The organism is Adhaeribacter soli, assembly GCF_008727925.1.
Classification (GTDB): domain Bacteria; phylum Bacteroidota; class Bacteroidia; order Cytophagales; family Hymenobacteraceae; genus Adhaeribacter_A; species Adhaeribacter_A soli.
Map to the genome: position 1 here is coordinate 461,371 of NZ_VTWT01000003.1, position 56,176 is coordinate 517,546.

Here is a 56,176-nt window from a genome sequence, read left to right on the forward strand (position 1 = left end):
GTAGTAGTGCCGGTAACCAATTTTGAAACCGAAGAGCTGGATCATTACCTGCTTACGCCGCAAACCGAAGTACAGGAAAGCAGCTGGGGAATACCTGAGCCGGTAAATGCCACCCCGGTTGCAGAAACGGAAATGGATATGGTGCTGCTGCCTTTAATTGCTTTCGATCTGCAGGGACACCGGGTCGGCTACGGAAAAGGCTATTACGACCGCTTTCTGAACAGGTGCCGTCCTGATGTTGTAAAGATCGGCTTATCGCTTTTCCCGCCGGTAGATTTGATCTCTGATGTGCACGAGGCCGACATTCCGTTAAATTATTGCATCACCCCGGAAGAACAGTACCGGTTTTAAGCTGAAAAGTATAGAATAAGGATTTGTGTTGTTTAACCAGATGGCAATAAAAAAGCCCCCCGAAGATCTTCGGGGGGCTTTTTGTTAAAAGTTATTGCTTAAAGCTTACTGCTTTACAATACGGTTGGTTACAGTAAAGTTGTCGGAAGATACAGTGTATAAATAAACGCCGTTCGCGAATTTAGACATATCTACAGAAACTTCGTTTTTACCGGCAGCCATCTGAGAAGCAGAGATGTTAGCCACTTCCTGACCCATGATGTTCATAACGCGTACAGAAACGTTTGCGTTTTTCTTCAGGTCGATGTTGAAGGTAACTTTAGCATTGGTTGGGTTCGGATAAGCAGAGATGCTGTTTACGTTAGCAGCTACTTCTTTCTTCGTACCAGATACAATGCCAACTACATCAAGTGCGTAGTACATGATCGCATTCTCATCTTCCTGGTCAGCATCAGCACCTAAGGTCATGCCCGGCTCATCATCGGACATAAAAGTAAAGTGCAGTTTGCCGTCGGCAGCAACTTCGTGATGTGCAGAAGGGAATACGCTTTCATAGAAGTTTTCTGCGGCACTGGTGCCATTTCCTTCCAGATCAAGTTTGCGGGTGATGTTTACCGGGCCAACCCAGGTTCCGTTGTTTTCACGTACCATGAAGTATAAGTCGCGGAAGCCCTGGCCGGTAGGAGTAAGGTTGTTAGAAGTACCTTCTACCATAGCGGTATAAACCAGGTATAATTTATTGGCAAATGGAGTGCCCGGGGCGCCAACAGCTGCGTTCGGCATTGAAACAAGGCCAAGTGCACCATAAGGTCTGTTTGTGCCGGCAGCAGAGCTACCAGTACCAAAGAAATCGCCGGCAGAGTTATCTGGGTGAACATCTTCCAGGTCAGCGATCAGCAGGTCTTCAAATTTAGGGATGTTAGAGCCCATGCCTTCGTTCCAGTATAATAAACCGGAAGTTGCATTGGCAAACCAAGAGCTCTTGCTACGGAAATAAGTACCGCCGCCAGCAGAAAGTGGTTTTGGTTTTACCTGAATAGCAGACAGAATTAAGCCAGCCCAAACGTGAACCTGACCATTGTTGTCGATTACGACTGCATGACCGCCATCGTTAGTAAGTGCAGCTGTATCTAAGTCAGCGTTGTTCACGTGCATGGTGTCCAGCGGAGTAATAGCGTGGATCAGGGTGCGCGTAAAGGTTGTACCGTTGTCAGTAGACTTCCACAGGGTCCAAGGATCACCCATAGAGCCAGTTACGATAGCTACAGTTTTGCCTTTAACGGCAATAGCATAGTCATCGCCGCCAATTCCGAAAAAGCTTTCAGAAGAGTAAGAAGATGGGTCGTTGGCCTGTACGCCTTTTAAACCTGGCAGGTAAACGTTCTGCTTATCCCAGGTAGTACCGCCATTGGTAGAACGGGCATAAGCCATAGGAACCTGAATGCCGTTAATAGTGGCGTTTGCAGGAGTTGTAGTGTTGTTTACCGCATAAATAACGTGAAGCGTATCGCGGTTGCTTGCTGCCCGTGGCCAGGTGCCTGCATTGCCGGTTACGCCGCCAATGTTTTTAGAAAAAGCAAGGTCCGTAGTGGCGCCCCAGGCAGCTAAACCGCCGGTGCCTTTGGTTGTACGGCTGGTAATGTTCAGGCCATCGTTAGAGTGGGTAATGATGGCTTCTTTGTTGTTGTTTAACAAAACAATTTCCGGCCAGCCGGTGCGCTTGGAAGCCACGCCGTACAGGTCGTTACAAGTGCCGTTAAACACATTTGGCGTGCTTGTAGGGCCTTCTACCCAGGTAGTGCCGTTGTAATAGTTGTAGCCGGCGCCGCGTGAATTGAAGCTAGGGTTCTGGCCGCCGGTACAGGTTTCGGTCCAAACGGCAGAGATCGTACCGTCTGCATGACGGAGAGTACGGTTGCCAACCGAAGAGTTAGACATCAGATCGTAATAGGTCTTTCCGATCTGCGTTCCAAGGCTACCTGGAGCCTGGGCCTTTTTAGAATTTGAAGCATTCGCTTTAGTAGGCTTTGAGGTGCTGGTTTCACCCGGGATGTGTTTGGTTGCCGCTGCTGCTTTTAAAGCATTGCGGTCTACACGTGCTTTGAGAGCATCCTGAGCGTTTACCCCTAAGCTGGCAGAAAATGCTAAGCCTAGAAAAAGTAATTTTTTCATCATGTATTAGTTTGGTTTTGAAGAATGTTTTGTCAATTTCAAATGTAGATATTATTTTCAAAAAAAACAATCAGCTAAAAAAAGTCGGTTAGCCGAATAGTTGAGCAAATAAAAAACACGGAATAGCGTGAAAATCATTTTCTTGCCCGGGTCATTTCCCGCTTTCCCGGTGGCCCCGGCAGGGCTTCCACTGTTAAGCCGGCGGCTTTCAAACTCCGCTTAAAACTCCCTTTGGCGCAATAGCTTACCAGTACGCCTCCGGGTTTTAAGGCTTGGCCGATCTTTGCAAATATTTCATCGGTCCAGAGTTCGGGTTGCTTTTCCGGGGCAAAAGCATCGAAATAAACCAGGTCGTACGTATTCGCAGGCAAAGCAAAGTTTTCCAGATCGGCATGCAGCTTTTGCAGCGTAAAGTTCGGCCGTATGGCAGCTTCCGTATTCCAGGGTGCAGCGTGCAGCTTTCTAAAATAAGCAAGCAGTTCCGGATTCAGAATAAAGTTCTCGAACTGCAGCTGCGCAATTACTTCTTCCGGGAGCGGGTATTTTTCCAGCGTATCGTATAAAACACTATGCTTTTGGGTTAAAAAAGCCTGCAGCGTTAGTATCGCGTTTAAGCCGGTGCCAAAACCAATTTCCAGCAGGTTTATCGGGGTGGTAGCGTTTGCCAAAACCGGTTCCAGGCCATGTTTTATAAATACATGCAGGGCTTCCTGCAAGGCGCCATGCACCGAATGATAATGCTCATTCAGGGCCGGCACGTATAAAGTATGGGAACCGTCGTTGGTTTGTTTTACTTCTACTTTCATTTCCCGAAATTACCGATATTTTTATTGACTACCCAAGTTGCGGGAATGTTGCAGGGAAATGTTCGTAATTCTTATAAAAAAATAAAACCGGATCAGAAGCATGAAATAAATGCAGCTTAAGTTTTAGCTAAAAGCGCTTAAAGGAATGTTTCCGGGGCTAAAAACGGTAATAGTGCCTGCCTGAAAACCGTATCAATTATTTTTGTTAATTCACCGTTTTATTTTCCTTGTACTTTATTTTATGCAATTATTTATTTCAAATGGCCCGTATTCAGCTTCAGCTACCTGCTAAATTTTCTTTCCAGACCGAAATTCCGGTGCGTATTACCGACCTGAACTACGGCGCGCACCTGGGCAACGACGCCCTCTTAAGCATGGTGCACGAAGCGCGGGTGCAGTACCTTAAAAGTCTGGGCTATTCCGAACTGAACCTGGAAGGCGCAGGACTGATCATGGCCGATTCGGCCATTATATATAAAGGTGAAGGTTTTTATGGCGATGTGCTTACGGTTAAAGTGGCCGCCGCCGATCTGAACAAGTATGGCTTCGACCTGTACTACCATTTTTCGAACCAGCACGGAAAGGAAATTGCGCACGCCAAAACCGGCCTGTTGTGCTTTGATTATACCACCCGCAAACTGATGGCTTTGCCGGAAGCAGCGGCTGAAAAGCTATCTGTCAGCTAAAGCAAATTTGTCTGAACACAATTTTCAGGATTTTTGGGATGGGCAGGAATTTTTGACTCTTCCTGCGCTGTAATCTCCTTTCTAAAGAGAGCGTTTCTGCATCGAAGGCAACCACCCCCAACCCCTCCTTGAAAAAAGGAGGGAGCTTTTCGGTTCCTGTTTCAAATTGCCTTTTGAAGCTTAAAAGTATACCATTTGCTATTGGCGCTTCATTATAAAGTAGCAATGCCCAGCTCCCCTCCTTTTTCAAGGAGGGGTTGGGGTGGTTATTTCAACTTCTGCAGAGATCCTGTAAATCAATCTAATCCTGAAAATCGTGTTCAGACAATTATCCATTGCCGTTGACTTTAGTCAACGGCAATGGATGGAAACTAAAGCGCGGCAAATTTTGTATCTTTGCGGTATGGAACTGATTGCTGACATTGAGATTTTAAATAAAAAGGACATCCGCAAGCTGAAGTTGGACGAGCTGAAGGCTTGGATGCAGGAAAACGGCGAAAAGCCTTTCCGCGCCAAACAGGTGTACGAATGGATCTGGAAAAATTCGGCCCAGACGTTTGCGGAAATGAATAATATTGCCCTGCCCCTGCGGGAAAAGCTGGATGCGCATTTTTCCATAAATGCCGTGCAGGTGGCTACCAAACAGCTCAGCAACGACGGTACCATAAAATCGGCTTTCAAACTCTACGATAATAATATTGTGGAAGGCGTGCTCATTCCGCATGAGCAGCGCATGACGGCCTGCGTTTCGAGCCAGGTGGGTTGTTCGCTAACCTGTAAGTTCTGCGCTACCGGCACCATGGACCGCATCCGGAACCTGGAAGCCGCCGAAATTTACGATCAGGTGGTTCGCATAAACGAGCAATGCCAACAGCAGTACGGCACGCCGCTTACCAATATCGTGTACATGGGTATGGGTGAACCGATGCTGAATTATGCCAACGTGATGAAGTCCATCGAGATGATAACCTCTACCGATGGCCTGAATATGGCGGCCAGAAGAATTACAGTAAGCACCGCCGGCATTGCCAAAATGATCAAAAAGATGGCTGACGATGGCATTAAAGCAAACCTGGCTTTGAGTCTGCACGCGGCTAACGATACCAAGCGCAACGAGATTATGCCGATAAACGAAACCAATTCGCTTTCGGCCATAAAAGAAGCGCTGCTTTATTACCACGAACTAACCGGCCGCAAAGTAACCTACGAATACATTTTACTTAACGGCTTTAACGATACCCTGGAAGATGCCAAAGAATTGCTGGCCTTTTCTAAACTTATACCTTGTAAGATCAACATTCTGGAATATAACCCGATCGAAAGCGCCAGCTTTACCAAAGCCCAGGATGAAACGCTGGAGCCATTCCTTCGCTACTTAGCCGACCGGGGTGTGCAGGTAAACGTGCGCCGGAGCCGCGGCAAAGACATCGATGCGGCTTGCGGTCAGCTGGCGATTAAGGAGAAATAAGAAACAGGGTTTTTAAGCCCTAAACCCTACCATTTTAAAGCACAGTTTGCAACAGCAGGCTGTGCTTTTTCTTTTCAGTTGAAGATAAATAGCGATTAATGTGGGGGCATTTAAGCGTTTATGTTTTATTTTTATAACAGCGCAAATTTCATTTATTTGTATTTAGAACTCTTACTACTCTAAACTTAATGTTTATTCTCTGTGGGGTTAAACTTTGAAGGAACAAAATATGAGCAGATTTCTTTCGCTTTTCCTTATTGCATTCATGCTTTTTGCCCCTTCAGACGCCTTTTCCCAGAATAAGGAAGGGGCAAACTGGCTTTTCGGCGGTAACATTCATTTAGATTTTAACAGGGCTAAACCCCGCATCGATGCATTTTCATTTATGGCAGTAGATTCCATGCTGAAAGGGGTTGCTGCAATCAGCGATAAAAATGGGGAGTTGCTTTTTTTTACGTCTAAAGGCCATGCTGTTAGTCGGCAAAAAGTAAATGGTATTTACCAGGCCATGCCTAATGGTGCGTTTCATACCGGACCTTTTCCAAAATCTACTTTGGCTGAAATGATCATGCAAAGCCCCGCAGATTCCAATTTATACTACCTGTTTTTTGTAGGATATCAGTTCGTAAATAATATTTCTCACCAGAACCTCTATTATTTGCAGATAGATATGCGGTTAAATAATGGGAATGGCGATGTGGTACCTAACTCTCTGCAATTACTGAAAAAGGAAGTTGCCCATTTTAAGCTTACGGCACTTTTACATTCCAATAACCGCGATACCTGGGTTGGGTGCACGAATTATGCTGGCGATAGTATCTTGGCTTATTTGGTAACTCCCGGTGGTATTATGCCGCCAGTTGTTTCAAAACCATCAAATCGCTTTTCACCTTTCAGCCGCATGAAGGCTTCTCCCAATAGCGAAATGTTTGCAGTAGGTAATATACTTGGTTCGGGAATAGAGGGCATGGATATTTATGACTTTAACCGGGCCACAGGGACTGCAAGCCTCAAATATTCACTCACACCTCCTGTTGTTGGTTATCCTTTGTTTTCATTTGCTTTTTCCCCAGATAATTCCAGGCTTTATGCAGGTACTATCGGCTATGCCGGTTTTCCTAACGACGCCACTGTTTTCCAATTCGATTTAGCAGCCGGAAATAATGCACAGGTGCAGCAATCCAGGAATGTGATCTATAATACAACCAGATCGGATGGGGTTTTTGACATGCAATTAGCGATAGACGGCAAAATATACTTAGTAATAGACAGCACCTATTTAAGCCAGATTAATTGCCCTGATTTCTATGGTGCGGCATGCCGGTTCCAGACACAAGGAATAAAATTGCCAGGTCGGGTAAATGGCGGATCGTTGCCCACCTTAAACCAAACCATCTTCCGGAATGCCGGTAAACTGCAGGCACAAGCATACCGGAATTTGATCTGTGAAGGCGATTCGGTACCGTTATCCGCTTATGGAGCAGGTGCGGAGCAGTTCCGGTGGAAGCCGGCAAACGGGTTAACCTCTCCTGCCGATACATCAGCCAATCCGGTAGTAAATCCAACGGAAACTACTACTTACATGGTAATTGGTAGCAGCGTCTGCCGCACCGATACGGCTTACGTAAAAGTAACTGTGCTGCCCAAACCCAAGCCTCTATCAATATCAGGTCCGCTTCATGTTTATACGTATGCGGAAAAGCAGGTTTATTCAGTAAAAGACCCAGTGCCGGGAAACAAGTTCGACTGGCAGGTAAGCGGTGGGAGTATCGGAAAAGGACAGGGAAGCAGCCGCATAGAAGTGAACTGGGGCGCAAACGGTACCGGAACCATTACCGTAACTGAAAGTAATGCTGCTGGCTGTAAATGGGGAAGTGCAAGCCTGGAAGTGGAAATCTCCGGCGAACCTGACCTGATCATCTACAACATCATCACCCCGAACGACGATGGCAAGAATGATGCTTTTGTAATAGAAAACCTGAAGTGGTACCCGCAAAACGAGCTCCGCCTCTTTAACCGCTGGGGCATGCAAGTTTACCAGAGCAAAAATTACCTCAACAACTGGAAGGCTGGAAATGTAAGCGCCGGAATTTACTACTACCTCTTTACTGCCAACGGGAAAGCCTGGAAAGGTTGGGTGGAAGTGGTAAAGTAAAGCTTTCTTCCTGAGAACGTATTCTTATTTTTAGCTGGAAAAAGTAGCAATTTAAAGCGCAATTTGCTCAAAAGCAGATTGCGCTTTTTTTGTTTTACAAGCATCTGATTTCATTTTCTGCAGGATAGCATTTGGTCAGCTCTGCTTAACAAGGAAAATCTTTTACTTCTATTCAAAATTTGTTAATATTACGAAGGTAGTTTCAGCCTCAGAAAATCTTATCCTGGAAATATGGGTGTGCGTAAATTATTCCCGGTATTTTGTATTGTTTTTTTTGGCTATTTATCGATGCCAGGCGTTTTTGCGCAAGAAAAGCAAGGTGCTAATTGGTTTTTTGCGGGCAGGGTTCATCTGGATTTTAATGTGCCGAAACCGGTAGTAACTAATTTTTCATTTATTAAGGTAGACAGCCTGGCCACGGGCATTGCCGGGGCAGCAGCCATTAGCGATAAGAACGGGGATCCGCTTTTTTTTACCTCCGGAGGAAAAATTGCTACCCGGGAAAAGATAAACGGAGTCTATCAACCGATGGCTAACGGTAAATTTTTTTCGGGGAAAGTTCCTGACCTTCTTTATTCCGAAATGATCGTGCAAAGCCCGGGCGATTCAAACCTGTATTATTTGTTTTTTACCAAGTTTGAAAGGGCGATCAGTACAAGCGTAGATCTCTACCAATTGCAGGTAGATATGCGGTTGAATAATGGTTACGGCGATGTAGTGCCTAATTCTCTGCAACTCGTAAGGAAAAAAGTAAGTCCGTATAACCTTACTGCTTTCCTGCACCACAATAACCGCGATACCTGGGTTAGCGCTGCTAATTCGGTTCCGGGTGCCGGGGTAAGCGATACTATTTTCAATTATTTGGTTACTCCAACGGGTATTTTGCCACCGGTTAAAACGAAAGTAACCACGCCCTTTAGTAGCTCGCGGATGAAAGCATCGCCAAATAGTGAAATGTTTGTAGTGGTCGCTTACAAATTAATTGCAGGCCAGCGAGTTCAGCACCTGGAGCTTTATGATTTTAACCGAACCACAGGCGTACCCACCCTTCGGTTTTCATTTCCAACCCCCAGCCTCGATTACCAATTATTTTCTTTCGCGTTTTCACCAGATAATTCCAAGCTTTACGCGGGAAGCTCCGGGCATACAGGCCTGCCTAAAATTGCAACCGTTTACCAATATGACCTGGCGGCCGGAAATACTGCCCAGGTGCAACAATCGCAGAACATAGTTTATAATAGTACTAATTTTTCGGGTGTTTACGATATGCAATTAGCTATTAACGGGAAGCTTTACCTGTATACCGAACCTGCATTTTTAGCGCAGATAAACTGTCCTGATTTTTATGGCCCGGCCTGTAACATTCAGGTAAACACGGTAGATCTTAACGGAAAAACCGAAGGGTATAGTTTACCAACCTTGAACCAGACCATTTTCCGGAACGCCGGTAAGTTGCAAGCGCAGGCCACCCGGCAAACGATCTGCGAAGGCGATACGGTGCAACTATCCGCTTATGGCGCAGGCGCAGACCACTTCAAATGGAAACTGGCCAATGGCTTAATTCCCTCATCCGATACTTTAGTTAACCCGATCGTAAATCCAACTGAAACTACTACTTACATGGTAATTGGCAGCAGCACCTGCCGCACCGATACGGCTTACGTAAAAGTAACGGTATTGCCTAAGCCCAAGCCTCTGTCAATATCAGGTCCGCTTCAGGTTCATACGTATGCCGAAAAGCAGGTTTATTCAGTAAAAGACCCAGTGCCGGGAAACAAGTTCGACTGGCAAATAAGCGGCGGCACAATAGAAAAGGGGCAGGGAAGCAGCAGCATTGAAGTGAATTGGGGAGCAGCCGGCGCCGGAAGCATTACCGTAACGGAAAGTAATGCCGCTGGCTGTAAATGGGGAAGTACAAGCCTGGAAGTGGAAATCTCCGGCGAACCTGATCTGATTATTTACAACATTATCACGCCAAACAACGACGGAAAGAACGATGCCTTTGTAATAGAGAACCTGAAGTGGTACCCGCAAAACGAGCTCCGCATTTTTAACCGCTGGGGCATGGAGGTTTACCAGAGCAAAAATTATCGCAACAACTGGAAGGCTGAAAAGGTAAGCTCCGGAATTTATTACTACCTCTTTATTACCCAAGGAAAAACCTGGAAAGGCTGGGTGGAAGTGGTAAAATAATGCCTGCCGAGAAGCTGCATTTATGCATCTTTTAAGCCCAAAATCCTACCATTTTTAAAGCACAGTTTGCAACAGCAGGCTGTGCTTTTTCTTTTTGTCAGGAGATAAACGCTTTAAAGCTGCTGTCGCCAGCACAAACATTTTCTGGTTTAAACAGAACGAGTTTGCAACTTTTATCTGGTTTTTGTTATCATTACAGTTGAATAGCCTTTCTGAAATTTAATTCTGAAGAAATTGATTACGCTCAACCTGCTCCGCTTACTACTTGTTTTTAGTTGCTTTATTTTTATTGTCCAGAATTCCTATGGCCAGTTTAAAGAAGGCGCTAACTGGCTATTTGGCACTAAAATTCATCTGGATTTTAATAGCCCGAAGACAAAGGTAGATTCCTTTTTCTTTAACAGTACAGTAGCCGTAGGTGTTGCTACTATAAGCGATAAAAATGGCAACCTCCTCTTTTTTAGTTCCAATGGCCGGGTCGCTACGCGGCAAAAAGTAAATGGCGCCTATAAAGAAATGCCGAACGGAGATTTAGTTTCCGCAACACCAAACCAAGGCACTTGGGCAGAGATGATCGTACAAAGTCCGGCAGATTCCAATATTTACTACCTGTTTTATACTACCGGAGATTTACAGTTGCCTATTCCTTACCCGGCATTGTTTTGCGTACAGATCGATATGCGGTTGAATAATGGATACGGCGATGTGGTGCCTGGGTCAAAGCATTTATTAAGAAGAAACGCAGGAAATTTTAAGCTTACCGCTTTATTGCATAGTAACAATCGCGATACCTGGATTCTGGCCCCCAATTACACGAACGATAGTATTTCCGCTTTTTTATTAACTTCAGGTGGCATAATGGCAGGGGTAACCACCAAATCTGCCAAACCCCTAAGTTATATTAGCCGGATGAAAGCATCGCCCAACAGCGAAATGCTGGTAATAGGAGGCTATAACCCCCATGGGGCAGTAGAAAGCCTAGAGGTGTTTGATTTTAACCGTACCACCGGAGTGCCAACCCATAAATATTCACTCCCTTCTCCAGATTCCAGATACCCTTTCTTTTCGTATGCTTTTTCACCCGATAATTCCAAGCTCTATACCGGTACCATCGGAGATGCCACTAATCCCCTGAATGCGACTTTATTTCAGTACGACCTGGCAGCCGGGAGTGCTTTACAGATAGAGCAATCCAGAAACGTTATTTTTAACAGAGCCAATTATTCAGGAATATTTGATATCCAACTGGCTATAGACGGTAAGCTGTATCTTTTAATAGATAGTGCCTACTTAAGCCAGATTAGCTGCCCAAACTTTTATGGCGCCGCTAGCCGGTTCAAACTTAAAGGTGTAAAGCTAACTGCAGTTTCTGGAGGCGGAACCCTGCCAGCCCTAAACCAGACTATTTTCCGGAATGCCGATAAATTACAGGCCCAGGCGTACCGGAATACGATCTGCGAAGGTGATACAGTGCAGCTATCCGCTTATGGCGCAGGCGCAGAGCAGTTCCGGTGGAAACCGGCCAATGGCTTAATTTCTCCTGCCGATACATCAGCCAACCCAGTAGTAAATCCAACCTCCACCACTACTTACAAGGTAATTGGCAGCAGCACTTGCCGCACCGATACGGCTTACGTGAAAGTAACCGTACTGCCCAAACCCAAGCCATTGGTAATGTCGGGATCGCAGCAGGTTCATACGTTTGCAGAAAAACAGCAGTACCTGGTGCACAATCAAACTGCCGGGAATAGTTACTATTGGGAAGTTACTGGCGGAACGATAGCATCCGGGCAAGGACAAGCCAGCATTTTAGTTAATTGGGGAGATGAAGGTGCCGGAGTTGTCAGCGTAACGGAGAGCAATGCTGCCGGCTGCAAGCGAGTGACAAAGTTGCCCGTCCAGATCTCCGGCGAACCCGACCTGATCATTTACAATATCCTCACGCCCAACAACGATGGAAAGAACGATGCCTTTGTAATAGAGAACCTGAAGTGGTACCCGCAAAATGAGCTTCGCATTTTTAACCGCTGGGGCAAGGAAGTTTACCAGAGCAAGAACTACCTCAACAACTGGAAGGCGGAAAAGGTAAGCGCCGGAATCTATTACTACCTCTTTACTGTCAACGGGAAAGCCTGGAAAGGTTGGGTAGAAGTAGTGAAGTAATACCGACCAGAGAGCAGCGTTAATGCATCTTTTAAGCCCCAAACCCTACCACTATAAAGCACAATTTGCAACAACAGGTTGTGCTTTTTTTTGCCAGGATTAATGCTTTGTAGCAGCTATCGGAAGAGCAAACATTCTTTCTTTTTTTTAACAGAATCCGTTTGACACTTTTATCTGATTTTTGTTATCATTACAGTTGAATACCTTTTCTGGAATTTAAACCTGAAGAAAATTGATTTCACCCCGACTGCTCCGGATTCTGCTTGGTTGCACCTGCTTTATTTTAATTGCTCAAAACTCTTTTGCTCAGTTTAAAGAAGGCTCAAATTGGATGTTCGGCACTAAATTTCACCTGGATTTTAATTACCCGAAGCCTACCGTAAATACCTTTTCTTATCTCGATACAAATGCAATTGGTGTGGCTTCGATCAGCGATAAAACCGGGAACCTGCTTTTCTTTAGCTCGGGCGGGCATGTGGCTACCCGGCAAAAAGTAAACGGAACCTACCAGGAAATGCCCAATGGTGATCTAACTGCCAGTTTTTTTTACCAATCAGGTACAACGGCTGAAATGATCGTGCAAAGCCCGGCTGATTCCAATGTTTACTATCTTTTCTATACTGTGCTTGTAACTGATTCAACGAATTATGCCTTAGATGGATGCAACCTTTATAGTGTTCAGATTAATATGCGGCTGAATAACGGCTACGGCGATGTAGTGCCTAATTCGCGGCAGTTAGTAAGAAAGAACGTAAATGGCGGGAGACTTACAGCCTTATTGCACAGCAATAACCGCGATACCTGGGTACTGTGCCAGGGTGGTTCTTTTCCCAAAAATGATAGCCTTTCAGCTCATTTAGTAACTCCTAACGGTATTATGCCGGCTGTAAAAAGCAAACCGGCAAAGCCCTTAGGGATATTTAGCCGGATGAAAGCATCTCCAAACAGCGAAATGTTTGTGGTACTTGGTGAAGAAACTCAGCAAGGTACCCTCATTGATCCAGCCTTAGAAGTGTTTGATTTCAATCGTAGTACCGGGGTGCCTAGCCACAAGTATTCCCTGCCACCAACTGATTTCTGGTACCCGATGGCCAGTTTTGCTTTTTCGCCCGATAATTCAAAGCTTTATGTTGGTACAAGCTCATTTGTACAAATATCCCCTAATACCACTTTATACCAGTTCGACCTAGCTGCCGGCAATGCCGCCCAGGTGCAGCAGTCCAGGAATGTTATTTACCATACTACCGATTATACCGGAGTACTGGATATGCAACTGGCAATTGATGGTAAGGTGTATTTATTAATCGATGGGTATAATAAAAGCAATATTGCCGGGTATAAGAATCAGTATTTAAGTAAGATCAACTGCCTCAATTCTTATGGCCCTGCCTGCCGGTTTCAATTTCAGGGCATTAACCTGAAAGCAGTGAATGGCGGCCCGGCTTTGCCTGCCCTAAACCAAACCATTTTCCGGAATGCCGGTAAATTACAGGCACAAGCTTACCGCAACGTGATCTGCGAAGGCGATTCGGTACAGCTGTCTGCCTACGGCGCAGGTGCCGAGCAGTTCAAATGGAAACCGGCTAACGGTCTAACTTCACCTGCCGATACGCTGGCCAGCCCGGTAGTAAATCCAACTGCCACCACTACTTACATGGTAATCGGCAGCAGCGTTTGCCGCTCCGATACAGCTTACGTGAAAGTAACGGTGCTGCCGAAGCTCCCGGGCGTTTCTATTTCCGGTCCGGTTCAGGTTCACTCGCTTTCCGAAAGGCAGGAATATTATGTGTTGAACCCGGCAGCGGGCAGTGCATTTAACTGGCAGGTAAACGGCGGCGAAATAGCAGAAGGCCAGGGAACAAACCGTATTCGGGTAAACTGGGGCGTTGCGGGCGTTGGTAGCGTGAGCGTGGCAGAGATCCCGGCAACAGGCTGCAGCGGCCAAAGAACCCGTTTAACTGTAGCGCTTTTGGATGGACCGGCCCCTGTAATCTACAACATCATCACGCCAAACAACGACGGTAAGAACGATGCCTTTGTGATCGTGAACCTGGAGTGGTACCCGCAAAACGAGCTCCGCATCTATAACCGCTGGGGCATGGAAGTTTACCATAGCAAGAATTACTTCAACAACTGGAGAGGGGAGAAGGTAAGTTCAGGAATTTACTACTACCTCTTTACGGCCAACGGAAAAACCTGGAAAGGTTGGGTGGAAGTAGTGAAGTAATACCTGCCAGGAAGCGGCATTTCTGCACCTTTTAAGCCCAAAATCCTACCAATATAAAACACAATTTGCAACAGCAGGCTGTGCCTTTTTTTTGCCAGGATTAATGCTTTGTAGCAGCTAGCGGCAGAACGAACATTCTTTCGGTTTAACAGAGTCAGTTTGCAACTTTTATCTGATTTTTGTTATCATTACAGTTAAATAGCCTTTCTGAAATTAAATCCTGAAGAGAATTGATTACGCTCAACCTGCCCCGGATCCTGCTCGGTTTTATCTGCTTTATTTTTGCTGGTTATATTTCCTTTGCGCAGCAGAAAGAAGGAGCCAATTGGATAATGGGGAATTCACCCTACCAGTTGAGGCTTGATTTTAACGGAAAGAATCCGGCCCTTTCTTCTGTTACATTTCTGAATAACCAGTTCCATGGTTTTGGGGTTTCAACCATAAGCGACAGGAACGGCCAATTGCTTTTTTTTAGTTACCAGGGTAACGTTGGCAGCCGGCAAATAGTAAATGGCGCTTACCTGCAGATGCCGCACGGCGATCTTTTAGCAGATTTGCCTACCAGAGCTTCTTTTGCTGATATGATTGTAAAAAGCCCTGCTGACTCGAACATTTATTACCTTTTTTTTATAGATGGAATAAAGAATAGCTGGCCATCTGTCAGTCCCAATCTGTATCAGGTGCAGATAGATATGCGCCTGAATAATGGTTTTGGCGATGTAGTGCCAAATTCCAGGCAATTACTAAAACGGAACGTAAGCGCAATGAAGCTAACCGCTTTAATGCATAGCAATAACCGCGATACCTGGGTACTAGCTTTAACCAATAAATGTGATACTGCCATTGCTTATCAGGTAAATTCTGCAGGCATTCAGGCACCGGTGTTAACCAGAATTACAACGCCGCTCGACACTCAGAGTAAGCTGAAGGCATCTTTAAACAGCGAAATGGTTGCCGTAAATGGACTGCAGGGAGTAAATCCAACCGTAGTGCTTTTCGATTTTAATCGAACCACCGGTGTGCCTACGTATCGATATTCCCTGGCTTCGGCAAGTGGCTTGTATCCGTTATTTTCCTTTGCCTTTTCGCCCGATAATTCAAAATTATATGCCGGTACCGTAGGTCATAACGGCTATCCCTACAATGGAACCATATTTCAGTTCGATCTCGCATTAGGTAATGCTGCGCAGGTGCAGCAATCCCGCAATATTGTTTTTCAAAATGATTCGGCAGCAATTGGAGATATCCAAATAGGAATAGATGGAAAGCTTTATTTTACGGGAATTGGAAAGTATTTAAGCGAGATCAGCTGTCCGAATTTTTATGGTACTGCCTCTAAGGTTAAGTATAAGGCAATACCTATAAATAGCTATGCAGGTGTTGTCTCGCTACCTACTCTAAACCAAACCATTTTCCGGAATGCCGATAAATTGCAGGCACAGGCTTACCGCAACGTAATCTGCGAGGGTGATTCGGTGCAGCTGTCCGCCTATGGAGCGGGAGCGGAACAGTTCAAATGGAAACCAGCCAATGGCTTAATTCCTTTATCCGATACTTTAGTTAACCCGATCGTAAATCCAACTGAAACTACTACTTACATGGTAATTGGCAGCAGCACCTGCCGCACCGATACGGCTTACGTAAAAGTAACGGTATTGCCTAAGCCCAAGCCTCTGTCAATATCAGGTCCGCTTCAGGTTCATACGTATGCCGAAAAGCAGGTTTATTCAGTAAAAGACCCAGTGCCGGGAAACAAGTTCGACTGGCAAATAAGCGGCGGCACAATAGAAAAGGGGCAGGGAAGCAGCCGCATTGAAGTGAATTGGGGAGCAGCCGGCACCGGAAGCATTACCGTAACGGAAAGTAATGCCGCTGGCTGTAAATGGGGAAGTGCAAGCCTGGAAGTGGAAATCTCCGGCGAGCCTGATCTAATTATCTACAACATTATCACGCCAAACAACGACGGAAAGAACGATGCTTTTGTAATTGAGAACCTGAAGTGGTACCCGCAGCATGAGCTCCGCATTTTTAACCGCTGGGGCGTGGAAGTTTACCAAACTAAGAATTATCTCAACAACTGGAAGGCGGAAAATATAAGCTCCGGAATTTATTACTACTTCTTTACTGCTCAAGGAAAAGCCTGGAAAGGTTGGGTGGAAGTAGTGAAGTAAATATTTCTTCCTGAAAACATACTCTTACTTTTTAGCTGAAAAGAGTAGCATTTTCAGGCTAAAAACCAAAGCCGGAAACTACGCTTGTAGTTTCCGGCTTTTTGTTTATTCCAGTTTGCCAATACCCTTACGGTTGCCAAGTTTAAACGTGAAGCTGTAATAAATGGGAATGAAATACGACGAAACGATCTGGCCGCTGTCGTGGCGGTTGCCGGAGTAAGCGGCGTAGAAGCCGCCCAGATCCAGGTTGGTGCGGGGCCAGATAAAGCGCAAACCGTATAAGCCAAAGCCATAGGTTCGGTCGCCGGGAACGGAAAGGATATAATTTTCGCTCATAAATGCCAGCCGGTTCGACATGCGTTTTACCCCGCCCAGCATTACCAGCGGGGTGCTGGAAACATTGCCGTTAAAAAAGGCGAAACCGATACCGGCCGTAATATGGTCGCTTTTATTGCCGTAGGTTCCGGCGCTATAGAGCAAACCGAATTGCTCTTCCAGGAAATTGACAAAAAGCACGCCGCCGGCCACGTTGGTATTTTCAGTGGTCGGAAAACTGATCTTAGGCGTTAGGGCAAAAATATTATTTTCCAGCGGCAGGAAAGGCATCAGCAAAAAAGTGCTGCCTATAGAGATGTTGTCCGTTATGCCGTAGTTAATGGAATTTAAATAACCGTAAATGGTTTGAACGTAGCCTTCGCCGCGTGGAATGCCCCGGCCGGTCGGGCCGAAGTACAGGCGGCTGTCGTGCGGGTTCGGTACCCAGTAGTAACCGCTTTTAAGCCGGTTTTCCACTTCTTTCATGTAGCGGATATTCCCGAAAGTAGCCGTAATCGTTCCAAAATATTCCGTATTGAAAACGTATTCCGAAGCCCGTTTTTCGGCAACGGTGCCGAAGAACTTCATGCCGTTGCTCAGAATTACGTAATACACCTTTCCCGAAAGCGCAGTTGCGGCAGGTCTGGTGTCGGATTGGGCGGGAACGGGAACTGCCGGAGCAGGAGCAGGCGTTTTTTGCGGCGGCACAGTACTGTTTTTAGCACGCGCTTCTATCAGCTGGCCGGTAAGTTCAAATTCGCTTTGGGTATAAGGCCGGTAATCTATTTTGCCGTTCCGTTTTACTATTTCCAAGATAATGCCGTCCGGCGTTTGCAGAAACCTTCCGATCTGGAACGTAGCCGAATCGGCGAAAGGGAAAAGATTATACCTGATCTTTTCTTCCAGGTCTATTACTTCGCCTACGACCGGGCTTACGGGCAAAACTTTCTGATCCTGCAGGGTTTGCCCCAGTACCGGCCAGGCCGCCAACAGCAAGGTGAAAAACAGTAGCTTTTTAAGCAGAAAAACCGGGAAACGCATGGGAGTCTGAGGTCAGAATTTTTCCGAATTTAAGCAAATTAATTGCAATGCGTACTCCGGTTGTTCCGGTTTTTACTCCCGGAACCGTCCTTCTGCTTCCGGCCGGCCCGCTTTAGCCACATCCGGATCTACGTAAGGCTCTTCCTTAATTACGTAGTGTACCGCATAACTTTTGGGCCGGACTTTCGCGCCGAAGCGGTTCACGTATTGCTGGGTAAATTCGGCGCCGAAGAAAACGATAAGCGAGGAGTAATAGATCCAGACCAGAATGATGATAACCGAACCGGCCGCGCCATAAGCCGACCCCACATCCGAGAAACTCAGGTACCAGCCGATCAGGAATTTGCCGATCACAAAAAGCAAAGCCGTAAGCAGGGCGCCCGGCCACACATCCTTCCAGCGGATAATGGCATCGGGCAGGTATTTAAAGATCAGGGCAAACAAGGCGGTAATTATGCCAACCGAAATAATAAAGTCCAGTATTTTGAATAAAACGACGGTCACATCCGGAAGCAATTCCCGCAGGTAGTCGGAAAAAAGGGTCAGGGCCGCGCTTACTACAAACGACACCAAAAGCAGCAAAGCCACGCTTAAAATAAGGCCGAAAGACAAAAAGCGGGCCTTTACCATCTGCATGATCCCGCTTTTGGGCTTGGGTTTTATGTTCCAGATGGTATTGAGCGAGTCTTGCAGGGTTATAAAGAAGGTGGTAGCCGCAAAGATCAGCATCACGATGCCGATCACGGCAGCCAGGCCGCTTTTTTTCAGCTGGCTGGCGCTGGCAATCATGGACTGAATTTCCTTGGCCGCCTCCGCGCCCAGGGCAGCCTGGGCCTGCGAATGAAGCTCGCCGCTCATGGCTTCCTCGCCAAAAATAGAACCGGCGGCAATGAGAATAATAACCAGCAGGGGTGGTAGGGAGAAGATGGTATTGTACGACAATGCGGCAGCCAGCCGGAAAGAGTTATTGTTCATGAACTCGTCGAACGCATTTTTGCTCAGCGAGAGGGCGGCTTTAGCGGTAATCTTGGGCATATACAGGTCGGGTAAAGTGCATGGTATTATCAGTGTCCTAGATACGACTGCAATAATTAATTAGTTGACGCAGTTTTACAGTTACCCGACAAAGCAAGGAGAAAGAAAGGATTTCGGTAAGTGAAAAAAAAGTTATTTATTTATCTTTGGAAGCATACTTTTGGTCCTTTTTTCCGACCTCTATCTGAACCCCTTTACAAAACACTATTATTACGCATAACCAATCATGAATAAATTCCAGGTAACGGCCCGGTTGGCAAAACCGGTGCAGCTTATTTTGCTTTTCGCGCTCTTTACTTTTTCAGGCTGCAACTCCCACGAAATTTACCCCGCGGCCGAAGGCTTCGATGAAAAAGGATCGGATAAGAAAGCAATTAAAATTGCGGATGAAATGATGGAAAAGCTGGGCGGTTACCAGGCTTGGGAAGATGCCCGGTTTATTGCCTGGACCTTTTTCGGCCAGTACCAGATCTGGGATAAAAAAGAAAACCTGGTGCGCCATGAGAAAGATAATACGGTTTCCATTTTTCACCTGAGCCAGCCGATAGGGCAGGTTTTTGTAAACGGCCGTCGCATTCAGGATCAGAACAAGACCCTCAGCAAGCTTAACCAAGCGCATATTCAGTTTTTGAGCAGCGCTTATTTTCTGGCCATGCCTTATAAACTGAAGGATGCCGGCGTTACCCTGAAATACAAAGGCGAAGGCACTACCATGAGCGGCCGGAAGGCAGATATTCTGAACCTTACCTTTAAAGATGCCGGCGCCACCCCGGATAATATGCACGATCTATACATCGATAAGGAAACCAAATTGCCGGCGCAATGGGCCTTTTACGGCAGTAAAGAAGATAAAGAGCCGTCCTTCGTGCGCCTTTGGGCCGACTATAAAGATTATAAAGGCATAAAGCTGGCAAGCAACCGCAATTCCAAAGACGATACCTTGTCGGTTTCCCATATTGTAGTTACCAACATGGTGCCGAAAGAACTATTCTTAAGCGCGGTTCCGATCGATAAAAGCAAGATCAAATAAGTAAGGGGACAGATTTAGTATTGATAATATATCATTCCCTCTGTCATTCTGGAAGCAACTTGTGAGTTCTGTGCTCCGGACTCACAGGTTTCTTCCAGAATGACAATTGTAGTAGTTTAAAGTAAATTTGTTCACATCCTTAACGGAGTTTATATTCCCGGAAACGGTACACTGAAACAAAAAAAAGTAAAGCCCGGCAAGAAGTTGCCGGGCTTTACTTTTTTTAAAAGAATTATAGCGTTTTACAGCTTGTCGATACTTATTGTAAGGTTGCCTTTGGCGTTTACAATGGCTTTAATGGCCGTTGGTGTCAGGTAAATATTATCCGGCACAATGTCGGTTACTTTGCCTCGCAGCATTACGCTTTCGTGCACGCGGCCTTGTTCGTTCAGCGCTTTCTGGATCTGCTTTTTAGTGTCTTCTAACTGGCTTTTCAGCGGGAAATTGATCTGGTCCTGGATCATGGTGCGGAATTTATTTTTGGCCAGCCAGCTTGCCGAAGAAAGCAGCTTGTCGCGGGTTTCGAGGTTATAATCTACGTCGCGCACTTTTATAGAACCGGTTTCGGCATCGTAATACGGAACGGCCTGCAGGAATACTTTCCCTTTTATTTTTTTAGTAATAAATCCGGCTTTGGTTTTTCCGTCCACGTCCAGCATTACTATCAGCTTGTCGCCGCTGGGCGTAATGGCGGCGTCTTTAATGGTTACTTCGTCGGAGCCTTCAAACTTAAAGGTTTTGCCGGCAAACTGGTCTTTCAGCAATTTGGTGGCGTAATCGTAGGAAATTTCGCCGCTCAGGCCGATCTGTACATCGTCGGGAATGCGGCTGTCGGTTACCAGTTTCGGTAGGGTTGGGTTGGCTTTAAAAACAGGTTTGCCGTTGGTAAAGGTTTCGATGAAAGAATTCATGCCGATGCGCATGCTGATCTCGCCGTTGCGGGCTACCAGCGGCGATACGCGGATGGCCGTTGGCGTGATCTTCAGCCAGGCATCGTAGGTATCGTCGATCTTGATTGGCTGCTGTACCTGCACCCAGGCCTGCTGAATGTACTGTTTTATGTTTACCCGCGCCTGAATTTCCTGGTCGAGCATTTTGGTAATTTCGCCCAGCTGGCTGCGCAAAGCCGGTTCTACAAAGCGCGCTAAACCGATCTTCATCGGACCGAGTTCAATAACGGGTTTGGTGTCGCCCCAAGCAAAATCGCCCACGGTGGTTGTTTTAATTTTATAATCTTCGGTAAAAGCCAGCGCGGTTTCGCTTTTGGCGGTAAAGTCGAATTCGGTGCTTTCCGATTTTTCGAGGGTAGGGCAAATATCACAGGCTTTCCATTTGTACTGGCCTTTTACCCAGATGTGCAGCGGAATGGTGAAGTAGATCTTGTTGTTTTCGGCCCGGATACCCACGTCGCCTTTCTTCCAGACTTTCACGGCTACGTTGTCGTCGTTCAGGTTTTCGTCGTTGTAAAGCAAGCCTTTAAATTCCTGGTTCAGTTTGCTTTGGAGCGTGGCTACTTTAAAGGAAACCGGTACGTTAATGGTAGAGAGTTTCCGCTCAAATGCAGGCGCCGGCGCGGCCTGGGAAACCGGGGCGGCCGTATTAAGCGAAGTGGTACTCTTGCAGGCAGGTAAGCTGAAAGCTGCGCCTATAAGCAACGAAAAGCAGGCAGAATGAATAAATCGTTTCACGAAGTTTTAGGTTTTTTGAAAAACGGCGCAAGTTACGATTTTTTTCAGCCTTATTTTTCAGAACCCTAACTTAATAACGGAACCTGTAACTTAGTAACGGAACTTAAACTTTATGCAGCTCGGCGAGCAGTTCTTCCAGTTCATTTTCTTCGGCCACCAGCTTGCATTGAATTAAAATGCCGCCCAGATACACGGCAAAGAACGGCGTGCCGGAAAGGTGTACTTCCTTGCTCGATACCGGGTTTTCGGCGGCATCCATGAGCAGGAATTTTACATCCTGGTAACGGGCGTCTTCCGAGAGTTTCCGGAAAGTTTGCCCCATGCGTTCGCAAACGGGGCAATCGGTTTTGGTAAATTTTACAACGACCCGCGCATTTTCGAAAATCAGGCTGCGAAGTTCAGTATCAGTGGCTTTTTGAATGGGCATGGGCAATAGTTTGCTAAATTCAGGGTATTGGAATTGTGAAGTAAACAAACGGAACCCGCATAAGTTTGTTGGCCGCTTTCAGGGAATGCCGGAGGGTTAAAAACAGCATCGCCGGAAAGTGCTATTTCCGGCGATGCTGAGAGGTGATGTATAAAAACGGTACGATTTAGAACACAAAACCTACCCGGATGCCGTTACGCACGCGCGGACCAAAGTTGAAATTGCTTTCATCGGGCGTTTTTATCGTAATGGAGCTGCCGTTATTGTAAGTGGTAGTGGTTTCTACTTCCGATAATTTGGTGCTGCTTAATTCCAGACCTAACTCATAACCAAAGTAAAGATGACGGGCAACGTAAAAATCGCAACCAGCCACGCCGGCCAGGCCGATCAGGAAAAAGCCCCGGTTATTGCCGTTGTCGATGCTGCCATCAATTTCAATGCGGTCAATGCCGCCGCCGCGGTCGTTTTCATCTTCAAAATGCACATTCTTAATACCGAAAAGCAGGTCGGCGCCTACGTACGGCGATAAGCGGTTGGTGCCGGCAAAGTGCTTCTCAATACCCGGAGCCAGGCTGAACTCAATGGTCCGGGATTCTACGTCAGGGCGTGGCGCATCGCTGTTGTAGCTGATATTCACGCCTAGGCGCACAGCCATGTTGTCGCTCAGGAAATAGCGGCCACGGAGCTGGTTCAGGGAGTTGCTCAGGCTTACGCCGCCGTTCAGCAGGCTTACGTTGGCTTCCATGGTTACTTCCCCGGCTACCGGCTTAATGCCACCTTCATCGGAAGTGGTAGTAGTCTGAGCTTTCGCGCCGAAAGCCAGGCCGGCCAGTAAAGCAGCGGATAAAATAAGTTTTTTCATAGTATTTATAATGAAATTAAGGGTGAATTGTTTAGCGTATTTCTAAACTGATGCAAACTTATGCCTAAAAATCCTTCCGAAGCAAGCGGTAAATTGCTGATGATCGTAACCAACTGAGGGCCAGTGGAGAAAAGTGCCAGATTGTTTAATGGGCGGAAGAAAACAAAAAGCCTTTCTGTTTTGGCAGGAAGGCTTTTGAAAACGGTATAAAAATCAGCGGAAAATCTAAGCCGGAATTTCCTGCATCTTTTTCAGGTTCACCAGCATGTCTTCGGTCATTTCGTCTAAACCAAATTGCGGTTTCCAGTTCCAGTCCTGGCGGGCGGCGCTGTCGTCGATGCTCTTTGGCCACGAATCGGCGATCTGCTGGCGCGAATCCGGTTTGTAGCTAATGGTAAAGTCCGGAATGTGTTTCTGAATGGCTTCGGTAATTTCTTTCGGAGAGAAGCTCATGGCGCTCAGGTTATAAGAAGAACGCACCTTTACCTGTTCAGCCGGCGCATGCATTAAATCTAATGTAGCTTTCAGGGCATCCGGCATGTACATCATCGGCAGATACGTGTTTTCCGACAGGAAGCACTCATACGTTTTCTGAGCCAGCGCCTGGTGGTAAATATCGACGGCGTAATCGGTGGTGCCGCCGCCCGGTAAAGCTTTGTAACCGATCAGACCCGGATACCGGAGGCTTCTTACGTCCAGGCCGTATTTCTCGAAGTAATATTCGCACCAGCGTTCTCCCGCCTGCTTGCTGATGCCGTAAACCGTGTTCGGGTCCATTACGGTGTGCTGAGGCGTATTCTCGCGGGGCGTATTCGGGCCGAAAACGGCAATGGAGCTTGGCCAGTAAACCTTTTCAACCTTATGCTCAAGTGCGGCATCCAGCACGTGGAACAATCCGTCCATGTTCAGTTTCCAGGCGAATTTCGGGTTTTTCTCGCCGGTGGCGGAAAGCACGGCTGCCAGATGGTAAACCTGCTTGAATTTATATTTGCTGTAGAGTTCGCCCAACCGGTTTTTATCGAGCACATCCAGCGTTTCGAAGGGGCCGGATTCGCGCAATTCCTCGCTTTTCGGGGTTTGAATATCGGAAGCTACCACGTTGGCATCGCCGTAAAGTTTGCGGAGCTCCATGGTGAGTTCAGAACCCAATTGCCCGCCGGCGCCAACCACTAAAATCGTATCTTTTGTATTGCTCATTGCTGGAGTGAAATATTTATGCAAAGTAACCAATTATGCCCGAAAGCTAAAAATTATGAACGAAAGATGCGCCCCTTTTAATATCTTTGCCTTATTTAGTGAATAATGATTAGTGATTAGTGATTAGTGATTAGTGATTAGTATTTTAATGATTAATACCATCTCATTAATACACCTGTCATCCTGAGCGCCAGCGAAGGACCTCGTCGGCTTTCAGTAGAAAAGCACGCTGCAACATGGCAACCATTTAAGGGATGACTTCTACTACAAGCAACGCTTACCGAACAACGAATAACGAACAACGAAAATATGTACGATACCTTAAAACCCGCCTTAGAAAAAGAACTGGCCGAAATTCAGGAAGCCGGTTTATTTAAAAGAGAACGCATTATTACCACGCCGCAGGGTGCCGATATCCGCACCGACGAAGCCGGCGACGTGATCAACTTTTGCGCCAACAACTACCTGGGCCTTTCTTCCGATCCGCGTGTAACGGAGGCTGCCAAACGCACGATAGATTCCCACGGTTACGGCATGAGCTCGGTGCGTTTTATTTGCGGCACCCAGGATATTCACAAAGAACTGGAACGTAAAATTGCGGACTTTTTAGGAACCGAAGATACCATTTTATATGCCGCCGCTTTCGATGCAAACGGGGGCGTTTTCGAACCGCTTTTAGGTGAAGATTCTGCCATTATCTCCGATGCCCTGAACCACGCTTCTATTATAGACGGCGTGCGTCTTTGCAAAGCCCAGCGCTACCGCTACGAGCACAACAACATGGCCGATCTGGAAGCCAAACTGCAGGAAAGCCAGCACCTGAAGCACCGCATTATCGTTACCGACGGTTCTTTTTCGATGGACGGAACCATTGCGCAATTAGACGTGATCTGTGACCTGGCCGATAAATACAAAGCCTTGGTAATGGTAGACGAATCGCACTCTTCGGGCTTTATCGGCAAAACTGGCCGCGGTACGCACGAATACTGCAATGTAATGGGCCGCGTAGATATTATTACCGGTACCTTGGGTAAAGCCTTAGGCGGCGCCATGGGTGGTTTTACTTCCGGCCGCAAAGAAATTATTGAAATGCTGCGCCAGCGTTCGCGTCCGTATTTGTTTTCAAACTCCCTGATGCCGGCTATTGTAGGCGCTTCCATTGCGGTTTTAGATTTCCTTTCCGATACCACCGAACTCCGCGACCGCCTGGAAAAAAACACCATGTACTTCCGCGAGAAAATGACCGCTGCCGGTTTCGACATTAAGCCGGGCGTGCACCCGATCGTGCCGATCATGCTCTACGATGCCAAACTGGCCCAGGATTTCGCTTCCAAACTGCTCGATAAAGGTATTTACGTAATTGGTTTCTACTACCCGGTAGTTGCCAAAGGACAGGCCCGTATCCGCGTGCAGCTTTCCGCCGCCCACACCCAGGCACACCTGGACAAAGCCATTGCCGCCTTCACCGAAGTAGGCCGGGAACTGGGAGTTTTAAAGTAATCAGACGATTTGAAGATTTGGAAATTTGAAGATTTGAAAATGTAACTGAATGTGAATTGCCGGTAAAAACACCAGCAATGGTGTGAGATTATTGGGTCATCCCGAACGAAGTTGGGGGAACTTATGGGGGCCGCATATTTTAAAATGGATAGTCAGACAAATCTTGCTACGCTCGCTTAGTGCTTGTAATCTCCATACGTTTCTTCGACAAGCTCAGAATGACCTGCTTTCTTTCTTAGTTATGGCTACGGTGAAAACACAAATAATGGCGTGAATGAAGGCAATAACCTATGAAGTTTTAGGTTAGGAGTAAGATTGCTTTTTTGCCGCTGTTGTTTTCACTAAAAGCCTTCCTGTTGTTTAATCCTCAAATTTCCAACTCTTCAAATTTCCAAATCATTACATTCCCCTTTTAAGAAAAATGAAACGCATACTTTTTTACCTTTTACCGCTACTGTTTTTGATTGCCTGCAACAAGGGTAAAGAAAAAGAGAGAGCGAACCTAAGCCCGCGCGATGCAGCTGTTAGTAAGATCGACAGCCTGGAAACCCAGATCCGGGCTTCGGTGGATAAGCAGGAAAACCCCGATGTAACGCTGGCGCTGAATGCTATTAAACATTACCGCTATTTTGCCGCCGATTTCCCGCAGGACAGCCTGAGCCCGGATTATTTGTTTCGGGCAGCCCAGATCTACGAAGGCGTGTTGCAGGATCATGCGGAAGCCGCTGAAATTTACGGCAGCGTTTATGAGAAATATCCCAAATATAAGAACCGCCCCATGATGCTTTTCCACCAGGGCAACGCTTACATCGAAGCGCAGGATACCGCTTATGCTTCTTTGTATCTGGGAAGATTTATCCGGGAATACGGCAACCACCCCTTTGCCGACGATGCCCAAGGTTTGCTGAATATCATGCGGATGAACGATGCCCAGTTGCAGGATTTCCTGACCAAAGCCCGGAAACAACCGGAAGGCTCCGCGCAGCATCAGTAATCTGTTTCAGCCAGTATTTCAACCTCCTGAACAGTGCAGCCGCTTGGGTTGCACTGTTTTTTTATGCCTAGACCTTAAACCTTTCGGCTGGCTGCCGGTTTCCTAAAGAAAATAGCAAGCGACAGCAGTTGCTAAACGTAGGAAATATGGTGTTACAGTTAGGAGACATGGCCCCGGATTTTACCGTGGGCTCTACCGAAGGGGTGATCGAGTTTCATAAGTGGCTGGGCGATAGCTGGGGCATGTTGTTTTCGCATCCCTCGGCGTTCCATTCGGTTTGTACCACCGAGCTGGCCGTGCTGGCCCGGCTCAAACCCGAGTTCGATAAACGCAACACCAAGCTGCTGGGCCTGAGCGTGGATACGCTGGAGTCTTATTTCGAATGGTTTAAAGATATTAAAGAACTGGAGAATGTAACCATCAATTACCCGATGATTGCGGATTCGGACCGGAAAGTAGCCAGTATTTACGGCATGATCCACCCAAATGAATCGCAGACGTTTACCATTCGCAGCCTTTTCCTGATCAATCCCCAGAAAAAGATCAGGCTGATGCAGATATACCCCGGCTCGTTGGGGCGCAGTTTTCAGGAAATTTTGCGGGCGCTGGACTCTTTGCAACTCACCGACAAATACGAAGTGGCTACCGGAGCAGAATGGAAAAACGGCCAGGATTGCATTATCATGCCTTCGGTGCCCGACAGCGAGCTGCATGCCCGGTTCCCGAAAGGCTTTCGGGAGCTGAAACCCTACTATAAGGTTACACCCCAGCCTAATTTGTAAAAAGGTTGAAAAATATATTTTTGTTAATCCGGTTAGCAGAAAATGCCAGCCGAAACAGGTTTTTCAGGTCCGGCAGACAACCGGTTTTTTAGTAGTTTTACCCGGCGGAGAAACGGATCTCCGTGCATTAATCAGTATAAAATGGCTTTACAACTAGGAGACATTGCCCCGGATTTTACGGCCGAAACCACCGAAGGCACTATCGAATTTCATAACTGGCTCGGCAACAGCTGGGGCGTTTTATTTTCGCACCCCGCCGATTTTACGCCGGTTTGTACTACCGAACTAGGGGCCGTGGCACGGCTGAAGGGCGAGTTCGATAAACGGAATACCAAAGTTATTGCCGTAAGCGTAGACGACGTAGAATCGCATAAAAGCTGGATAAACGATATTAACGAAACCCAGCACACCACTATGAATTTCCCGATCATTGCCGATCCGGAACGCAAAGTGGCCGACCTCTACGGCATGATCCACCCGAATGCAAGTAATACGCTTACCGTGCGTTCGGTTTTCATTATTGGTCCGGACAAGAAAATAAAACTTACCTTAACGTACCCGGCTTCTACCGGCCGTAATTTCCAGGAGATCCTCCGCGTACTTGATTCCCTGCAATTATCGGCACAATACAGCGTAGCTACCCCCGCCGACTGGAAAGACGGCGAAGATGTGGTAATCTCCAACGCTATTAAAAACGAAGACATCCCCGCCAAATTCCCGAAAGGTCACCGCGAGATTAAACCTTACCTCCGCATGACGCCGCAGCCGAATAAGTAGGATCTGGCGGTTTGGAAATTTGAAGATTTGGAAATGAGGGTATGGATTTCTGAGCTTTCTCAAGTCTTCTAAAGTGTTTCTAAGTACAGTAGCGTTTAGAATAATCGCTCATTAAAAATCCCGGTAGCTCAGGGTTTAAACCATGCGCTACCGGGATTTTTAATTTTGAGCCATCTTCCTAAAAAATGCTATGCTTTTTGTAGAAAAAGGCGTAGCGTTTTCAATTTAGTTGGTAGCCATCAAATTATCGGTATTCACATACAGGAGCTGTACGTGTTGGTCTTTGGCTTTGCCGGCATTTTCCTGAACAAGTTGTATTAGGTGTTTCGTCTGCCGGTTCATCATCCGGTTCCAGAAAACCACAATGGTATAATCTGCTGAAATTTTATTTTGCGGTTTTGTGGTTGGCAGGGGTATTAAATAGCGGCTAAGCGTTTGGAGGTCTAGCAGCGAATCTAGCGGAGCTTGTGGCTTGGGCGGAAAAGAATTGAACTGTCCTTCTTTGTTCCAGGCTAAGTTTGGGAAACCACCGGCGTAGCAGTTAATGTAGAATACCTGAAGCCGGCCGTCTTTATCGAAAAATAGAGATTGTAAGGCTTGGCTGTGATTATTGATTTGTTGGAAGTAACGTTTTTGATCAAATGATTTCAGGTGTTCAAAAAAATAGGCTGTGTCCAGTTCAAAAGAGTTCTCCAGTGGGATGTTATACTTCTTGGCTTGCGAAGCAATCTCGGTTTGGTTTAATTTTTTCGGACTTTTGATACCATATATGCTGCCAGCTAAAAAAGAGCAACTGCTGCAAAACAAAATGATAAGGACGGGAACAAGGCGGAACATAGAAATAAGTTTTTAACAAATTAAAACTTATTTCCTGGGACTACAAAGGTGTTTAGCAGCGGATGTTACACAAGGTCGTTTGTCTGAACTAGGATTTATAGGATTAAATGATAAAAATTATTCCCGACCAAAATAATTACTACGGGCTTGGAGGGGAAGAGAAAAAAGAGCAGGTACAAGGTATTTGAAACTGCTTAAGTATTCACAATATTGGTTTTAAAGCTTTCACAGGGAGCTTATCGAAATTCCTCTTTCCTTGAGCATATCTCGCTCCTGAATTCGAATTATTCCTATTTCGGAATAAAATCCTGTCTATCTTATCAATCCTTAAAATCGTGTTCAGACAATCCTGCTTGCCTAAAAGCAGTAAATAGTTTCCGGGCCGGAGTACAGTAGGTTTTTACACCGGAAAAGTAAAAGTAGTTAATGTTAATTCATCTGATCGCACAGCCTACCGCCTCATGCAAATGGGGAAAAACAATCAACAATTAACAATCAGCAATCAACAATTTAACCATTAAACAATTAAACCGCAGGTTGGCCTAGCTTTTCGAAAGCAGGTTTGTTCTGGCGCGAATCGAAGAGGAACTGGTTTAGTTTGGAGCGGAGGTCGGACGAGGAAAGATTGCGGTAAACGGCGCCTTCGTTCACAATACTGATCTGGCCGGTTTCTTCCGATACTACCAGAATTACGCTATCGGTTACTTCGCTTAAGCCAATGGCGGCGCGGTGGCGCAAACCCAATGAGGCCGGCACATCTTCGCTTTCGGTAACCGGCAGAATGCAGCGGGCAGCTTTAATGCGGTTGCTCGCTACTATTACAGCACCATCGTGCAGCGGACTGGTTTTGTTGAAAATAGAAAGTAGTAAACGCTTGGAAATGGCTGCATCCAGGAAATCGCCGGAATCGGCGTAAAACTGTAATTCGGAACTTTTGGCAAAAACGATCAGGGCGCCTGTGTTTTTGCCGGCTAAGCTTTTGGCCGCTTCAATGAACGGCGTCAGGTTCATGCGGTCGGTGGTTTCTTCTTTGCGCCACGGGAAGCCCCGGAACAGCTTGTCGTTATTGAAAGCCGTGGTTTTCCCGATTAAAAGCAGGAATTTCCGGATCTCCTGCTGAAAAAGGATGATACCCGCAATAACACCTACGCCCATAAATTGCCCCAGAATGGCGGTAAGCAATTCCATGCCGGCCGCTTTCACAATTAAATAGGTAAGGTAAATACTCAGGAAACCGACAAAGATCTTAAGCGCGACGCTGCCGGTAAGCAGTTTGTAAAGCTGGTACAGCAAAATGGTAACCAGCAGGACGTCGAGCACGTCGATCCAGCCAATTTCCATAAAACCGATAGCAAACAGCTTAATCACGTTGTGTTGTCTTTAAAAATAATTTAATGGTCTGAACAGCTTCCTTTACGTCGTGCACCCGCAGAATTTTGGCGCCTTTTGTTAAAGCCAGCATGTTTAGGGCCGTTGTTCCGTTCAGGGCTTCTTCCGGAGCAATTCCCAAAGCCTTATAGGTCATCGATTTCCGCGACATACCGGCCAGTACCGGTAAACCCAGTATTCTGAGGCTTTCCAGCTGATTCAGCACTTCGTAGTTCTGTTCCACCGTTTTGGCAAATCCGAACCCCGGATCGATGATGATGTCTTTCACTCCCAACTGTTTCAGCGCATGAACTTTTTCGGCAAAATACGCCAGCAGTTCCGGCATCAGATTTTCGTAATGCGTCAGCTTGTTCATGGTTTGCGGCGTACCGCGCATGTGCATCAGGATGTACGGCACCTGCAGCTTTGCCGCAGTAGCAAACATCGCGCCATCCAGACTTCCCCCCGAAATATCGTTTATAATCGCAGCTCCTTCCCCGATTGCAGCCTCTGCTACGGAGGCCCTAAATGTATCTACGGAAATTATGGCATCCGGGAACGCTTTCAGGATACTTTTTATGGCCGGAACGATACGATTTTTCTCTTCTTCAGTCGGAATATCGGTAGCGCCGGGCCGGCTGGAGTAACCGCCGATGTCAAGCATGGCAGCGCCTTCCTGCAACAGTTTTTCGGTTCGTTCCAGTATCGTTTTTTCGGAAAAAGTACGGCTGCCGGCAAAAAAAGAATCGGGCGTGAAATTCAGGATCCCCATGGCTATGGGATCGGCAAGTGAGAGGAGATTTCCGCCCACGTTAAGCGTACTTTTGGTTGAAAAAAATGTATCTTTCGGGTTCAAATCCGGTTTCGGGTTCAATAGTTTTAAAAGTAAGATTAAAAAGTTGATTAATCAAACGCTGCAGGAATATAATAAGGTTATTGCGGTTTGCCGCGATACGTTCGTGAAGAAAACCAAGGATTACGGCACCGCCTGGCGCGTGCTCCGGCTGCCTTCCATCACCGATCAGATCTTCATCAAAGCCCAGCGCATCCGCTCTATTCAGGAGAAAGGCGTGCAGCGGGTAGAAGAAGACATTACCTCCGAATTTGTGGGCATTATTAATTACTGCGTGATCGCGCTCATGCAGATGCACCTGCTCAACAACCCGGAAATGAACCTTTCGGCCGAAGAAGTGGAGCAGATGTACAACCGCGAAATAGAGCAGAATATCGAACTGCTGGAAAACAAAAACCACGACTACGGCGAGGCCTGGCGCGACATGCGGATCACCTCCATTACCGACATTATTCTGATGAAGCTGCACCGCACCAAGCAAATTGAAGACAACCAGGGCCAGACCCTTATTTCGGAAGGCGTGGAAGCCAATTACCGGGATATGATAAACTACGCCGTCTTCGTTCTGATAAAGCTGGGGTTTTGACCCCACCCCAACCCTCCCCTAAAAACAGGGGAGGGAGTTTTTTTGTAGGGACAGGTCGCGACCTGTCCGCACGCATATTGAATAACCGTCAGCTAAAGCAGACGGCAATGAAAATGAGGCCTGAGCGTTGATAAAATGATTTTTGACTGGAAGCCTAACGTTTTCAGGCTACTATAAAAAAACGGAAGCTAAAACCAAACTACTGCCCCAAAAGCTCCCCTCCTAACAAAGAAGGGGCCGGGGGTGGTTGAAGACTACAACGAAAGAAAACAAACTAAAATCATCTGCCGAAAAGTCCTCCCCTGTTTTTAGGGGAGGATTTAGGTGGGGTAAAACAAACATTATGAAGTGGATTACGCGCTTTTGCTGGATCTTTGTCGGAGTGCTTTTCATCTTTTCCGGCTTAATTAAGATCAACGACCCGGCTGGTACTGCCATTAAGCTGGAAGAGTATTTCGAAGTTTTCGGCCACGATTTCGGTTCGTTCTTTCTGAGTTTCCGGCCGCTGAGTCTGTACCTGGCTATTTTTCTGAACGTACTGGAAATTGCCCTGGGTGTAGCCCTGCTCATGCGCTGGCATTTAAAAACGGTGCTGAATGCCCTGCTCGCGCTCATTGTTTTCTTCACCTTCCTGACTTTTTATTCGGCCTACTTCAACAAAGTAACGGATTGCGGCTGCTTCGGCGACGCCATTAAACTTACCCCGTGGGAATCGTTTACAAAGGACATTGTGCTGCTGGTTATGATTGTGATTCTGATCGCGACCAAACGCTATATTCCGGCTCAGAGAAACTACCGGATGGCCGGCATTGTAACCGGGATAGCCACCGCGTTTTCCTTCCTGGTGGGTATGTACGCCATTCTGCACGAACCAATCCTCGATTTCCGGGCATATAAAGTAGGCAACAACATTCCGGCTTTAATGAAGCCATCCGAACCGCTTCGCTACAAATACATTATGGAGAAGAACGGCCAAGAAAAGGAATTTGAAGTTTACCCGACCGATACCACTTGGGTTTACAAAGAAATGGTACCCCTGAACCCGGAAGCCGGCCCGAAGATCACCGATTTCAGCGTTTGGAACGATGAAGGCACGTTTACCGACGAAGTATTTACCGGAAACAAGCTCCTGATCCTGGTGCATACCGTAGAGAAAACCGATAAAAGTGCTTTTGCCGAAATAAATAAACTGGTTGAAGAGCTGCAAGGTGCTCCGCTCCAGATCTGGGCCTTAACTTCCAGCGGTGGTCAGCAATTCGACGTTTTCCGCCACGAACAAAACTTAGCCGTTCCTTTCTACTTCACCGATGCTACCGTGCTCAAAACTATGATGCGCTCCAATCCGGGTATTATGCTCCTGAAAAACGGTACCGTAGTTGGCAAATGGAGCCGTAACGATGTACCGACAGCGGAAGAGGTGAAATCGAAGTTGTAAGGTCGTTGCTCGTTGTTCGTTATTCATTGTTCGGGATGCCGGATAGAGAGCAACGAGCTTGAAATTTAGGTCATCCTGAGCGCCAGCGAAGGACCTCGTCGGCGAACAGTATGAAAATTAGCTACAACGAGAAAATGAAAGGCCTGTTTTTTTGTGTACATCATTACAAACCCTAAGAAATCCGTGCTTTACACTGGTGTAATTAACAAAAAGTTGGACGAGAGCTAAGAAGGAAGCTTTGATTGCAATTGCAAACCCGAACTGGGATTTTCTGGAAGTATAAGTGCTTTTCGTTAATTTCTCTGCAGTTCTCCAACGAGGTCCTTCGCTGGCGCTCAGGATGACAGAACCTTTAAAGCTTCGAATCAACAACGAACAACGAATAACGAAATTTGAAAACAGTATCCTTTTTACTTAAAAGACTCGCGCACGGCCTGCTGATCCTGCTGGGCGTGGTGGTTACGGTTTTCTTTTTGTTCAACGTGCTGCCCGGCGATCCGGTAGCTTTGCTGGCCGGTCAGCGTTCCGACCTTTCCACGCGCGAAGCCATTACGAAAGAACTGGGTTTGGATAAACCGTTGCCGGTACAGTTGCTCTACTACGTAAACGATATTTCCCCGCTGGGTATTCACGCTGCCGATTCTGCTACGCAAGCCAAATACGATTACAAGAAAATAGTGCCGGTTTCCGGCGAAAAAGTGCTGGCCTGGAAAACGCCTTACTTGCGGCGTTCCTTTCAGAGCAATAAAAATGTAACCGATATCCTGCTCGATCATTTTACCGGAACGCTTTGGCTGGCCGCCGCCGCTATGCTTATTGCATCTGTAATAGGAATTACATTTGGCATATTAGCAGCGCTTAAACCGCACAGCTGGCTCGATCACACGCTCATTTCCACGTCCATTCTGGGAATTTCGGTGCCATCTTTTGTAGCCGCCATTCTCATTGCCATGACTTTCGGTTTTTACTGGAGCCACCTTACCGGCTTAAACCTGACCGGGCAGTTATTCGAAATCGATCCGTTTGAAGGCCGGAAGCTGGAATTGCGTAATTTAATTCTGCCGGCAGTTGCCCTGGGAATCCGTCCGCTGGCCATTATTACGCAATTAACCCGAAGCTCTATGGTAGATGTTTTGAGTCAGGATTACATCCGGACGGCACGCGCTAAAGGATTGTCAAAAAGCAACATTATCCGGAAACATGCCCTGAAAAATGCCCTGAATCCGGTAATTACGGCCGTTTCCGGCTGGCTGGCTTCGCTTATGGCGGGTGCGTTCTTCATCGAATACATTTTCAACTGGAAAGGCCTGGGTTCGGTAACCTTACGGGCGGTAGAAAACCTCGATTTTCCGGTGGTAATGGGCGCAACCCTGTTCATCGCTTTCCTGTTCATTCTCATCAACATCCTCGTCGATCTGATGTACACCGTGCTCGATCCGCGGGTGAAACTCGACTAGCCATGCACATCTATTTAATCGGTATGCCCGGCGCCGGAAAAACTACCCTCGGCCGGCAGCTTGCCGCTACTCTGAACCTTCCTTTTATTGATCTGGATGAAGCTATCGAAAAGCAGGCCGGTTTAACCATTCCACAACTATTTGAGCAAAAAGGAGAAGCTTATTTCCGGCAACTGGAATCCGAAGTTCTGAAAACCGTTTCTGATTCTGCCGAAAGACTGGTAATTGCCACCGGCGGCGGCACGCCCTGCTTTTCCGACAATATGGCTTTTATGAACAAAAATGGCACTACAGTTTATTTAAGAACCGAACCGGATGTTCTGGTGCAAAGGCTTTTAAATCAGGAGTTAAGCCAAAGACCTTTACTTAAGGGAAAATCGGAAACAGAACTGCTGGCCTATTTAACGCAAACAATAACGGCCCGGCAACCGTTTTACTTACAGGCTGGTATTATTTTTGAAGCGCGGGATAATATGCAGGCTGTGGCACAACTGTCAGCTTTTATTAGTCGTTTCGAAAGCAGTTGCTAAGCGATGGCAGGCTTATATAACAAAATTAGCTACTTTTACCCTGAAGAAAACACGTACAAATTCCCATACCTATGAAACCGAATCATAAAGGCAGTGCCCAATTGTTCGAGAACCCTTTTCTGGAGCGGCTCACCAAAACCCATATTGCGCTCCCGATTTCTATTTTCATTGCCATTTCTATCGGGCTTATCTATTATGGATTCATGCATGGCTTCCTCGATGTGCTTTCGGCCATTGGCTTGTTCTTTGCCGGCTGGCTGATCTTTTCTTTGATCGAGTACATGGCGCACCGGCACGTATTCCACATGGAGCCTACCAATAATTTTAAAAAGAACATTCAGTATAAATTCCACGGCAACCACCACGACTACCCGAAAGATAAAGACCGGCTGGCCATGCCGCCCATTGTGAGTTTGTTTATTTCCTCTTTCCTGTTCTTTACCTTCAGACTGGTTTTCGGACAGTTTGTATTCGGTATTGTAGCCGGTTTACTGTTTGGCTACGCGCTTTACCTGTTCGTGCACTATGCCGTACATGCCTACGCCCCGCCTAAGAACTTTCTGAAAACGCTCTGGATCCACCACAGCATTCACCATTATAAAGATCCGAACCGTGCTTACGGCGTATCTTCTCCGCTTTGGGACTGGGTATTCGGTACCATGCCGGAACGGAAGAAATAGATAGTTATCTTTATCTATTGAATTAAAAAGGGACTTCGGCCCCTTTTTTTTATGCCCGGATTTTACCTAAAGCTGGTGCTCAATAGCCTATAAACTGAAGAGTAATTCCGTTCGCCGTTGTTGCATATTTTCATTATAGCTATCAGACTAAGTTGATATATTGTGTTATCGCGGCCTTGTGAAGGCAGGGCAGTTTTATCCTAAAAAAACAGCTTTTTCAGATACTTTTATCCGAAAACTTCCTGTTAGGGGTCTATTGATCCCCGGATTGTAGCCTGAAAATGGACCACGCGGGCTAATAAGCCCGCAACAGGATGCTTCCGGATCAATAGATCCGAAAGATCAAACGGAGAGGATCCGCTAGAATGAAACAGCCCTGCTTGTGAAGTGAACTATCGCATGCCGAACCCTGACGAAAAGCATTTTTTACAGCTACGCTGGATCCTTTCGACTCCCGTCTCAGGAATGCTCAAATGGCGCAGTAGTATGTAATAGTTTCTTCGGAGCTTCCCTCGCAAGTTTCGTGGTCCCGCCCTTGCTTATGCTCTGTATGGCATCATGCATTGGCTTCGTCTGATGATTATTCTGTTTTTGCCGGCCATTATCTTGCAGCCTGCTTTTACCCGATAAATAAAACTTTTTGAAGCGCCAGAGTCTTCTTTGTGCAGCACTGGGGCTTTTATGTTTCAACTGTAAGCCGGTTCCTGTCTAATACACAAGGGTATTTTTGAGACTTTTAGCAAGTGCCGTAATTACGTATCGGTATAGCGAGCCAACATATTGCCGGCCGAATTGCCGGTTCTTTTAGCGGTTTGAGCTGCATGCTTGCAATCTTCATGTTCTATCAGGCTCTTTAGTTGTAATTGGGTAAAGTACATCAATCTGTACGGCGATTTATGCACAATTTTGTCCACAGGCTTATATGTGCTTTTTCTTCCGGAATTAAGTCTAGATTTTATGAATTAAGTTTTAAAAAGCCCGCCCCGGTAGTAGTTATCCTCATTTTAGTGAAAATTATAATGCTTTATTCATGCACGCTGTTAGACGGGAAATTGCTAAAATATAATTTAAAAGAGGATTAGTGCCGCAATGTGGATAAGTAAGGTTGTTTTTCGTTTTCCACAGGCAGAATTCCAAAAAGTATAAACCGGTCAATTATAAATTTACACATTGTCTTTGAAAAAGCAATTTTTTTAAATATTGTACAATGGTATTTAACCAATAATAAATATCAAATATAGTTATATTAGGCTATATAAATATGATTTAATACAGAAGTAACATTTTATTAAATATTTAAATTTTCATATGTTTAAAAATAATGTATAAATATATCCATAGTGTTTGCGCTGTTACCTTGTTGTGTGAATAACTTTGGAAAGGTGAAAAACCCTTTCTAAACCCTCTAAACCACACAACACCTATGAAAAGGAGATTTGTACTTTCCCGATCCGCAATTGCCGCCTGTATAGCTGCCTTATGTCAGCTCGGAACCAGCGGAAAAGCCCAGGCCCAGGTAAGCATTAACCAGCTTGGCAGTTACACCCAAAACTTCAATAGCCTGCAAAACACAGGCACTGGTACCTGGACAGATAACGTTACCCTGCCGGGTTGGTATGCTGCCAACGGTACCACGGCGGCAACGGCCTATGTAGCAAGTAATGGTTCATCCACAACCACCGGGCTTAAAAGTTATGGTTCTGCCGGTAGTACCGACCGTGCCCTGGGATGTGTGAACGCTGCCAGCGGCACGCATTACTATGGTGTTCGCCTGAAAAATAATACCGGCAGCACGATAAGCCGGTTTATTATTTCCTACACCGCCGAATTATGGGCCAAACCCAGCGGTAATAAAAATGCTACGGTAAAATTCCATTACCAGGTTGGCGGAACCAGCCTGAATGCCGGAAACTGGACCGAGCAAACCGTAGACCAGCTTACCTTTAAAACCGGCGGGGGAGGTGCATCAACGCTTAATGGCAACCTGGCAAACTACCGCTCTACCATAACGTTCTCTACGCCTGCACTTAACCTGGCACCAGGCGCCGAAATTATGTTCCGCTGGGCTGATGCTACCTCCAATGGTATCTATGTTGGGCTCGATGATATTACCATTACGCCAACCAATTCCAATTTGTATTACAGCAAAAGTTCCGGCGCACTTACTACGCTTTCCAGCTGGGGACCCAATACCGACGGGTCAGGAACGAGCCCGTCTGCTTTCAGCAATGGTACCTTTATCATAGCCAACCGCACAACTTCCACCCTGACCGCCGACTGGACCGTAGCCAGTACTGCCAAAGTGCTGTTAGGAGAAGGCACCTTTACTGTGCCGTCAGCCTATAAGTTGGTTGGAACCATAGATGTGGCGGCTAATACTACCCTTACTTTAGCTAATACCGTGCTGCCAACGCTGGGAAATCTTGCCGATAACAGTAAGATCATTTACAACAGCAGCAGTACCCAGGCCTTGCCGGGTGGTGATTATAGTATTCTTACAATTTCCGGAACGGGAACCAAACAACTCAGTGCCAATACCCGCATTAAGAAAAGCCTGGAATTTACCGGTGCAAAGCTGGAACTGGGAAACTATGACCTGGAATTATTCCCGGATGCCCTTATTTCAGGAGTAAGTACCTCCAGCTATATTGTAACCAATGGCAGCGGCAGCCTGGAGCAGGAAGTTGCCAACGATGCCGTAGACGTTATTTTTCCGGTAGGAACCAGTGCTTACATGCCCGTACGGATCAGGCAGAGCAGCGCCGGCACTACCGATAATTTCCGGGTGAAAGCAATCGACGGTGTTTATCCGAGCTACATTAATAACCAGCCACACGGGAAGCCGTTCCAGGAAAAAGCCGTTAACCTTACCTGGATCGTAGACGAAGAAGTGACTGGCGGCTCCGACGTAACCCTTACCATGGAGTGGGACGGAAGCAAATCGCTTTCCAATTTCGATGCTTCCAAAACCCAGATCAGCCACTTTTATAACGGCTCCTGGGATGATGCCACCCCTGTAAGCGCCAATAACTTAACCGGCCGGTATTCGCTGAGCCGGAGCGGCATTACTTCTTTCTCGCCTTTCGGGGTATTTTCCGGAAGCCCGGGAACCCTGCCGGTAGAGCTGGTTAGCTTCCAGGCCCTGCGTACCGATAAAGGCGTAAGCTGCACCTGGGCTACGGCTACCGAAAAAGACAACAGCCATTTTTCGGTAGAAAGAAGCCTGACCGGGAAAGAATTCAGCCCGATCGGGACCGTTAAAGGCACCGGAAATTCCTCCCAAACCGTTTCCTATACGTTTCAGGATGAGCAGGTGCCGGCCAGCCTGGTTTACTACCGCCTCCGCCAGACCGACTTCGATGGTACCGAATCTTTCTCAAAAGTAGTGGCCGTAAGAAAAGCAGAAAGTAATAATTTGCTGAAAGCTGCCTTGTATCCGAACCCGGCTGGCGGTATTCGCTACCTGAAAGCAGAACTGGCCGAAGCAACCCCCGCCGAAATAACGGTAACAGATGCACAGGGAAAAGTAATTCTGCAGGCCAGGGCCGGAGCAGAAATGCTGAAGTACGGCTTCCCGCTGAACCTGGCGGGGCAACCCAAAGGCGTTTACTTTATTTCCGTAAGAACCGATAAAGAAGTAAGCACCCTCCGGGCTCTGCAGCATTAACAGTGCTGAACCTAAAGTGTTGAACCTAAAGTGTTGAACCTAAGGTGCTGAAAACGGTACTTAAATAGGCAAAAAAAAGCCTGCTCATGTTTCTGAGCAGGCTTTCTTATTCCAATCGAGATTAGCGTCGTCCGCGGATAACCCGAAGCAGCCACATAATAAGCAGTACAACTAAAACAATGCCTATTACGGCAGTCCACATCCCGGCTTTAAAAATGTTGCCGATTGCTTCGCATCCCGATAAGGTGAAAAGCAGGATAATGACCAGCGCGCTAAAATATAATTTCAGGTCTTTCATAGTTTTGTCAGGTTTAGGTTAGAAACAAAACAACATTTTGGCTGTTGCTTAATATATAACTGATACTATTTTTAGCGGAAAAGGTTTGTGTTGTTGCGCTTAGGGGAGGTTTGTGTTCCTGATTCGTATTCCTGAAAAACGTTTTTGCCTTTTGTAAAGCCCTTGGAAGTGGTTCCCAAAGCCTATCTTTGTGTCAGTACCGGTAGTACTTTTTCCCCGAAAACATCAATAAATTGTTCCTGAGCCAGGTTTACGTTGTGCAGGTATAAATGCGAAAAGCCCGGTTTCGGATCCTTGCTTAACCATTTAATATGTTCTTCAGGATCGGCTGAAATTTTAACGTGTGGTGCAAGGCCTTATCTTTATTTTTTTGCCAATATAGCTACCGTTTCGCCTCCAATACTTACTATTTGCCAAATGTTTATCCACGGATATTTGTTTTTTAACGGTTCCGGGTTTAAAGCATTGTAGCCCTGTTCTTTCAAAATAAGTAGTAAGGCTAAAGTAACCGCATAACTTGTCTGGAAATGCAAAAACATAACCCACCGAATTATAGGGCTTTATGTGATTTTAGTCTCGATACTAATATCCAGATACCAATGTCTTTCTACTTAAGCCGAGCTTTGGGAGGGCAGTTCTTTCACCGGCATAATCACAAACTCCTGGATTCGCCAGTCCAGTTCCTCGATTTCTTTTACAGCTTTTTCGATGTGCCCGGTCAGGTTTTCTTCCGAAACCGGTACCACAAAACCTTCGCCTAAATAAACGTGCCCTTCTTCCCGCAAGCGGATGTTGCAGTTCCGGATCCAGGCTTTCCCGGCCAGCAGCGCTTTTACTTTCCCGATCAGCGGGTCGGTTTCCTGCTCATTTACCGTTTTAGGGGTTTCGTCCATCAGGTCGAAAATGGCCTGTTTTAAATTAGTGAAGCCGTCGTGGATAATATCTACCGAGATCAGGAGCGCTGCCGTAGCATCGGCCCACCACCAGCCCATACCAATTCCCACAATACCGAAAATGGCGGCCAGGGCGGTCATCCAGTCGGCTTTATTCATCTGGGCATCGGTGTACAGGTTTTTCTCGTGCAGTTTTTTGGCCAGCGGCAGTTTCATCCGGCCCAGAAATACGGCCGGAATGCTGGAATAAAGCAAAACGGCTATCATGATGTATCCCAGCCAGATCGGTTTTCCAAACAGTACGATAATGCCGATGGTAGCATGTTCGGCTTTCAGGAGGGTAGAAACGGAATCGATCACCAGGAAAGCGCCCACGGCAAACAAGGCCACCGAGCTGCACAAATACGCAATGCTGATAACCCGGTGGTACCCGTACGGAAAATTCTTATTCGGCGCTTTGTGGTAGATGCGCGACGCGATCAGAAACGAAATGGAAGGCGTAAGGCTGAGCAGGTCTTCGAACCAGGCTGTTTTCATGGCCTGCGAATTGCCCATTACCAGGTACATCAGGGCGGTGGTGCTGAGCAGGTAGAAGATCGTGATCCACTCCAGTTTTTTTGCTTTATTGAAATCCGGGATCAGTTCGCGGGGGTATTCAAAACTCTTGAGCAGCTTCATGGCTTTATTTGCTTTTTAATTTCCGCTTCCTGTTGGTATAAAAATTCTTCCAGCTTCTTTATAAAAGCATTTTCGCCATGGATCACGGCCATTACGTGTTTCTTCTTCCCCTGCTTGGCATACGGCCGGGTAAAGGATACCTGCTTTTTCCAAGGGTTGTCATGGGTAATGCCGGCCACCACCAGGTGCAGCTCATCCTTCTCCAGTTTTTCCAGCAGGTTCTGCTCAGTGTCGTTTTCCCATTTTATGGTGGTTGGAATGGTGGCGGCAAAGGCTTTTACCAGGTCCGCCTCCAGGCCGGCAGGTTCCTGGGCGGTTTTAACGATCCAGGGCGGGTTTTCGGAATAACCTACCCGTAAGGTGTCGTTCTGAATCTTGGCCAGGGTTTTTTCCGGGTCTTTGGGGAAATTGCCGTTGCAGGCCTGTAATACCCATACGGCCGGCAGGAGGAATAGAAAAACGTACTTCATTTGAAAGCGCTGCGGGAATGTTCGGATAGCCGTTGTGCTATATAGCAGCCGGTAGGCATACGGAGAAGCAGGGGCGGGAGTTAAGTAGATCGGTGGCGGGGAAACCTGATCCGTTTAGGTCTGCCATCAGCTTTAGCAAACGCGCGGTAGCCTGCTTTCCTGCTTCCGGTTCTTCCACTACATAAATGATAGGCTTTTAAACACAAAAAGTGGCTGAAGGCCTGTGCTATTCTTAGCAGGCCCGGAAAACAGGGGTTTGGCAGGTATAGGGTGTTGTTAGTGAAAGCCGGTTGATGTTTTAGATAGCTGCCGCCTGGTGAAATTATGGTTAGGAACTGGCGTGGTGTTTTAAATATTTTTGCTGTTTACCGCCCTTAAAGTGTTCTCTGCCTGGTAAAAATAACCACTGGCTAAGTCCTTCTCCTATGGGTTTAACATTTGGTTGCGAAGCTGCCGGAAGTTGTTAAATTTGTCGTGTAATCTTATCTCAATCTCTCTGCGCAAATCATTTCTTTTTTCTCCAGTTTCGAATATCCTGAAGATTCGGGTGGAAGAGTACGCCTTTTGATTAAAGGAACAAGAGGCGCATGCATTTCTGTCTGAAGAAATGAACGCTTTCGGTAAAAACAGGGACAATACAAAAATACAAGGCAGTTAACATGCACCCGATTGCAGGTTCGCCGCCAAAGCGCCCTGATTGCCGGTTAAGGCGCCGTAGTTTCCGGTATGTTTCGGCTGGTAAAGCATTAAGAGCTAAATACATTCACTTTAAATAAAGAAACTATGAAAGTTGAACAGTTTACCGGGAATGCCGCCATACTCCACATTCTTGACGAATTGAATGAGAAGGGTATCAAGGAAAAGCAGTTTTCGGATGTAGTAGACGACCTTGGAAATCAGTACGTAGATCTGGTGCAGGAAGGAGGGGGCGTATTGGGGATCGCATTGGCGGGGTATACCTATGTTCTGGAGCAAATGGACATCCGTTTCCTGCAACTGGCCGGCACTTCTGCAGGAGCAATAAACACCATGCTAATGGCCGCTGCCGGCAAGGTGCACGAAGAAAAAGCCTGCTGGATGCTTGACAAACTGGCCAATAAGAACCTTTCCGATTTTATAGACGGCGACAGCGATGCCAGGGATTTTGTGGATGTACTTTTAAGCGGCGCCGGCAACCTGAAGATCGGAATGAAGGGAATGCAGGTGATCGATAATTTCCGGGATGACTTTGGGTTGAATCCGGGCAAAAATTTCCACCAGTGGATCAAAAATATTCTTAGCCAGAATAATATAAAAACGCTTGCCGATCTGGAAAAACTAAGGGAACAGCAGCCCGACGGCGGAATAAAGACCAGGAAGGGGGAATCCCGTACTCCGGATAGGTTTAAGCGGGTCGCCCTGATTACAGCAGATATTACCACCGAAACCAAGGTTGAATTCCCCCGGATGGCGGAGCTGTACTGGGAAAATAAAGAGCAGGTAAACCCCGCCGATTTTGTGCGGGCATCTATGTCTATTCCAATGTTTTTTCACCCTTACAAGGTAAGTAATATTCCTTATGGCCCCGAACGCTGGAAAAAATGGAAAGAGCTTGCCGGCTATATCGGAAATATCCCGAACGAAGTGCTCTTTATGGATGGCGGCATTATGTCTAATTTCCCGATCGACCTCTTTCATAATTTTAGCAAAGTTCCCGATGCTCCCACGTTTGGGGTGAAGCTTGGCCTGGATAGGGTAGAAGCGAACAAGAACGATAAATTCTTCGGGCTCCTGGGCTCCATTTTCGACTCGGCAAGGCACGTGCACGATTACGATTTCATTATGAGAAACCCGGATTATAAACACCTGCTTTGCTTTATTGAAACCGGGGGCCATAACTGGCTTAATTTTAATATTTCCGATGACGATAAAGTTGATTTGTTTATAAGAGGTGCCAGAGCAGCAGCCGGCTTCCTGCAGGGATTTGATTGGGATCATTACAAGAACATCCGGGCGCAAGCCGCCAAACTCTACCAGTACGATAAAGCCACAGACGATCAGGTTCTTAGTGCTTAGATCGCGCCTGTAAGCGTATCTGGCTGCAAGATAAAAGAGGCTTTTTATGCCAGAATGCCAGCGTTTTTAGTATAAAAACGGAGCACCAGATACGGTGAAGCGGTAAATCGCAACTTAAAAGCAGGGGCAAATACCAGGTAGAAGCCATCGGGCAGGTTGTCGGCGTGTTTTTTTGGGTTGTTTTTTGGGTAATAGGTTTATTATAAGGGTTTTGTCATAAAATTATAAGATTGAAGTTATGGAAAAAACAGTAAAGGAGCCGGTCAAATCCGATAAAGCAGAAGTAAATAACAGGTCGTTTACGTCCTATTTTAACCGGAAGCCCTTCTGTAATCAGTTTCCTGAATATGGATTCGTTTACTTCGATCACCTGCAGGCCGAATATGAAAACTACTTTATCGGTTCAATCTCAGATGTCGACCTGGATCACATTGGCGCCATAAGAGAAAAAAGAAAAAATTATAGTCTGGCCTGGAGCGATGTATATAAATATGAAACCATTTTCCTGAAGCTGATCAATGAAAGCCATCTGCCGCGTAAAGCCTGGGATCTGCGCAACCGATACCGCGATATTGTTGGTTTAAAAGAGTACGAGGCCTATCTGGCTTCCAGGCCGCCCGAAATACCCGGTCATTTTGATGCCGAAGAACTAAGAGCCGATATCGGGTACTTATTGGATAAGATTTACCTGCACTACTCCCTGACTCCCTACAATGAAAGGCTTAGAAACTCTATTTCTAAGAAGGTGACAATAATGGTAATGGCCGGGTTGGCCCTGTTGATTTCAGCTGCCTTTTTGCCTAAACTTGCTTTGCTTGATTTTAGCTATGCGGTGCCCCCAATCCTGATCGTTATTTATGCCGGCGCCATGGGAGGGCTGATAAGCATGCTGCAGCGCTACAATAATCTGCCCCGGGAGGGAGACCCGATCAACAGCATTCCCGGCCTGATGCAATATTGGTCAAGAATGTTTATTCCGGCTATTAACGGAGCTTTCTTTGCCGCCTTGCTTTACATTATTCTGATCGGGAAGCTTATTAGCGGCGGCCCTTTCCCTGAATTTGCCGAAAGCCCCTTTTCCAATGGCAGTAGTATTTCCGATTTCCTGCTGGAATCGGTGCCCGATAGTCCGGGAAGTTATGCTAAGCTGATCGTTTGGAGCTTTATTGCTGGCTTTGCGGAAAGGTTTGTACCGGAAACGCTAACGCGCTTTGTTTCCAAAAGCGAAAAAGAAAAAGAAATAAAGGCCTAGTAATCCACAAAGGTTAAATTGTGGGTGCTACCTTTCGCCGTTGTTGCGTGTTTTCACCATAGCTGTCAGGCTAAGCTAATTTATTACGTCATCCCGAGCGCCAGTCGAGGGAACTTATGGTGCCGTATATCTAAAATTTAACAGTAAGACAAACCTTGCTACGCTCGCTTTGTCATTGTAATCTCCATAAGTTTCTTCGACAAGCTCAGAATGACCGCCTTTTTTAATTAGCCTGACGGCTATGGTGAAAACACCAACAACCATACTACAGCTTGCTTTTCCGGCAAATAAAGCTTTATGAAGCAATGGTTATTAAAGCCGGTGGAGCAACCTTTTTGGCTTTGGCTTACCCCAAAGCCAATGAATGCCCTTCTTGCCGGAACTTCTGTGCTTGAAAGTTAATACATGAAAGGGTAAGCACAGCGTTCCGATACTCCCTGCTTCATTTTAAAAAATGAGGCTAACCGGTTATGAATAGAACAATGTTTTTAGTTGGCTGCATTTAGGTCCGCAGGCAGCAGGTCAAATTTTCCATCTTTTAATCCTGGTAAAACTTAAAGTATGAAAACGCTAAGAATTGGCGATTCCGGCGATGAGGTCCGGCAATGGCAGTATTTTTTAACCGGTCAGGAACTGTATGCCGGGGTGGTAGATGGCCTGTTTGGGGAAGGAACAAAAGCAGCTTCTATGGCTTTTCAAAAACGGCATGGCCTCCAGCCGGATGGCATAGTTGGAAATAAAACGATTGGCATTGCCATGAGTTTAGGCATGGAAGTAGTGCCGGATGAGCATGTTGGAAAGGAGAGCCCGAGCTGGCCGCCGCGCCCCGCTTTCCCACCCTTGATGTCGAACGGCCACCGGGAGAGTCTTTTTGGCAGGTTCAATTACCGCCACCGGCCCTTGCCAGCTAACCGGGAGAATATAGAAGTGCTGGATGGCTGGGCCAATGCAAATATTATTAAGGTGCCTATTCCGCAATTGAACCGGGTCAAGGGGAGCCCAACGGTATATTTTCACCGTTTAGCGGCAAACCAGCTTGCCCGTCTTTGGGATGATTGGGAAAGAGCTGGTTTAATGCACCATGTCCTGACCTGGGAAGGCGCGTATATGCCCCGTTTTGTAAGAGGCAACAACAAAACCTTAAGTAATCATGCCTTTGGTTCGGCCTTCGATATAAATTATGCCTGGAATACATTAGGGACAATGCCGGCGCTGGTTGGCCAGAAAGGGTCGGTAAGGGAGTTGGTGGCAATAGCCAATGAGAATGGGTTTTACTGGGGCGGCCATTTTAACCGGTCCGATGGAATGCATTTTGAAGTTGCTTTATTGAAATAGCGAAACTACCTGGTAGATAATCAAAGCTCCGTTCACTAAATATTTTGATATATATATGGAATAAGTGGTAATTTTCCTTTCTTTTCCATTGTTGTTTGTTATTTTTGCTTTTTAGGTGTTTAAAAATCAGCCTGGTAACCCATCTATGAAGCAACCGCTACTCTCTCATTTTTCTTTTTCTGTTTTATGCAAAGTCTTTCTGGCGCTGCTGCTGGTAAGTTTTGCGAATCTGGGCTATGCCCAATGCCCGGTCAGCGCCTGCGTACCGGGGAATGCGCCTGCCGGAAACCTGATCTTCGGCATGGGCATTCTGAACGTAAACGTGAATAACGGGGCCATTAACAAGACTAGCCCCGGCGCAACGGATGGTTACCAGGATTACGCCTGTACCACCGGCACGAGCCTTACTGCTGCCGTAGCCCACCCCATCAGCATCCGGACCAATCCTAATGTGAACGAGAACGTGCGGGTGTGGATCGACTATAATAACGATGGCATCTTCCATGTAACAGATGAACTGGCCTTCAGCTCCATCAATAATATTCTGCATACCGGTACTTTTACCATTCCGGTTTCGGCCGTTACCAACACGCCTCTGCGCATGCGCGTAGCCGCCGACAACTTCTCTTCGCCGCTGCCTACGCCTTGCTTTACCCCGCAGTATTCCCAGGTAGAAGATTACCGCATTACCGTTACGGCCAACACCAGCGCCCCGGCTCCGGAGTTCTCGGCTTCGGCTACCACCACCTGCAACAGCACCGTTTCCTTTACCGATCTTTCAGCGAACGGCCCAACTTCCTGGACCTGGAACTTTGGTGATCCCAACTCCGGTGCCAGCAATACTTCTACGCTGCAGAACCCTACTCACACCTTCTCGGCCCCGGGTACTTATACCATTACCCTGACAGCCTGTAATGCGGGAGGCTGCAATACTGTTACCAAAACCAGCTACATTACCTACCACAACAACGTGCCGGTTGCAGCTACCTGCACCCCGGCCACTTCCAGCTACTGCTGCGGCTATGGTATTACGAACGTGAACTTTGGCAACGGGCTGATGACCAATACTTCGGTGAACGGGCAGGCCGGCTACCAGGACTTTACCTGCAGTAAGTCGGTGACGGTAACTGCCGGCAACAGCTACCCGATCTCCCTGACAAGTGGCACCAACCCGCAGGACACCCGCATTTACATCGACTTAAACAACGATGGCAGCTTTACCGGTTCTAACGAAATGGTGTTCCAGCTCTTAAACCAGGTAAACCCTTCCGGCAGCATTACCATACCCGGCACTACTTTCCTGAACACGCCTCTGCGCATGCGCATTGTTTCCGATGAGATCGGCAGCACCTTTAACAGCTGCAGCGGCATTCTGAGTGGGCAGGCCGAAGATTACACCATCCGCATAAACCCGAATCCTAATCCGCCGGTGGCACAGTTCACTTCTAATTACGCTTCCGCTTGCGATACCATTGTGCGCTTTACCGACCAGAGCACCAATGCACCTACTTCCTGGGCCTGGGACTTCGGCGACCCGGCTTCAGGAGCGCTGAATACTTCAACCCTGCCCAACCCGGTACACATTTACCATACCCCGGGCACGTACACAGTAACGCTGGTAGCTACGAACTCGAACGGCCCCAGCACCCAGACCAAGACCAACTATGTAACCATTGTAAAACCTTGTCTGAACTACTGTCCTTCCAACGGGCACAACAACACCAACATTCATATCAGCAATGTAACCCTAAGCAACCTCAACAATACTTCCGGCCAGGCGCCGAATGGTTACTCCGATTTTACCGCCCAGACGGCTACCCTGGTGCAGGGAAATCCTGCTACCCTGAACGTAAGCCGAGGGGGAGGTTATATTAATACCTCCGTGAGTGCCTGGATCGACTTTAACCGCAACGGTATTTTCGAAAACACCGAAAGGGTGATGGCGCAGAACGCTATCAGTACAGTAGCTACTGTTGTTATTGCTGTTCCGGTATCTGCGCCTGTGGGCGGTACCCGGATGCGGGTCATGACAAGCTCCTTAACAACTGCTCCAACAAACCCATGTGTCACCAACTCTCTGAACCTGGAAGTGGAAGACTATTCCATTATTATTCAGACTAACCAGCAGCCGCCGATCATAGATTTTACCGTAAGCAGCCAGATCTCCTGTACCGGAACGGTTCAATTTAACGACAATTCTATGAACCAGCCGGCTACTTGGTTATGGAACTTTGGCGATCCGGCTTCCGGCACGGCCAATACTTCTACCTTGCAGGATCCGGCACACGTGTACGCCACTCCCGGGCTTTATACGGTAACCCTGACGGCTACCAATGCATATGGTACCAATACGCTAACCAAAACTAACTTTATCAATTACGACCCCAACAATACCTTTTGCACTACCGTGGTAATGCCTTCCACCGGTACGGCTCCGGTGGCGACCCGCTGTTCCGGTACTGTTTACGATCCGGGAGGGGCAACAGGAATGTATCCGAACAGCGCAAACGGTACCGTTACCATTGCCCCAACCGGAGCTGCAACCGTTACCTTAACTTTTTCTGATTTCAATCTTCAGTCCGGAGCCGATTACCTGTGGATCTATGACGGGCCGACTACCGGTTCTCCGTTGATTGGAATGTACTCGGGGCTGACCCTGCCGAATGGCGGTACCATAACTTCTACCGGCTCTGCCTTAACGTTAAACTTTACCAGCAATACCAGTGTGGTGAATAATGGCTTTGCTGCAACCTGGTCCTGTACAATGCCTACAGCTAAACCGGTAACCCGCTTCCAGGCAGATTTTACGGATATCTGCACCGGCGCAGTTCCATTTACCGACGTTTCCACCAATGCGCCAACTTCCTGGCAGTGGAATTTTGGCGATCCGGCTTCCGGTGCGGCCAATACTTCTACGCTCCAGAACCCGACGCATACTTATTCTACAACATCCGCCCGGGCCTATACTGTTACTCTTATTAGCTGTAACAGCTTTGGCTGCGATACGCTTGTTCAAACGAATTATGTGAATATTGCTGTGCCCTGTCGGACATATTGCGTGTCGAATAACCACGTAAACACTGTGCAATGGATCGGCAACGTTACTTTAGGAACCATTAACAACAATACCGGCCAGGAGCCGGCAGCTTATGGCAATTACACCCATCTGAGTACAACCCTGATGCAGGGTACAAGCAGTCCGGCTTCAGTTAGGCTGGGTAGCCCTACGGGAGGTTTCCGGTACGCTTATATCTGGATCGACTATAATAAAGATGGTATTTTCCAGACTTCGGAACGCGTATTCAATGGCCAGGGTGTAGCTTCCACTCCGGGTGGTCCGATCATTGTTTCCGGAAATATTGCCGTTCCTCAGAATGCGCAAACAGGAATTACCCGAATGCGGGTGTTGATGGATTTCAATTCAAACCAAACCAACCCGTGTATCACCGGTCTGGCTATGGGTGAAGTAGAAGATTATTCAGTAAACATACAGCCGAATACCTTGCCGACTGTAGCCGGTTTTACCGCCGATCTGAATACCGTTTGCACAGGCTCGGTACAGTTCTCGGATGCCTCTACCAACGGCGCTACTTCCTGGCAGTGGAATTTCGGCGACCCGGCTTCCGGCGCAGCCAATACTTCTACGCTCCAGAATCCAACGCACGTTTACCCTACATCTACGGCTGGCAGCTATACCGTTACGTTAATTGCCTGTAAAAACGGGCAGTGCGATACTATTACCCGGAATAACTACGTGAACATTACGGTGCCTTGCCGGACGTACTGCGTTTCCAATAACCACGTGAACACGCTGCAATGGATCAGCAATTTTACCCTGGGTACCATTAACAACAGTACCGGCCAGGAGCCGAACGCCTATGGTAATTATACATACTTGAACACGAACCTGACTGCCGGAAGTACCAATCCGTTTACAGTAACTTTCGGAAACAACGCAGGAGGCTTCCGGTACGCTTACATCTGGATCGACTATAATAAAGATGGTGTTTTCCAGGCCTCGGAGCGGGTATTTAATGGTCAGGGAATTACGACGGGCGGTTCGATCGTAGCATCGGGCAGCTTTACGATCCCTAATAACGCGCCAACAGGTTTGACCCGGATGCGGGTGCTCATGGATTACAATTCAAACCAGACCAACCCGTGTATCACCGGTCTGGCTATGGGTGAAGTAGAAGATTATTCAGTAAACATTCAGCCGAACAGTTTACCGACCGTGGCTGGTTTTACGGCTGATCTGAATACCGTTTGCACGGGCACGGTACAGTTTACGGATGAGTCTACCAACAGTGCTACTTCGTGGCAGTGGAATTTCGGCGATCCGGCTTCCGGCGCAGCCAATACCTCCACGCTTCAGAACCCGACGCACGTTTATCCTACATCTACGGCCGGCAGCTATACCGTTACCTTAATTGCCTGCAAAAACGGGCAATGCAATACTGTTACCAAAACTAACTTCGTAAATATTGCCGTGCCCTGCCGCACCTATTGCGTGTCTAACAATCACGTGAACACGTTACAATGGATCAGCAATTTTACCCTGGGTACCATTAACAACAGTACCGGCCAGGAGCCGAACGCCTATGGTAATTATACATACTTGAACACGAACCTGACTGCCGGAAGCACCAACCCGTTTACAGTAACTTTCGGAAACAACGCAGGGGGCTTCCGGTATGCATACATCTGGATCGACTGGAATAAGGACGGGATTTTCCAGGCTTCGGAGCGGGTATTTAACGGGCCGGGAACGACGATGGGAACCTCGATCGGGGCTTCAGGCAGCTTAACGGTTCCTAATAATGCGCAGACTGGCATGACCCGGATGCGGGTGCTCATGGATTACAATTCAAACCAGACCAACCCATGTATTACCGGCCTGGCTATGGGCGAAGTAGAAGATTATACGGTTAACATTCAGCCGAATACCTTGCCGACCGTGGCTGGTTTTACGGCTGATCTGAATACCGTTTGTACGGGCTCGGTACAGTTTACTGATGAGTCTACCAACGGCGCTACTTCGTGGCAGTGGAACTTTGGCGATCCTGCTTCCGGCACGGCGAATACTTCCACGCTGCAGAACCCGATACACGCTTATCCGACTTCTACTGCCGGCAGCTATTCCGTTACCTTAATTGCCTGCAAAGGGGCGCAGTGCGATACAGTTACCCGGACAAACTACGTGAACATTACCGTGCCCTGCCGGACGTATTGCGTTTCCAATAACCACAACAATACTACCCAGTGGATCAGCAATGTAACGCTTGGTACCCTTAATAATACAACAGGAGCCGAACCAAATGCCTATGGGAATTATACTTATTTAAGTACGAATCTTATTGCAGGCAGTAATAACCCTGTTTCGGTTACCCAGGGCTTTACCACCGGTACTTTCCGCTATGTAACTATCTGGATCGATTTTAATAAAGACGGTACTTTCCAGACAACGGAGCGGGTATTTAATGTGCTGGGAACGAACCCGAGCGGAAGTCTGATAGTTTCCTCCGGAAGCATTGCGGTTCCTAATACAGCCGCCAGCGGCACTACCCGGATGCGGGTGATCATGAGTAGTATTTCTAACCTGACTACTTCTTGTGCAATAAATCTTTTGCCCGGCGAAACAGAGGATTATACGGTAAATATTCTGCCGAATACCACGCCGCCTGTCGCCAATTTTACCGCCACGCCGCTGACTACCTGCAATGGTCTGGTAACCTTCACCGATGGGTCGACCAATATACCTACTTCCTGGAGCTGGAACTTCGGCGACCCGGCTTCGGGCGTTGCCAATACTTCTACGCTTCAGAACCCAACACATAGCTTCTCAGCGCCTGGATTGTATACCGTAACGCTTACGGCTACGAATGCCAATGGCTCGCATAGTGAGACTAAAACCAACTACATTAATTACGATCCGAATGCCGCTGCCTGCCGGATGGTAAACATGCCGGTCAATGGCTCGGTAACCTCTAACTTTTGTAGCGGGACCCTTTATGATGATGGCGGTGCTACCGGATTCTACTCTAACTATGTTAATAGTACCGTTGTAATTGCCCCAACCGGAGCTACTACTGTTTCCCTTACTTTTTCCCAGTTTATGACAGAGTCGGGTTATGATGTGCTCTACGTTTATGACGGCCCTTCTACGGCATCGCGTCTGATTGGTAGCTATACCGGTTCTGCTTTGCCGAATGGCGGTTTGCCGATTATATCTACCGGCGGGGCTTTAACCGTAAGGTTTACCACTGATGGCAGCGGCGTGTACTCAGGCTTTGTGGCTAACTGGAACTGTATCGTAAATACCTTGCCGCCAACGCCTGGTTTTACTGCTATCCCATTAACCACTTGTAATGGCTTGGTAACGTTTACCGATACTACCAGAAACTATCCAACCTCCTGGCAGTGGAACTTCGGCGATCCTGCTTCCGGGGTAGCTAACACCTCTACGCTCCAAAACCCGACGCATACCTTCTCGGCGCCAGGCATGTATACCGTAACGCTTACAACCTGCAACGCCAATGGGTGTAATACCATTACCAGATCGAATTACATAAATTATGACCCGAATGCGCTTGCCTGCCGAACCGTGAACATGCCGGTTTGGGGTACGGTAAATCAGACAGCCTGTAGCGGAATGCTTTATGATGATGGGGGGCCGGCTAATAATTATTCGAACGGCGTAAGCGGAACGGTAGTAATTGCACCTGCCGGCGCTTCAACCGTTTCGCTCACTTTCACTCAGTTCATGATTGAATCCGGCTGGGATATGCTTTATGTTTATGACGGATCTTCTACTGGGGCGCCTTTACTTGGTAGTTATACTGGTTCGGCCTTGCCAAATGGCGGCTTGCCGATCACTTCCACCGGTGGCGCTTTAACCGTAAGATTTACCACCGATGGCAGCGGCGTGTACTCAGGTTTTGAAGCAAACTGGAATTGTAATATCAATACATCACCGCCGGTAGCAAACTTTACGGCCTCTCCATTAACTACCTGCAATGGTTTAGTGAACTTTACCGATGCCTCTACTAATTTCCCGACCTCATGGAGCTGGAACTTTGGCGATCCGGGCTCAGGGGCAGCCAATACCTCTACCTTGCAGAACCCTACGCATACTTTTTCGGCTCCGGGTATGTATACGGTAATGCTTACGGCTACAAATGCACACGGCTCACACATCGTAACTAAAACCAACTACATTAATTACGATCCGAATGCCGCTGCCTGCCGGATTATAAACATGCCGGCAAGCAGTACGGTAACCACCAGCTTCTGCAGCGGTACCCTTTATGATAATGGCGGACCTACCAGTAATTATTCCAGCTTTGCTAATGGTACCGTAGTAATTGCGCCTACCGGGGCAACAAACGTTTCCATTTCTTTTGCCCAGTTTATTACAGAACCGGGGCTGGACGTGCTTTACCTCTATGACGGTCCATCTGCTGCCTCACCCCTGATCGGTAGTTATTCCGGCTTCAGCCTGCCAAATGGCGGCTTGCCGATCACTTCCAGCGGCGGAGCCTTAACCATCCGGTTCTCGACCAGTGGCAGCGGAACATTCTCCGGTTTTGAGGCGAATTGGAATTGCTTAATCAATACGTCGCCACCAATTGCCAATTTTACCGCTTCTCCGCTGACGCCTTGCAACGGCCTGGTGAATTTTACGGATGCATCTACCAGGTTCCCGACTTCCTGGAGCTGGAACTTTGGCGATCCGGGCTCGGGCGCAGCTAATACCTCTACGCTACAGAACCCAACGCATAATTTCTCGGCTCCGGGTATTTATACGGTAACGCTGACAGCCACGAATGCCAACGGCTCTAATACTACTATCAGGTCTAACTACATAAATTACGACCCGAATGCCGCTGCCTGCCGAATTGTGAATATGCCGGTCAATGGCTCGGTGACCTCCAATTTCTGCAGCGGTACCCTTTACGATGACGGCGGCCCAGCTAATGATTATTCCAATAATGCGAATGGCACTGTAGTAATCGCCCCGGTTGGAGCATCGGCCGTTTCCCTGACTTTCACGCAGTTTGCAACGCAATCGGGCTTTGATATCGTTTATGTCTATGACGGCCCTTCCACCGCTTCGCCCCTGATCGCTACTTATTCCGGCTCCATTCTGCCGCACGGAGGCTTACCGATTACTTCCAGCGGTGGAGCCTTAACCATCCGGTTCTCGAGCAATGGCACCGGAACATACTCCGGCTTTGTGGCAAATTGGAATTGCGTAATCAATACGGCGCCGCCAATTGCCAATTTTACCGCTTCTCCCCTGACGCCTTGCAACGGCTTGGTTAATTTTACGGATGCATCTACAGGATTCCCTACTTCGTGGAACTGGAACTTTGGCGATCCGGGCTCGGGAGCAGCCAATACCTCTGCGCTGCAGAACCCAACGCATACGTATGCTACGCCAGGGGTGTACACCGTAACGCTTACGGTTTCAAATGCCAACGGCACGCAAACCATTACCCGTACCAATTATATTAACTACGATCCGAATATTCTTGCCTGCCGGACAGTGAATATGCCATCTACCGGCAATACCACTGCTGCAGCCTGTACTGGTACACTTTACGATGATGGCGGGCCAGGTGGTAATTATTCTAATGGCACGTCCGGCTATGTTGTAATTGCGCCTTTCGGAGCCACAAATGTAGCCCTTACCTTTACCCAATTCAGTACGGAATCCGGCTGGGATGTGCTTTGGATCTATGACGGTTCGTCTTTATCGTCTCCGGTTATAGGTACCTATTCGGGCAATTCCTTACCGAATGGCGGTCTGCCGATTGTGTCATCGGGTGGCGCCTTAACGGTTCGTTTCGGAACGAATGGGGTAGTTAATGATGCCGGCTTTGCTGCCACCTGGACTTGTAATAGTCCGGTTGGTCTTGCCGAAAGCAGAAGCAGCATACCTTTGGTGGTTTATCCGAACCCAAGTACCGGAATGGTAAATCTGAAACTGGGAGGAAACAGCCCGGATGCGTTCCAGGTGGAAGTAACGAATGTATTAGGGGAGGTGCTCATGAAAAAGCCTGTCTCCTTTACCGATCAGCAGGAGCAAACCCTTGATCTGAGCCGGTTAGCCAAAGGCGTTTACTTCATCCGTTTGCAGAACGGCAAAACCTCTACCATGCGCAAGGTAGTTCTTGAATAGTATTCAGGAATCCTAATGAATTTAAAGGCCCGAGAATTTAATTTCCGGGCCTTTTTCATTTTAGAGTAAAGGATCTAATGGCCAGTAGCACCTCGAATTTAATACAACCTTTATTGAATAAAGCAGAAGAATTGAGGGATAATGTTTTTTTCAGGCATAGATATTTGCTAGACGGAAGAGAAAAATGATGTTTCTTAGGCCTCTTACGTAGCCCTTAAAGCTTCTATTTTGGCATTAAAGGATTCAGAAGCAGCCAAAGCCGACAGGTGGAAGGTTCTTTTCTTCTAAAAACAGCTGAAGACCTTTTTCTGTTTTTAGGACCTGTACTAACTTAAAATATTCTAAAATGCCTGCAGGTAGCAGCAGGCCAACTAAGGTTTGGTAAGCGTCTGACAAAATCGAAGGGTTCGTTTTTAAAACCCGAACAAGTACTTTTTTCCTAATCCCTCAACTTTTTAGGGATCAAGTTAAAAATTTGAGGGGGATTTAAAAAAGTGTTTGTTTTGGGTTGAATAAACCAGCACTTCGATTTTGTCAGACGCTTACCACACCCTTATT

The 56,176-nt window shown here is 47.2% G+C and carries 38 protein-coding genes (1 of these 38 cut by a window edge); 23 read left to right on the forward strand and 15 right to left on the reverse strand.

What is annotated here, in order from left to right:
* Nucleotides 1–351: the 3' portion of a 5-formyltetrahydrofolate cyclo-ligase gene (locus F0P94_RS08070; RefSeq protein WP_150903364.1), read on the forward strand. It extends 222 nt beyond the left edge of the window; only the last 351 of its 573 coding nucleotides appear in the window; its start codon lies off the left edge, out of view; its stop codon occupies nt 349–351.
* Nucleotides 352–456: 105 nt separating this feature from the next.
* Here F0P94_RS08070 and F0P94_RS08075 read toward each other — a convergent pair whose 3' ends face one another.
* Nucleotides 457–2,526 (reverse strand): T9SS type A sorting domain-containing protein, encoded by a 2,070-nt coding sequence (locus tag F0P94_RS08075; RefSeq protein ID WP_150903365.1) that lies wholly within the window; start codon nt 2,524–2,526, stop codon nt 457–459.
* Nucleotides 2,527–2,657: 131 nt separating this feature from the next.
* A complete protein-coding gene (gene mnmD, locus F0P94_RS08080; RefSeq protein ID WP_150903366.1) occupies nt 2,658–3,329 on the reverse strand; it encodes a tRNA (5-methylaminomethyl-2-thiouridine)(34)-methyltransferase MnmD in 672 nt (223 codons plus the stop codon).
* A 260-nt stretch (nt 3,330–3,589) separates the two neighbouring features.
* On the opposite strand from mnmD, the gene F0P94_RS08085 reads away from it, so the two are divergent.
* The 7 genes from F0P94_RS08085 (at nt 3,590) to F0P94_RS08115 (ending at nt 16,392) form a co-directional block, all read left to right on the forward strand.
* Nucleotides 3,590–4,015, forward strand: coding sequence for an acyl-CoA thioesterase (locus F0P94_RS08085; protein ID WP_150903367.1), 426 nt, complete (start codon nt 3,590–3,592; stop codon nt 4,013–4,015).
* Between the two features lie 403 nt (nt 4,016–4,418).
* A complete protein-coding gene (gene rlmN, locus F0P94_RS08090) occupies nt 4,419–5,483 on the forward strand; it encodes a 23S rRNA (adenine(2503)-C(2))-methyltransferase RlmN (protein WP_150903368.1) in 1,065 nt (354 codons plus the stop codon).
* Between the two features lie 229 nt (nt 5,484–5,712).
* Nucleotides 5,713–7,638 (forward strand): T9SS type B sorting domain-containing protein, encoded by a 1,926-nt coding sequence (locus F0P94_RS08095; protein ID WP_150903369.1) that lies wholly within the window; start codon nt 5,713–5,715, stop codon nt 7,636–7,638.
* A gap of 363 nt (nt 7,639–8,001) precedes the next feature.
* On the forward strand, nt 8,002–9,831 hold the full coding sequence (locus tag F0P94_RS08100) for a T9SS type B sorting domain-containing protein (RefSeq protein WP_191906968.1): 1,830 nt from the start codon (nt 8,002–8,004) through the stop codon (nt 9,829–9,831).
* Nucleotides 9,832–10,065: 234 nt separating this feature from the next.
* A complete protein-coding gene (locus tag F0P94_RS08105) occupies nt 10,066–11,994 on the forward strand; it encodes a gliding motility-associated C-terminal domain-containing protein (RefSeq protein WP_150903371.1) in 1,929 nt (642 codons plus the stop codon).
* A 331-nt stretch (nt 11,995–12,325) separates the two neighbouring features.
* Nucleotides 12,326–14,221, forward strand: coding sequence for a T9SS type B sorting domain-containing protein (locus F0P94_RS08110; RefSeq protein ID WP_150903372.1), 1,896 nt, complete (start codon nt 12,326–12,328; stop codon nt 14,219–14,221).
* Between the two features lie 230 nt (nt 14,222–14,451).
* A complete protein-coding gene (locus F0P94_RS08115) occupies nt 14,452–16,392 on the forward strand; it encodes a T9SS type B sorting domain-containing protein (protein ID WP_150903373.1) in 1,941 nt (646 codons plus the stop codon).
* Between the two features lie 105 nt (nt 16,393–16,497).
* On the opposite strand, the gene F0P94_RS08120 is transcribed toward F0P94_RS08115, so the two are convergent.
* Nucleotides 16,498–17,748: a hypothetical protein gene (locus tag F0P94_RS08120; RefSeq protein WP_150903374.1), complete on the reverse strand. Its 1,251-nt coding sequence runs from the start codon at nt 17,746–17,748 to the stop codon at nt 16,498–16,500.
* Between the two features lie 72 nt (nt 17,749–17,820).
* The gene (locus tag F0P94_RS08125; RefSeq protein WP_150903375.1) at nt 17,821–18,783 is read right to left on the reverse strand and encodes a YihY/virulence factor BrkB family protein; all 963 of its coding nucleotides are present in this window, start codon (nt 18,781–18,783) and stop codon (nt 17,821–17,823) included.
* 226 nt (nt 18,784–19,009) lie between these two features.
* On the opposite strand from F0P94_RS08125, the gene F0P94_RS08130 reads away from it, so the two are divergent.
* Nucleotides 19,010–19,813, forward strand: coding sequence for a hypothetical protein (locus F0P94_RS08130; RefSeq protein WP_150903376.1), 804 nt, complete (start codon nt 19,010–19,012; stop codon nt 19,811–19,813).
* Between the two features lie 242 nt (nt 19,814–20,055).
* Here the strand turns inward: F0P94_RS08130 and F0P94_RS08135 are convergent, their stop codons facing one another.
* The 4 genes from F0P94_RS08135 to F0P94_RS08150 all read right to left on the reverse strand — a co-directional run bounded on the left by F0P94_RS08135 (nt 20,056) and on the right by F0P94_RS08150 (nt 23,987).
* Entirely contained in the window at nt 20,056–21,501 is a 1,446-nt protein-coding gene (locus tag F0P94_RS08135) for a DUF4403 family protein (protein ID WP_225307151.1), read from the reverse strand.
* A gap of 103 nt (nt 21,502–21,604) precedes the next feature.
* Nucleotides 21,605–21,928: a thioredoxin family protein gene (locus F0P94_RS08140; RefSeq protein ID WP_150903377.1), complete on the reverse strand. Its 324-nt coding sequence runs from the start codon at nt 21,926–21,928 to the stop codon at nt 21,605–21,607.
* Between the two features lie 166 nt (nt 21,929–22,094).
* Entirely contained in the window at nt 22,095–22,790 is a 696-nt protein-coding gene (locus F0P94_RS08145) for a hypothetical protein (protein WP_150903378.1), read from the reverse strand.
* Between the two features lie 225 nt (nt 22,791–23,015).
* A complete protein-coding gene (locus F0P94_RS08150) occupies nt 23,016–23,987 on the reverse strand; it encodes an NAD-dependent epimerase/dehydratase family protein (protein WP_150903379.1) in 972 nt (323 codons plus the stop codon).
* Between the two features lie 309 nt (nt 23,988–24,296).
* Here F0P94_RS08150 and kbl point away from each other — a divergent pair, with 309 nt between their 5' ends.
* The 4 genes from kbl (at nt 24,297) to F0P94_RS08170 (ending at nt 28,040) form a co-directional block, all read left to right on the forward strand.
* Nucleotides 24,297–25,487, forward strand: a complete 1,191-nt coding sequence (gene kbl, locus F0P94_RS08155) for a glycine C-acetyltransferase (RefSeq protein WP_150903380.1) — start codon at nt 24,297–24,299, stop codon at nt 25,485–25,487.
* Between the two features lie 421 nt (nt 25,488–25,908).
* Entirely contained in the window at nt 25,909–26,481 is a 573-nt protein-coding gene (locus F0P94_RS08160; RefSeq protein ID WP_150903381.1) for a tetratricopeptide repeat protein, read from the forward strand.
* A 146-nt stretch (nt 26,482–26,627) separates the two neighbouring features.
* Nucleotides 26,628–27,263, forward strand: a complete 636-nt coding sequence (locus tag F0P94_RS08165; RefSeq protein WP_150903382.1) for a peroxiredoxin — start codon at nt 26,628–26,630, stop codon at nt 27,261–27,263.
* Nucleotides 27,264–27,404: 141 nt separating this feature from the next.
* Entirely contained in the window at nt 27,405–28,040 is a 636-nt protein-coding gene (locus F0P94_RS08170) for a peroxiredoxin (protein WP_150903383.1), read from the forward strand.
* 225 nt (nt 28,041–28,265) lie between these two features.
* Here the strand turns inward: F0P94_RS08170 and F0P94_RS08175 are convergent, their stop codons facing one another.
* The 3 genes from F0P94_RS08175 to folP form a co-directional block, all read right to left on the reverse strand.
* Entirely contained in the window at nt 28,266–28,877 is a 612-nt protein-coding gene (locus tag F0P94_RS08175; RefSeq protein WP_150903384.1) for a hypothetical protein, read from the reverse strand.
* Nucleotides 28,878–29,402: 525 nt separating this feature from the next.
* Entirely contained in the window at nt 29,403–30,245 is an 843-nt protein-coding gene (cdaA, locus tag F0P94_RS08180; RefSeq protein WP_150903385.1) for a diadenylate cyclase CdaA, read from the reverse strand.
* Complete coding sequence (folP, locus tag F0P94_RS08185; protein WP_317133060.1) at nt 30,238–31,119, reverse strand: dihydropteroate synthase; 882 nt, start codon at nt 31,117–31,119, stop codon at nt 30,238–30,240. Before folP ends, cdaA begins: the two co-directional genes overlap by 8 nt.
* A gap of 25 nt (nt 31,120–31,144) precedes the next feature.
* Between folP and F0P94_RS08190 the strand changes: the two genes are divergently transcribed.
* The 6 genes from F0P94_RS08190 (at nt 31,145) to F0P94_RS08215 (ending at nt 39,453) form a co-directional block, all read left to right on the forward strand.
* Nucleotides 31,145–31,684, forward strand: coding sequence for a DUF1599 domain-containing protein (locus tag F0P94_RS08190; RefSeq protein ID WP_150903386.1), 540 nt, complete (start codon nt 31,145–31,147; stop codon nt 31,682–31,684).
* Between the two features lie 343 nt (nt 31,685–32,027).
* Nucleotides 32,028–33,119 (forward strand): BT_3928 family protein, encoded by a 1,092-nt coding sequence (locus tag F0P94_RS08195; protein WP_150903387.1) that lies wholly within the window; start codon nt 32,028–32,030, stop codon nt 33,117–33,119.
* 392 nt (nt 33,120–33,511) lie between these two features.
* Nucleotides 33,512–34,576, forward strand: a complete 1,065-nt coding sequence (locus F0P94_RS08200) for an ABC transporter permease (protein ID WP_150903388.1) — start codon at nt 33,512–33,514, stop codon at nt 34,574–34,576.
* A 2-nt stretch (nt 34,577–34,578) separates the two neighbouring features.
* Complete coding sequence (locus F0P94_RS08205; protein ID WP_150903389.1) at nt 34,579–35,106, forward strand: shikimate kinase; 528 nt, start codon at nt 34,579–34,581, stop codon at nt 35,104–35,106.
* 71 nt (nt 35,107–35,177) lie between these two features.
* Nucleotides 35,178–35,786: a sterol desaturase family protein gene (locus F0P94_RS08210; protein WP_150903390.1), complete on the forward strand. Its 609-nt coding sequence runs from the start codon at nt 35,178–35,180 to the stop codon at nt 35,784–35,786.
* 1,423 nt (nt 35,787–37,209) lie between these two features.
* On the forward strand, nt 37,210–39,453 hold the full coding sequence (locus F0P94_RS08215; protein ID WP_150903391.1) for a T9SS type A sorting domain-containing protein: 2,244 nt from the start codon (nt 37,210–37,212) through the stop codon (nt 39,451–39,453).
* Nucleotides 39,454–39,574: 121 nt separating this feature from the next.
* On the opposite strand, the gene F0P94_RS19635 is transcribed toward F0P94_RS08215, so the two are convergent.
* The 3 genes from F0P94_RS19635 to F0P94_RS08225 form a co-directional block, all read right to left on the reverse strand.
* Entirely contained in the window at nt 39,575–39,751 is a 177-nt protein-coding gene (locus F0P94_RS19635) for a hypothetical protein (RefSeq protein WP_191906969.1), read from the reverse strand.
* A gap of 611 nt (nt 39,752–40,362) precedes the next feature.
* Complete coding sequence (locus F0P94_RS08220; RefSeq protein WP_150903392.1) at nt 40,363–41,322, reverse strand: cation diffusion facilitator family transporter; 960 nt, start codon at nt 41,320–41,322, stop codon at nt 40,363–40,365.
* Nucleotides 41,319–41,792, reverse strand: coding sequence for a transporter substrate-binding domain-containing protein (locus F0P94_RS08225; protein ID WP_150903393.1), 474 nt, complete (start codon nt 41,790–41,792; stop codon nt 41,319–41,321). Before F0P94_RS08225 ends, F0P94_RS08220 begins: the two co-directional genes overlap by 4 nt.
* Before the next feature lie 783 nt (nt 41,793–42,575).
* On the opposite strand from F0P94_RS08225, the gene F0P94_RS08230 reads away from it, so the two are divergent.
* The 4 genes from F0P94_RS08230 to F0P94_RS08245 all read left to right on the forward strand — a co-directional run bounded on the left by F0P94_RS08230 (nt 42,576) and on the right by F0P94_RS08245 (nt 55,618).
* A complete protein-coding gene (locus F0P94_RS08230) occupies nt 42,576–43,847 on the forward strand; it encodes a patatin-like phospholipase family protein (RefSeq protein ID WP_150903394.1) in 1,272 nt (423 codons plus the stop codon).
* A gap of 238 nt (nt 43,848–44,085) precedes the next feature.
* Complete coding sequence (locus tag F0P94_RS08235; RefSeq protein WP_150903395.1) at nt 44,086–45,099, forward strand: hypothetical protein; 1,014 nt, start codon at nt 44,086–44,088, stop codon at nt 45,097–45,099.
* 561 nt (nt 45,100–45,660) lie between these two features.
* On the forward strand, nt 45,661–46,434 hold the full coding sequence (locus F0P94_RS08240) for a M15 family metallopeptidase (RefSeq protein ID WP_150903396.1): 774 nt from the start codon (nt 45,661–45,663) through the stop codon (nt 46,432–46,434).
* A 145-nt stretch (nt 46,435–46,579) separates the two neighbouring features.
* On the forward strand, nt 46,580–55,618 hold the full coding sequence (locus tag F0P94_RS08245) for a PKD domain-containing protein (protein ID WP_150903397.1): 9,039 nt from the start codon (nt 46,580–46,582) through the stop codon (nt 55,616–55,618).
* A gap of 243 nt (nt 55,619–55,861) precedes the next feature.
* Here the strand turns inward: F0P94_RS08245 and F0P94_RS19640 are convergent, their stop codons facing one another.
* Entirely contained in the window at nt 55,862–56,014 is a 153-nt protein-coding gene (locus F0P94_RS19640; RefSeq protein ID WP_191906970.1) for a hypothetical protein, read from the reverse strand.
* Nucleotides 56,015–56,176 lie beyond the last annotated feature (162 nt).

Bases quoted from the DNA above. Each gene is read 5' to 3' on its own strand.
- F0P94_RS08125 (WP_150903375.1), bottom strand. From the start codon at position 18,783: ATGCCCAAGATTACCGCTAAAGCCGCCCTCTCGCTGAGCAAAAATGCG.
- F0P94_RS08245 (WP_150903397.1), top strand. From the start codon at position 46,580: ATGAAGCAACCGCTACTCTCTCATTTTTCTTTTTCTGTTTTATGCAAA.
- F0P94_RS08130 (WP_150903376.1), top strand. From the start codon at position 19,010: ATGAATAAATTCCAGGTAACGGCCCGGTTGGCAAAACCGGTGCAGCTT.
- kbl (WP_150903380.1), top strand. From the start codon at position 24,297: ATGTACGATACCTTAAAACCCGCCTTAGAAAAAGAACTGGCCGAAATT.
- F0P94_RS08110 (WP_150903372.1), top strand. From the start codon at position 12,326: ATGTTCGGCACTAAATTTCACCTGGATTTTAATTACCCGAAGCCTACC.
- F0P94_RS08095 (WP_150903369.1), top strand. From the start codon at position 5,713: ATGAGCAGATTTCTTTCGCTTTTCCTTATTGCATTCATGCTTTTTGCC.
- F0P94_RS08145 (WP_150903378.1), bottom strand. From the start codon at position 22,790: ATGAAAAAACTTATTTTATCCGCTGCTTTACTGGCCGGCCTGGCTTTC.
- F0P94_RS08240 (WP_150903396.1), top strand. From the start codon at position 45,661: ATGAAAACGCTAAGAATTGGCGATTCCGGCGATGAGGTCCGGCAATGG.
- F0P94_RS08175 (WP_150903384.1), bottom strand. From the start codon at position 28,877: ATGTTCCGCCTTGTTCCCGTCCTTATCATTTTGTTTTGCAGCAGTTGC.
- F0P94_RS08085 (WP_150903367.1), top strand. From the start codon at position 3,590: ATGGCCCGTATTCAGCTTCAGCTACCTGCTAAATTTTCTTTCCAGACC.
- F0P94_RS08170 (WP_150903383.1), top strand. From the start codon at position 27,405: ATGGCTTTACAACTAGGAGACATTGCCCCGGATTTTACGGCCGAAACC.
- F0P94_RS08220 (WP_150903392.1), bottom strand. From the start codon at position 41,322: ATGAAGCTGCTCAAGAGTTTTGAATACCCCCGCGAACTGATCCCGGAT.
- F0P94_RS08210 (WP_150903390.1), top strand. From the start codon at position 35,178: ATGAAACCGAATCATAAAGGCAGTGCCCAATTGTTCGAGAACCCTTTT.
- mnmD (WP_150903366.1), bottom strand. From the start codon at position 3,329: ATGAAAGTAGAAGTAAAACAAACCAACGACGGTTCCCATACTTTATAC.
- F0P94_RS08075 (WP_150903365.1), bottom strand. From the start codon at position 2,526: ATGATGAAAAAATTACTTTTTCTAGGCTTAGCATTTTCTGCCAGCTTA.
- F0P94_RS08235 (WP_150903395.1), top strand. From the start codon at position 44,086: ATGGAAAAAACAGTAAAGGAGCCGGTCAAATCCGATAAAGCAGAAGTA.
- F0P94_RS08160 (WP_150903381.1), top strand. From the start codon at position 25,909: ATGAAACGCATACTTTTTTACCTTTTACCGCTACTGTTTTTGATTGCC.
- F0P94_RS08195 (WP_150903387.1), top strand. From the start codon at position 32,028: ATGAAGTGGATTACGCGCTTTTGCTGGATCTTTGTCGGAGTGCTTTTC.
- F0P94_RS08140 (WP_150903377.1), bottom strand. From the start codon at position 21,928: ATGCCCATTCAAAAAGCCACTGATACTGAACTTCGCAGCCTGATTTTC.
- F0P94_RS08215 (WP_150903391.1), top strand. From the start codon at position 37,210: ATGAAAAGGAGATTTGTACTTTCCCGATCCGCAATTGCCGCCTGTATA.
- F0P94_RS08225 (WP_150903393.1), bottom strand. From the start codon at position 41,792: ATGAAGTACGTTTTTCTATTCCTCCTGCCGGCCGTATGGGTATTACAG.
- F0P94_RS08165 (WP_150903382.1), top strand. From the start codon at position 26,628: ATGGTGTTACAGTTAGGAGACATGGCCCCGGATTTTACCGTGGGCTCT.
- F0P94_RS19635 (WP_191906969.1), bottom strand. From the start codon at position 39,751: ATGAAAGACCTGAAATTATATTTTAGCGCGCTGGTCATTATCCTGCTT.
- F0P94_RS08205 (WP_150903389.1), top strand. From the start codon at position 34,579: ATGCACATCTATTTAATCGGTATGCCCGGCGCCGGAAAAACTACCCTC.
- F0P94_RS08120 (WP_150903374.1), bottom strand. From the start codon at position 17,748: ATGCGTTTCCCGGTTTTTCTGCTTAAAAAGCTACTGTTTTTCACCTTG.
- F0P94_RS08150 (WP_150903379.1), bottom strand. From the start codon at position 23,987: ATGAGCAATACAAAAGATACGATTTTAGTGGTTGGCGCCGGCGGGCAA.
- F0P94_RS08230 (WP_150903394.1), top strand. From the start codon at position 42,576: ATGAAAGTTGAACAGTTTACCGGGAATGCCGCCATACTCCACATTCTT.
- rlmN (WP_150903368.1), top strand. From the start codon at position 4,419: ATGGAACTGATTGCTGACATTGAGATTTTAAATAAAAAGGACATCCGC.